Below are 57671 nucleotides of genomic sequence, written 5' to 3'. Positions count from 1 at the left end.
CTGGACCAGATCACGGAGTCAAACAGAATACGTGATCATGCGAACCGGACGATGGTGGCGGTCAAAGAATTGGTACATGCACCCAGGGAGCCGGGGCAGCAGGCTCGGCTGGGCGATGTTTGTGACGTGCTCGCGGGACCGTCGGGTGCCGCGCTACGGCGCACCGGCCCTCGCGGTGGGGTACCGGTCATCAAGCCGAAAAACATTGGAGAAAACCGACTTGTTCTGGACGGGGTTGACCACGTCGACGCCGACGGTGCCGAGCAACTCAGCCGCTATCGCCTACTCGCCAACGACATCGTTTGCACGAGGACCGGCGAACTCGGCCGGCAGGCGCTTATAACCGACAACCAGGCAGGCTGGCTATTCGGCACCTCGTGTATCCGGCTCCGCCCGACGCCCGTTCTTAGCGCACACTACCTTCTCTATTATATTGGGCATCCTGCGACGCGGGACTGGATACTCCGGCACTCAGGTGGATCGGCGATACCCACGCTGACGACATCCACTTTGCGGGAACTCCCGATTCGGGTACCTTCCAGGGCCACGCAGGACGCAGTCGAGGATCTACTCGGGACGCTGGACAGAGAAATCGCTCTCCACCACAAAATCGAACGAAGCGCCACCTCGCTGCGCGATACGCTCCTGCCACTGGTTGTGCCCGTAGCGCAGGACCACCTCAGTCCCGCGGACTGACCGTCCGCGGACGCGGCCTTGACGGCCTCCGACAAGAAGGCCATGGGACCCATTCCGACACGGTCCACGGGCCTGCAGATGGGCCGGATACCCGCGCGGTCGCAGGGGTATGAACTTTGTCGGTCTTGTGCCACCCGACGGCAAGCTCATCGACAAGGGGCAGGGACCAGCGGAAGATGGCCGGGGTGAGCTGACGGACCGTGAGCCGCCGCTTTGAGCGACCGGCGGCGGGAAGACGTCGATGCGAAGCGTGGCGGACGAACACGGGTGGAGCGTCGGTCGAGCACGGTCGGGCCGGAGACGAGGTGGCGTCGGATGAGCAACGCGGACGCGGGTGGCGTGGAGACGTTCGACGTCGTCGTCGTCGGGACTGGGCCGGCCGGGGAGGTGACGGCCGGCCGGCTCGCCGAGGCGGGGCTGTCGGTCGCGGCCGTCGAGCACGAGCGGGTGGGCGGTGAGTGCTCCTTCTGGGGCTGCATGCCCAGCAAGACGCTGCTGCGCCCCGGCGACGTGATCGCCGCGGCGCGCCGCGTGCCGGGCGCGGCCGGCGCGGTGACGGGAGAGATCGACGCCGCCGCGGCGTTCGCCCGCCGGGACGAGATCGTCGGCGGCTTCTCCGACAAGGGCCAGGTCCCCTGGCTGCGCGACCGCGGGGTGACGGTGATCCGGGGCCGCGGCCGGCTCGCCGGCCGGCGGCTCGTCGACGTCGACACGACCGAGACCGTGGTCCCGGAGGAGTCCGACGGGAAGCCCCGCCGGCTGGCCGCGCGCCGGGCGGTGGTGCTGGCGACCGGGACGACGGCGGTCAGGCCACCGATTCCGGGCCTGGCCGAGGTGGAGCCATGGGACAACCGGTCCGCGACCGGTGCCACGACCGTGCCGCGCCGGATGGTCGTACTGGGCGGCGGCGCCGTCGGCACCGAGCTGGCGCAGGGGTTCCGCCGGCTCGGCGCCGTCGAGGTGACGATCGTCGAGGGCCAGCCCCGGCTGCTCGCCCACGAGGAGCCGTTCGCCGGCAAGGAGGTCGCCGAGGCGTTCGAGTCCGAGGGGATCACCGTCCGGACCAGTCAGAAGGTCACCGCCGTGGGGGGGGGGGCGGCGGGGGGGGCCCCCCCCCCCCCGCCCCCCCCCCCGCCGCGCGCGCAAACCGACCGCCGCGGCCGGCCGCCCCCCCCCCCCCCCCCACGACGAGCACCGCGGCCCGGTCATCGTGACGCTCGACAATGGCGACGAGGTCGAGGCCGACGAGATCCTCGTCGCCGTCGGCCGGCATCCCGCCACCGACGACCTGGGCCTGGAGACGGTCGGCCTGACGCCCGGCCGCCCCGTCGAGGTCGACAGCCACCTGCGCGCGATCGGCGTCAGGACGGCGGCCGAATCCGGTGACGGCGCAGGCGCCGAGGACGCGGGAGCCGAGGACGAGGGTTGGCTGTTCGCCATCGGCGACGTGAACGGGCGGGCGCTGCTCACCCACATGGGCAAGTACCAGGGCCGCGTGGTCGCCGACATCGTCGCCGGCCGCCGCGACGCCTCCGGCGCCGAGCCGGTCGAGGTCGCCGGCAGCCGGGCGATCCCCCGGGTCACCTTCACCGACCCGCAGGTCGCGGCCGTCGGTCTGACCGAGGCGGCGGCACGCGAGGCCGGCCTGCGGGCCCGGGCCGTCTCCGTCCCGACGAGCGGCGTCGCCGGCTCGTCCGTGCGCGGCGTCGGCCTCGTCGGCACGTCCCACCTGGTCGTCGACGAGGACCGCCGGGTCATCGTCGGCGCCACCTTCACCGGCCAGGACGTCCAGGAGCTCCTCCACTCAGCCACGATCGCCCTAATCGGGAAGGTCCCCCTCGACACCCTCCGGCACGCCGTCCCCTCGTTCCCCACCGTCAGCGAGGTCTGGCTCCGCCTGTTGGAGACCTACGGCCTCTGAGCGTCACCTCGCTTCCTGATCTCCTCGCCGCGAGCCCCTGGCCGCGAGGCGAGGCGACGCGGCCAGACGTCATACCCTCGCGGTACGGACGGTCACCGGTGGACAGGGAGGGATCCGATTCCTGCGCAGAAACGGCACAGCGCGGGCCTGTTGCTGTACCGGAACGCGGCGGACCGGCTCGAGGTGCTCATCGCCCACATGGGCGGGCCGTTCTGGGCGCGCAAGGACGAAGGCGCCTGGTCCATCCCGAAGGGCGAGTACGAGCCGGACGAGGACCCACGGACCGCCGCCGCGCGCGAGTTCGCCGAGGAGCTGGGATCGGCGCCGCCCGACGGCCCGTGGATCGGGCTCGGTGACGTGCGCCAGTCCGGCGGCAAGGTCGTCACCGCCTTCGCGCTGCGCGGCGACTTCGACCCGGCCACGGCGGTGAGCAACACCTTCGAGCTGGAATGGCCCCGCGGCTCCGGCCGTATCCAGGCATTCCCCGAGGTGGACCGGGTCGCGTGGTTCGACCTCCCGACCGCCGGCGTCAAGCTCGTCCGCGGCCAGCTCCCCTTCCTCGACCGTCTTTTGGACCAGCTGACCTCCCAGCCATGATGTCGACCGTTCGGGGCCTCGTGATCAGACGAGGCCGCGGACGGCCAACATGCCGCCGCCGACCAGGGCCGTGACGCCGCGGCCCGCCGAGCCCGGGCGCGGCGCGCCAGTGGCCGATCCGGCGGCGAGCGGCGGCGACGCCGGTGGGTCGTGGCCGGTGGTCGTGGCCAGGTCTGGTAGGGCTAGCTGGCGGGCTTCTCGTGGTGGCCGCCGAACTGCTTGCGCATCGCGGACAGGATCTTGTCGCCGTAGAGGGACTCGCCGCGGGAGCTGAAGCGCTCGAAGAGGGACGCGGTGAGCACGTGCGCCGGGACGCCCTCCTCGACGGCGGCGAGCACCGTCCAGCGCCCTTCACCGGAGTCCGACACCCGGCCGCCGAAGGTGGCCAGCTCCGGGTCCTCGGTGAGGGCGACGGCCGTGAGGTCCAGCAGCCAGGAGGCGACGACGCTGCCGCGCCGCCACACCTCGGTGACCTCCGGGATGTCGAAGTCGTACTGGTAGTACTCGGGATGCGTGAGCGGCGTGGTCTCCGCGTCGTGGCCAGCGGCCGACGTCCTGCCGATGCCGGCCTTGTTCAGCACGCCGAGGCCCTCGGCGAAGGCGGCCATCATGCCGTACTCGATGCCGTTGTGGATCATCTTGACGAAGTGGCCCCCGCCGACCGGGCCGCAGTGCAGGTAGCCCTGCTCGGCCTGGCTGGGCGCGCCCGAGCGGCCAGGGGTGCGCGGTGCCGCGTCGACGCCCGGGGCGATGGTGGCGAACAGCGGCTCCAGCCGCTTCACCACGTCCGGCTCGCCGCCGATCATCAGGCAGAAGCCGCGCTCCAGGCCGAAGACGCCACCCGAGGTGCCGACGTCGACGTAGTGGATGCCCTTGGGGGCCAGCTCCTTGGCCCGCTCGATGTCGTCGCGGTAGTACGAGTTGCCGCCGTCGATGATGGTGTCGCCCGGCTCGAACAGGTCGGCGAGCTTGAAGACGGTGTCGCCGGTCAGCCCGGCCGGGACCATCACCCAGGCCGCGCGCGGGGTGGTCAGCGCCGCGGCGAACTCCTCCAGCGAGTTTGTCCCCGTCGCCCCCTCGGCCGCGAGCGCGGCGACGGCGTCCGCGTTGACGTCGTAGACGACGCACTCGTGGCCGCCTCGCGTGAGCCGGCGCACCAGGTTGGCGCCCATCCGGCCCAGGCCGATCATCCCCAGCTGCATGTCGCGTCTCCGCTCGTCCCGTGACGGGCGCCGCGTCCGCCGCCCCTGTCGCCTACCGACCTACCACCGGCTCGGCCGGCCCTACCCTCACTATCGCCACCACCCGTGCCTGCCTCCGCCACGACCCGCGCGGCGCGGGGGCGGCGTGGGGCCACCGGTTTCGCCTCGGCAAGGAGGACAGGGCCGGCCAGGTGTGATCGCCTCGGATCTCTTCATACTCCGTCCGCCGCCGCTCCATCGGTCGGCTAGGCCAGTGGACCCATCGACGTAACCGGTTCGCCACTCGCCTCCGCCCAGACGACCGGGCGCGGGCTCGGGCAGCGGGCCTGAACCAGGGGCTCACGCGTCCACACCGCGCAATCGGGATGATGGCGCTCCACTTGTCCCGAACGTCTGGGGAGCTCGTAATGGACTGGATTGGCCGCCCACCGCGTCACGGTTCGCCAGCGCCCTGACCGGCGGGAACTTCACCTGGGTGAGCGTCCGACGCGTCGCGCATGGCGGCGGCACCCACGGCGGTGGCGGTGGCGGTTCGGGCGGCGCCGACGACTGGCCGGGGCGGTTCTTGATCCCGTGGCGGGCACGGGTGTAGACCCCGGGAGAGCCCTCCCGCGTCGCGGCGGGTGCCTCGCCGCGGGCGTCGACCCAGGACAGTGCCCGAGTTGCCCGAGTTGCGTGAGACCCCGAGTTAGGTGAGACGGAGTGTCGTCGACGATGACCGCTCAGGACGCGATACCGGACCAGATCATCGTCAGCACACCGCGCCGGCAGTTCGTCAACCATCCGGACGACGTCGTCGAGGAGGCGCTGGAGGGGCTGGAGGCCGCCTACCCACGGCTGATCCGCTGGAATCGGGATCCCAGCTTCGTCGCTCGCGCCGAGCCGGCGCCGCCCGGGCGGGTCGCGGTCATCTCCGGCGGCGGCTCCGGCCACGAGCCGTTGCACGTCGGCATGGTCGGCGAGGGCATGCTCGACGCCGCGGTCCCCGGCGCGGTGTTCGCGAGCCCCACCGCCGGCCAGATCCTGGCCGCCACCCAGGCCGTGTCCGGCGGCGCGGGAGTGGTGCACGTCGTCAAGAACTACACCGGTGACGTGCTGAACTTCGAGATCGCGGCCGAGTTCGCCACCGACGACGGAATCACCGTCAGCCAGATCCTCGTCGACGACGACCTAGCGACCGCGTCGATGACGGGCGACGGTCCCGGCCGGCGCGGCACGGCCGCCGCCGTCGTGGTCGAGAAGGTCGTCGGCGCCGCCGCGGCGGCCGGCGCCGACCTGGAGCGGATCATCGCGATCGGCCGGCGGGTCGCGGCCACGTCGCGGTCCATGGCCGTGGCGCTCGCCGCCGGCGCGCATCCCGGCTCCAACCGGCCGTCGTTCGGCCTGCCCGCCGACGAGGTGGAGTTCGGCGTCGGCATCCACGGAGAGCGCGGCGTCGGCCGGCGCGCGTTCGCGCCCGCCGACGACCTCGCCGACCAGCTGGTCCGCCCGCTGGTCGCCGACCTGGCGATCGGCCGGGGTGACCGGGTCATCGCGATCACCAACGGCCTGGGCGCGACGACCGGGCTGGAGCTCGCCGTCATCCACCGCCGGGTGGCGAAGATCCTCGACGCCGCCGGCGTCACGGTCGAGCGGGCGCTGGTCGGCCCGTATGTGACGTCGCTGGACATGGCCGGCTGCTCGGTGACCCTGACCAGGGCCGACGACGAGCTGCTCGCCCTCTGGGACGCTCCCGTCCGCACGATCGCGCTGAGCTGGTAGCCCGCATGGCGCGACTGAAACCCGCCGGGCCGGCGGGTCCTCGACTCAGGTGAGGCAGGTCGACATGGCCGGTACGGCGATCGGTGAGGGCGCGGGCGAGTGGGTCCCCGGCCAGGACGGTGCCCGGCCGGCGGACGACGCGCCCGAACGCGTCCACGCGGAACCCGCCGGGCCCGACCAGGCCTGGCGGGAGGAGGCAGAGCGAGGGCTGGGCCACCCGGCCGACCAGGGATCCCACCAGATCGGCGACAGGGTCCCTGCCCGGGAGGTCTGCCGGCAGGTCAGTAACCTGGGAGGTTTGGGGCTCGACCTCGATGGGGCATACGCGTGGATCGCGTCCTTCCAGCGACGGTTGGAGGCGGAGGCCACCGAGCTCGGCGAACTGGACCGCCGGGCCGGCGACGGGGACTTCGGCGCGAACATCCGCCGGGCGCTGCGCCGGGTGGAACGGCGCCTCGACGAGGTGCCGCCGACGACCCCCGGCGAGCTGTTCCTCGGCGTCGCGCACGGCTTCCTCAACACCGGCGGCACCAGTGGCCCGCTGTTCGGCCTGTGGTTCCGCAGCATCGGCCAGGCCAGCGACGCACCGGTGATGACGCTGGCCGCGCTGGCGAAGGGTGTCGACGCCGGCACGGCGACCGTCCAACGCCTCGGCAAGGCCCGTCCCGGCGACAAGACCATGGTCGACGCCATGGCCCCCGCGGCCGACGCGCTCGCCGCGGCCGTCGCCGATGGCCTGAACGTGGCGGGAGGCATCGCGCTGGCTGCCGACGCCGCGCGCGCCGGCGCGCTCGCCACCGAGTCCATGCGCGCCCGCCGCGGCCGTGCCGCCTACGTCGGCGACGTCGCCCGCGGCGTCCTCGACCCCGGCGCCCTGACCGTCGCTCTCTTCTTCGCCTCCGCCCTCGCCTGAGGCGCTCCCGTCGCAGACGCTCCGCGCCCGCGACCGGGCGGCGCCTGCCAGACGCTCCGCGCCCGGCGATGTGGTTCCGGGCTTGGGGCGTATGCCGGTGGTCCCGCTTGGTCCGGGTCGGGGACGTCGTTGAGTTTGCACTGCGATGATGCGCAGTCACCTTCTGTGGCCCGGTTGCGCGCATCGCTCGCCAGAACGACGTCGACCCCGCACAAACAGCGTCACCATGCCGATGGAAGTCCGAGGGCGCTTCAGCTCGGCCCCATCGGATGATGGGATTCCGCAGGCGTCCTTCTGGTCAGATGCCCGACCGGAAGCACGCGTATGTCCGGCGAGTGGCATATTCAGCCGTGCGCGGTGTCATTCCGCGCGCTACCTCGCGGAACGGACAGGTGGGGGCACCGTCGACGATGAGCGAAACCGGTGTTCGGGTTCAGGAGCTACGGCCGGGCGATCCGGAGGAACTCGGCCGTCATCGTGTGGTGGGCCGGCTCGGCGCCGGCGGCATGGGCGTCGTCTTTCTCGCCGAGGGTCCTTTCGGGCGCGTCGCGGTCAAGCTGGTCCGTGAGGACCTGGCCGACGACCCGGAGTTCCGCCGCCGGTTCCAGCGTGAGGTCCAGGCCTGTTTCCGGGTCAGCGGCGCGCGCACGGCGCGTCTCGTCGACTTCGATCTCGCCGCCGTTCGCCCGTGGCTCGCGACGGAGTTCGTGGACGCGCCGAGCCTCGCCGACCAGGTGCGCGCCGACGGGCGGCTCAGCACGGATGACCAGCTCCTGTTGGCATCCGGACTGGCCGAGGCGCTGGTCTCGATCCACTCCACCGGCATGGTCCACCGCGACCTCAAGCCGTCGAACGTGCTGTGGACGCCGCATGGGCCCAAGGTCATCGACTTCGGGATCGCGGCCGCGGCCGACGCGGCCGCGCTGACGACGAACGGGCACTTCGTAGGCACTCCCGGTTGGCACTCGCCGGAGCAGGTGTCCGGCCAGGAGGCGACGGGCGCCGCGGACGTCTTCGCCTGGGGCTCGCTGATCTGCTATGCCGCGAGCGGCAGGGCACCGTTCGGCACCGGCCCGGTCGAGGTAATCCTGCATCGGGTCTCGTCGGGCGAGCCCAACGTCGACCGTGAGCTGATCGCGCCGGCGCTGCGCGGGCTCGTGGTGAACGCGATGGCCCGCGAGGCGTCGGACCGGCCGACGGCGGCGGACCTGTACACGGCCCTCGTCGGCTCGGCACCCGGGGACGCGAGCGTCCCGGCGACGAGGGTCCTCGCGGGCGGTCCCGGCGACACCCCACCGTCGACTCCCGTGCCCATCTCGGCCGCGGTCCCGCCCACGCGGCCGTGGTCCGCGACCGTCGTCGGCGGAGCGGACGGACTGCCGCCGGCGGCGCCGGCGACCCGGCGCCGCCGCCGGCTCGCCGTCGTTCTCGGGACCACGGCCGTGGTCCTGCTCGCGGCGGCGGGAACCGTCATCGGCCTCCTGCTGACCAGTGGCGGCGGGGATGGCGACGACGACGGCGGGAGTAGCGGCACCGACAACGGCGTCCAGTTCAGCGCGACCGCGCCCTGGCGGCTCACTGTCGACGACCAGGTCGAAGGGGATGACCCTGGCTGCACCATCGACCTGGTCGACACCGTCAGTGGCCAGACGGGGCGTTTCACCGATCTCTACGGACGCAAGACCATGCAGATCGCCGCCACCGGCGAGTTCCGCTGGACCGTCAGCAACGACTCGTGCGTCGTGACCGCCACCGCGGGTTCCGGCAGCGTCGCGCTGCCGTTCGCCCAGCAGGGATATTCCGGCGACACGGACGCTTTCCAGGCCGAGGGACCGATCCTGGTCGACCCCGTCGACCTGGAGGAGGGCGGGGAGTGCGAGCTGACGATGCGCGCGGTCGACGGCCGGACGCTGGACTTCGTCACGGCGCACCAGGGCGCGGGCCCGGTCCAGCTCGACCCCGGCCAGCCAGGCATGGTCTACCTGGCCGAACCGCCTTGCGGCGTGAAGATCTCCGCGAACTGGTGATCCCGTCCCCGGAGGTAGCTGTCAAGCGAGGCGGTCGAGCGCGCCTCGTCCCTATGAGGCGTCAACACAACCCAGCCACCGCAGGCGACAGCGCACATGTGAAGCTCTCCGCCAACTAGTGACCCGTTCCCGGACGTAGCTGCCAAGCGAGCAGGTCGGTCCCGCCTCGTCCTCGCGCGGCCTCAACAAAACCCAGCCACCGCAGGCGACAGCGCATTGGCGCACCGCCACCGCAGCCACATCCCGACCCCGCCCCACACCAGCCCCGGCCATACACCTCAGCCCCGAAACCAGGCCGGGAGGGCGCCCTAGGCGCCCGCGGACCTCCCAGATCGGCTCCGCAAGCTCCGCCGATCCGGCAGGAACCCCGGGCGCCGCCGCGAGAGGTCGCGCAAGCGACCTTCGAGCCAGCGACGCCCTAGGTGAGGTTCCGCGAGGCCAGGGAAGGGGCGTCACCCATGATGATCATGGGGTGGCTGGCGGGCTGGAGCCAGCGAAGGACCGACTCCAGTCCGTCCTGCGGAAGGCTGACGCAGCCCTTGGTCGGGGCCTCGTGGTCGACGTGCAGCCAGATGTCGCCCCCCGCCCGCTCGCCGAGCGGGCGGGCCGGGTCGGACGGAGGCCGGCCGGGGATCCGGTTGTAGTCGATCGCGACGACATAGTTGAACGCCGCGGTCAGCGGGTCGTCGAGGTCGCCGCTGCCGGCGGCGAAGAAGCTCGGCTGGTACTCGTAGGGCAGCGCGGTCCCCGGGTCGGGCAGCTTGCCGCCGGCCGCCGTCAGGCTGAACACACCGATCGGCGAGCGGCGGTCGCCCTCGTGATGGCTGGTGGTCCAGCCGTTCGCGCCGTTGCGGCCAGCGAGCGGGAGCCCCCGGCGCGTCCAGGGCGACGTCTCGTCGGCCCGCTCCCACAGCGTCACCGTGTTGGTGGTCGACACCCGGTCAGGGGCGCTGACGAGGATGACCTGCCGGGTCTCGGCGGGCAGCCGCGAGGCGGCCCATTCGCCGACACCTGGGAGGGCGGCGCTGACGATGCCCGTGGCCGCGCCCCCCTCTCCGGAGCCGTCCGGCCCACCAGACACCATGGTGCCGCCCGCGCCGCCGTTGTCGAGACCCCCGGAGGTGCCGGCTCCCGAAGCCGCGCTGGCGAAGGCGCCCCCGCCCGGTGCGGCGAGCGCGAAACCGGCCGCGGCGGGCGAACGCTGCTCCGTGGACTGCTGGGCGGCCGGCTCGTGGTCCGGCCCGACAAGTTGGAACGCGCCCGCGGTGCCCACGACGAGGGCGGCACCGACGGCCGCCACGCTGACCACCATTCCGCGGCGGGAACGCGGCCAGCGCCGGTTGATCTGGCGATCACTCCGGTGCGAGGCCATTCCAGCGACTCCCTCACGTCAGTCACGGGCGGCCCGGCAAGCCACCCGGTCCCGCTTCCGGCGTTCCTTCCGCCCCGGACGGGGCCTCGTCCTCCCCGCCAGCCTCCCACCTCGGCAATTCGCTCGCTGAGGTGCCCGACTTCGGCCAGGCACGGCTCCGGATACCGGACGAACGCGCCGGCCCATGTGTCACGCGCCATGTATCACGGCACCGGCGGCGCTATCGACACGAACGGCATCAGCGACGCTGCCTGCGGAAACCTACACGGTCGACGTTAACTCGACGAAAATCTGTCACCGAAGATACGCAACCAGACACGCTGAGACAGCACCGACTCGCCCGCGCCTACGTCACCAAGCCGAAGATGACACACGGGGATCACAGCGGACGGACCGGCAGCCATGGCGCTCCGCGCGACGAAACACACCGGGAAGATGATCAGTCGACGAGCATGCGCACCAACAGCCGCGGCGGCTTCGCATATCGCGACAAACAGCGCCAGCGCCACTCGAGCACCCTCGTTTCACCAGGTCACCATGATCCCTTTCTCAACCCGTCGGCCACGCCCGGGCAAGCGGCGACGGCCGGCATCCCCTACACCCGCAACATCGGCCGATCTACGGTCCGGTAAGGTCAACAAGACCCCACGTGCGGGCAAAATAAGCGCCATGGGCAAAGGCGAACGACTGCCACCGGGGAACAGGCAGGTGACCGGGTGACCACTCCGCGGGCCGAGGCGCTCAGGGAGGATCTCCTCGCCAGGCTCTTCGAGCCGGCCGAGCGCTGGGGCTGGGAGTTCGCCCCGCCGCACGACGCGGCCCCGTCCCCGGAGGCCGGCCAGCCGCCGGTCTACGTGGACCCACCGGGGCCGTATGTCGCCGGCCTGGAGCACCTGAGGACGGACTCCCTCAGCAAGATCTGGAAGCCGATCACCGGCGGTCTCTTCGTCCTCGGTGGGCTCGCCATGCTGGGGATCTCCGTCGGCGCCGGGCTGTTCAGCCTGCTCGTCGGCGCCGCGTTCTTCGCCTGGTGGTACCTGCCCTACCGGTCGGCGGACACCAAGCTCAAGAACATCATGGACGCCTACGCCGCCGAGGTCGCCCAGCAGCGCGACGACTACCGACGCGTGTACGGCGACTGGCAGCGGCGGGTCGCCCACCATGACGAGGCCGAGCAGGACCGGATCGCCTCGGGACTGGACTTCTACCCTCTCGACGCGTCGACGGCGCCGCGGGTGGACGTGTTCGGCGGCACCGCCGCCGGCTGGACGAGCCTGCTCGCCACCGGTGGCGCCTCCCTGCTCGCCACCGGGGCCGGCGTCCTGCTGGTCGACCTCAGCGAGCTGGCCGTGGGCGCCGGTCTCGTGATGGTCGCGAACGGAGCCGGCGTGCCCGCCGAGGTCCGGGAGCTGCCCCGATCGCTGGAGACGCTCGGCCCGCTGGCCGGACTGGACCCGATCGACGCCGCCGAGCTGCTCGCCGACGCCTTCGACGCGGACCGTCGCGGTGGTAGCGACCCCACCCTGCGCGCGATCGACCTCAGCATCCTCAGGGCCGTCACCCGGTCGATCAGCATGCCGCTGACCTTTCCCCGGCTCGCCGCGGCGCTGCGCATCATCAACAACCAGAGCGCGGCCGTCGACGAAGGCACGTTCGCCGCCTACGAGGTCCAGGCGCTGCAGCAGGCGATGTTCGACCTCGGCCAGCGTGACCGCATCGCCGACCAGGCCAGCTTCCTGGGCACGGAGCTGGAAACGCTCGCCGGGCGGGACGCGGCACGGCCCGCGGAGCCGGCGGAGTTGGCCGAGCTGGCGGGCGCCCAGACCTCCTGGTGGGGGACGCCGGGCCTGCGGGTCCTCGCGACGACAAGCCAGGGCCCCGGCGGCGCCCGGCGCAAGAACCTCACCGACCGCGTCCTCATCCAGGTACTGCTGCACCGGCTGCGGGACCGCGGCCGGGACGGCGCGCAGGACGCCCTGGTCATCGCCGGCGCGGACCACGTGGGCCGGGAGTCCCTGAAGGCACTGATCAAGCAGGCCGAGCTCGCCCGGATCCGCCTCGTTCTGCTGTTCGAGCACCTCAGCGACGACGCGGAGAAGCTGATCGGCACCGGCGGCAGCGCGACGATCTTCATGCGCCTGGGCAACTCCCGGGAGGCTGCGCTCGCGGCCGACCACATCGGCAAGGGCCACCGCTTCGTGCTCTCCCAGCTGACCGAGCAGATCGGCAGGAACTTCAACGAGGGCCTCAGCAACACCTACGGCGAACAGGATGGCACGTCGCACACCCTGGGCAAGAGCGGCGGGAAGCACTCCGGCCCGGGCGGGAGCGGCACAAACAGCGGCTGGAGCGACTCGACCACGACGTCGCACTCGTCGACGTGGTCGAACACGGTGAACGTCAGCGCGGGGATGTCGCACACCGCCGGCTCGGCCCTGCAGCGCGAGAAGGACTACACCGTCGAGCCAACCGTGCTGCAGAGCCTCGCGCCGACCGCGTTCATCCTGGTCGGCACCGGCGAAGGTGAAGCCCGCGTCCGCCCCGGCGACTGCAACCCCGGTGTGGTGCTGCTCCCCCGGGTCTCCGGGCAGGCTCGGGAGATCACCGCCGGCCGGACCGCCCCCGGGCCGAGCTACGTCAACGCCGGGGCACAGCAGATCCCGGCGCCGCAGCAGGGCTACCAGAACCCCTACGGGCAGCAGGCCTACCCGGGCCAGCCCGGCTACCCGCAGCAGGCCTACCCGACGGGCCCCCACCAGCAGCAGCCGCCGTACGGCTGGCCCGGCCGGCAGCGGTAGGCCAAGGCCGAGGTCCGGGAGCTACCCGATCGCTGGAGACGCTCGGCCCGCTGGCCGGACTGGACCCGATCGACGCCGCCGAGTTGATCGACGCCGCCGAGTTGATCGCCGACGCCTTCGACGCGGACGTCGCGGGGTGCGACCCACCCAGAGCGCGATCGACCTCAGCATCCTCAGGGCCGTCACACGACAGTGCGGATGCACGACTTGCCCCAGCCACGTGCCTACGGGTCGGAGACAGCACACCGGGACTACTGCGGCAGGTTCGGCGGGTATTCGGACCCGATGCCAAGCTGCCAGCACTCCTGCGAGCAGCTGTCTCGCACTCGGCCGCGGCCACGGCATTCGGGTCGGTGTTCTTCGACAACGGTCGCGCCTAACGGGAGCACGCCGAACAGCCTGCCCGCGTCTTCCTGCCCACGTCCTTGCCGACTGGCTCCATGCGCGACCGCACTGGCCCCTTACACACCCAAAGGCAGTCGATGTAACGTTCCATCTACAACAACCCTGGGCAGAGGCAAAGGAATGCCTGGGGATATACCTACTGCCCATTCGGGGGACTGGCAGGTGACCGCGTGACCATGCCACAAGCAGAGGCACTCGGCAAGGAGCTCGTTACCAGGATTTTCAGCCAAGATGAGCGCTGGGGCTGGGAGTTCGCCCCGCCGCACCCGGTCACCCCACACCCCGAGGCGAACCGGCCGCCGGCCCGCATCCCAGTGCCACCGCCCGACCTGCGCGGGCTGAAGTACCGAAAGATGCTCCTGAAGCAGAAAATCTGGAAGCTGATCGTGGGCGGGCTCATCCTGTTGGGCGGCCTGGGGACGCTGGCCGGGTCGGCCGCCGGCCTGTTCCCGGTCCTCATTGGCGCTGGACTGCTCGGCTGGTATTTTGCGCCGATCCAGATGATCAATAATCAGGTGAAGAGTCTCACCGAGCGTTACCAGGGCGAGGTCGCCCGCCGCGAGCAGGAGTTCCAGGCCGTATACGCCGAATGGCAGCGGCGCCTGTATAGCCACGACCAGTCCGAGCAGTACCGGGTCAGTTCCACGATGGAGTTCTATCCTCTGGACCCCGAGGCCCCGCCCCGCGTCGACATCTTCGGGGGCACCGGCGCCGGCTGGACCAGCATCCTGGCCACCGGCGGGGCGTCACTGCTCGCGGGCGGCTCTGGCGTCTTGCTGCTCGACCTCAGCGAGCTCAGCGTCGGTGCCGGCCTGGTCATGTTCGCCAACAATGCCACACCGTCCCTGCCTGTCGGGGTCCGGGAGCTGCCCGGTTCGCTGGAGCGGATCGGCCTACTCGAAGGGCTGGACCCGCGGGAGGCGGCCGAGCTGCTCGCCGACGCCTTCGACGCGGACCGCCGCGGCGGTGGCGACGCCAGCCTTCGTGCCATCGACTTCAACATCCTGCGGGCGGTGGCATCGTCGATCAGCGCGCCGTTGACCTTCGCGCGGTTCGCCGCCGCACTGCGCATCCTGGACAACCAGAGTTCGGCGATCTATGAGGGTGTGTTCAGCGAGTACGAGGTCTCGGCCCTTCAGCAGCGGATGCACGACCTCGGCGGGCGCGAGCGGACCGCGGATCAGATCAGCTTCCTGCGCACCGAGCTGGAGACGCTCGCCGGTCACGACCCGGCGGCCCAGCCCGGCGCCCCTGTGGGCACACCGGCACAATGGTGGCCAGACGCCGGCACGCTGCGGGTGCTGGCGACGACGAGCGCGGGACGGGGCGGCTCGGGGCGGCGCAAGCTGCTGACCGACCGGGTGCTCGTCCAGATGCTGCTGCACCAGCTGCGCAACAACGGCCAGGCTGGCTCCGGCACCGTCGTGATGATCGCGGGCACTGATCATCTCGGCCGTGACACCCTGACCGCGCTGACCCGCCAGGCGGAGGTCTCCAGGGTCCGGCTTGTCCTGCTGTTCAAGAACCTCAGCGACGACGCCGAGAAGCTGATCGGCACCGGCCACAGTGCGGCGATCTTCATGCGGCTGGGCAACTCGCGGGAGGCGGCGACCGCGGCCGAGCACATCGGCAAGGGCTTCCGGTTCGTGCTCTCCCAGCTGACCAACCAGGTCGGCACCGGCTTCACCGAGGGCTTCGCGAACAGCTACGGGGAGCAGGACGGCACCTCGCAGAGCTTCGGGAAAGGTGGTAACCGCGGCTGGGGGCCTGGCGGGCGGTCCAGCGGCGACAGCTGGAACAGCTCGACCACGACGTCGCACTCGTCGACCTGGACGAACACCGTCAACGTCTCCAACGCGGTGAACGAGAGCGTGGGCGCCACGGTGCAGCGAGAGAAGGACTACACGGTCGAGCCGACCGTGCTGCAGAGCCTGGCGGCGACGGCGTTCATCCTGGTCGGCACGGGCAGCGGCCCCGGCCGCGTCCGCCCCGGTGACTGCAATCCGGGCCTGGTCCTGCTGCCCAAGGTCGCGCCGCTGCCCAGGGAGATCGCCGCGGGGCCGAACCCGGCGGACCCGAACTCGAGCGTCGGCGGCACCACCCCCACCCAGCAGATCCCGGCGCCGCAGTCGGGCTATCAGCAGCAGCAGCAGCCGCCCGGGTACCCGCAGCAGCACCCGACCTACCCCAACCCCTACCAGCAGGCCTATCCGCCCGCGGGCGGGACCAGCGGCTACCCCTACCAGCAGCCGCAGCAGCCCTACAACTGGCCGGGACAGCAGTAGTCCGGGGGGACAATGATGTTGGAAGGGTTCCGTTTCCACCGGCTGCTCTCCGCTCCTCGCCCGCCGGAACCGGCGGCCCGGCCTGACCCGGCGCCGGCCCAGCTGTTCGCCGCGCTCATCGCGGCGCACGCCGACCTGACCGGCGACGCCGACGGCGGCGGGGACCATGCCGACGCGGGCGGCGCGGGCACGCCCGCAATCGCGGTCGCCTGGGTACGGGTCCCGGGCGATCCACACCTGCGGGTCCTTGTCGGCGGCAGCCCCTACTTCCCGCCGGCGCGGTCCACCGCGGGTCCGGCCGCGGACGGTCCGGCGCCGCCGGTGCTGTACCCACCGGGCAGCACCGGCGTACCGGTCGACACCGGCGACGTCATTACGGCGCTGACGGTCTTTCCGAGCTGGTTGCGCTGCGAGGGGACTGCCGACGCGCTGTGGGCGGCGGGCGGCGCGGGCGGTAGCGGTCGGGACGACCACGGCCCGGCGCGCCACGGCTCGTTCGACGACTACGCTGCTCACCTGCCCGGTGCCTATGCCTGGCTAGTGATCGCGCAGCCGGTGCCGACGGGTGTCGTCGACACCGACCGCCGTGACCTGCTGCGTATGATCCCGTTCCTGCGCCAGCGGGACCGTGACGAGCACGCCCGCCTCGAGTTGGAACGTGCCGAGGCCCGCTACCGCGAGCTCACCCGCTCGCTGGCGACCGGGATGTGGGATGTGCGGGTGCTCGTCGGCGCCCCGTCGGGGACCGAGGCGCGGCTGACCGGCGCGCTCCTGTGCGGCGCCGGTGACCTCGACGACCTCCCCTACCTGCTCACCCCGGCGGGTGGCCGACCGACGTCGCTGGCCGAGGCGCTCGGCACGCCCGAGCCGCCGCGACCGGCCACCGCGCCGCGGGCCGTCGACGCAGGTCCGGGCGGTGCCGGTCCGGGAGGTGCCTGGGCGGGGGCACCCGCGAGTACCACCGGGCGTCCCCCCTTCGCCAGCGGGCCTACGGGCCAGGCCGGATTCCCCCGCGCACCCGGCCATCCCGGCCCGGTCAGGCCGGTCACCGTCGTGCCGGACGGCTCAGGCGGGGCCGCCCGGACGGGCCCGGGCATGGGCGCCGGCCAGCCGGGCCCGGCTCGGGCTCCCGGCACGCCCGCCGGCGGGCCGGCGGTCGTCGGCGGGCCGGCGACCGCCGGGGTCGCGCCGACGTTCCCGTTCCGCGCCGGCGGCGAGCTGGTCGCCGCGCTCGCCCGGCCGCCGCGCCGCGAGCTGCCGGGGATCATGCTGGTCACCCCACATACTTTCGATGTCACCCCCGAGGGGGCGCTCGCGGCCGCCGCGCCGATGGCGCCGGCGCCGAGCCTGAACGGTTCTCCTTTCGCGAAGGGCTTCCTCGGCGACGGGTTCGTGCTCGGCCAGGTGCTCGACGCCGGATGGTCGCCTGCCGGGGTGCTGCCGGTGCCGCGCTCGACGCTCAACCGGCACGCCTTCGTGTGTGGCGCGACTGGCTCCGGAAAGTCGCAGACCGTCCGTTCCCTGCTCGAGTCCCTCACCCGGGCGACGAACCCGGTGCCGTGGCTGGTGCTGGAGCCGGCGAAGGCCGAGTATGCCCGGATGGCCGGCCGGCTGGCCGGCCACAGCGAGGTGCTCGTGATCAAGCCGGGCCAGTACGACGCCCCGCCGGCCGGGCTCAACCCGCTGGAACCCGAGCCCGGGTTCCCGGTGCAGAGCCATATCGACCTGGTCCGCGCGCTGTTCCTGGCCGCGTTCGAGGCGCAGGAACCGTTCCCGCAGGTGCTCTCCAAAGCGCTGACCGTCTGCTACACCGAGGCAGGCTGGGACCTGATCGCCGACCGGATGCGCCCGCAGCACCGGCCGCGTTTCCGCGACGACGAGCCACTGGAACCAGCGCGCCGGCGCTACCCGACACTCGGCGACCTGCAACGCACCGCCACGGTCGTGGTCGAGAACATCGGCTACGGCAAGGAGATCACCGACAACGTCCGCGGCTTCGTCGACATCCGGATCGGCTCGCTGCGCGAGGGCCGGCCGGGCCGGTTCTTCGAGGGCGGCCATCCGCTCGACATCGCCGAGCTGCTGACCCGCAACGTCGTGTTCGAGCTCGAGGACATCACCAACGACCAGGACAAGGCGTTCCTCATCGGCGCGGTCCTGATCCGGATCGTCGAGCACCTGCGGGTCAGGTGGGGCAACACCGGGACCGACGAGCTGCGTCACGTGCTCGTCGTCGAGGAGGCGCACCGGCTGCTCAAGAACGTCGAGGACGGCCCGGCGGCCGCCGCCGTCGAGCTGTTCGCATCGCTGCTCGCCGAGATCCGCGCCTACGGCGAGGGCGTGCTCGTCGTCGAGCAGATCCCGTCGAAGATCCTCCCCGACGTCCTGAAGAACACCGCGTTGAAGGTCATGCACCGGCTGCCGTCGGCCGAGGACCGGCTGGCCGTCGGCGCGACCATGAACCTGCGCGAGGAGCAGTCCGAACTGGTGGTGTCGCTCCCGCCGGGTGTGGCCGCGGTCGCGGTCGACGGGATGGACCGCCCGGTGCTCACCCGGATGACGCCGGGCGCCCGCCGGGAGACGCCGGCCGGCGCCCGCTACGACGACGCCCCGCTCGGAGGACGACGCAGCGAGCTCTGCGGCCAGGACTGCCAGAGCACTGCCTGCACGCTCTGGCAGATCAACGACGCGTCCCACGTGGCCGAGGATCCGCGCCTCGTCGTCTGGGTCGAGGCGGTCGCCGCCCACCAGGTCATCGGCCTCGCGCACCTGATCGGCCAGCAGCCACCCGCGCCCGTGACCGCGCTGCGCGACGAGCTGCTGGCCCTGCCGGAACGCACCCGGGACTGCCTGCTCGCGCACGCCGTCGACCGGGCGGTCGCGGCCCGGGCGAGGCTGCTACGCGGCTACGTCGACCCGGACGACTTCGCCACCCGACTCGCGGACACCCTCCGGCGGCTCCTCGTCGGCGCCCCGATGGACGACGCCGACACCCGCCGCTGGACCGCCGGCCAGTACCGCTGGATGGACGTCCGCCAGACGCTGGCCGCGGCACGCCATCAGCCCGGCGCGGACCGCCCACACCCAGACACGCCCAGCTGGCGTCGCCGTGGTCTGTCGCTGCTCGCGGCGACCGTTCCCGCGCAGTTCGACGAGCTCCGCGGCAGCGTGCACTACGCCCCCGGTACGAACGCCGTCGCCCTCGGCGACCTCACGACCAGCGGCTTCGCCACCGCCGTGCGGGTGCTCGCCGGCGGGACGTCCGCCGAGCACCTAGGCACCGCGCTGCGGCTCGCCTGCGCGGCGGACGACTTGGAGAAGCTGCACCTCCAGATCGCCCACCTGATGGAGAAGCACGTGGCCGGCGGCGGGAGCTGACCGCGAATGGCAACCGACTCGTCGACGACGACCGACGCCCCGCCCCCTCCCCCGCCACCACCGCCCCCGGACACATCCAGTGAACGCCCAGAAGCAGCCTTCGATGGCGACAGCCCGACCGACACCACGGATCAGAACAGCTCCACCGACGATACAGCCGACGCCGCCACCAATGAGAACGACCAAGGCAATACAGACGGCCACAACAGCACCGCCGAACACGCGAACACACAAGACAGCACAAAAGAAACTCCACACACCCCGCAGCCAGAAACGGCCTTCGACGGCGACGGCCAGAACGACACCACGAACCGGAACGGCTCCACCGGCGACACAGCCGACGCCCCCACCGTCGAAAACGACCAATCCAGGACAGACATCGACAGGGATAATAACTCGGTCGAAGACACCACAAATACACAGGACCCCACGAACAAAAATCCGCACACTCCGCAACCAGAAACGGCCTTCGACGGCGACAGCCCGACCAACACCGTCGACCACGATAAGAACACCCAGAACGACACCGCCTCCGAGGGCCCCGCGAAAATCCAGAACACCGACAATCTCGACGGCGACAGCCCGACCGACACCACGAACTGGAACAGCTCCACCGACGACACAGCCGACGCCGCCACCATCGAAAACGACCATAACGGCGATCACTCTGCCAACTCGGATAACCGGACCGAGACCGAAGCCGACGGCGAGAACAGCTCTGTCGATCAGAGCAAAAATACACCGGACCGTACGGAAGAAACCCCACCTACCAGCCAGGCCGAGACCCCGAACGCCGCCGCCGACAGCGCAACGGCGACCAGTTCCGACGGCCTCACACAGACGATAGAAATTGCCGACCCGGCCGACGCCGATCCCACCGTGCATCCTGAGCACGAAGGCATCACCCCAGAAGCTCAGGCCCAGACCGCGAACGAGATCGACGAGTCCGCCGACGACATAGACCAGGCCGAGGTGGTCGACGTCGCCCCCGCCGAGAACCCGCCCCCTGACATGGGCGAAGACCCTGGCGTCACCGCGTCCGACGACAGCGTGTCTATAGGCAGCGCCGACGACGGCGCCCAGAGCGGCGGCCCGGGGGACGGCGATTTTGGCCGAGGCGGTGGCGATGGAGGCTCCATCGGTGACGGACCCGCAAGCCCCGGCAAACCCGCCACCGGCATCGACGGGGACGAGACCGGTGATGTCCAGACACCCGGCGACCGGCAGGATGCGAACGACACACCCATCGACCCTGACGCAGTTTCGACCAAGCCGGACGGTTCACCGTGGCCCGAGTCGCCGCTCAGTAAGACAGACCCACTTCCGAAACTGGACGAGGCGGACGTCCAGCGGGGCGAGAATGGCCTTGTCGAATCGGTCGATGGGAGGCCCGTCCGCGACTACCTTCACGGACTCGCCGATGAACGGACGGATGGATATCGGGACGCGCGTCGGGACGGAAGTATAAGGAAGGATGAGGTGGCTCCTGTTACGTCCGTCCTTTTGGACACCCGTACCGGTCGCGCATATGAAGCCATCAACCAGGGGGAGGTAGGTCCGGCAGATCTTCACCCGATCCTTCAGGAGCGTGTCGATGGACTGACAGCCGCGGCGGCAGAGAAACCTGATGCCTATCAGTATGGCGATGGCGCGCAGGGCGGATTCCCTCACTTCTCCGTCCCGGGCACTCACGCCGAGGTACTCAATGCCAGTCGCGCACTGTACGACCGGGAGGCGATGGGATATCAAGTGACCCCCGAATCGCTTGGTGAAATGCTCGTGGACAATCGTTTTCCCTACCGGCCGGACGACAAGACGGCCGCTCCTTGTTGCCCGAACTGTACAGCTATCCTCGGAGGCGAGGGCGGGGGCGTGGAGTCCATCCCCGGGAAGCTTCCGATTGACGAATGGAGAAGACAGTGATCGAAGCAGATCCAGTTCGTTCGGTAGATATCGACGACATCGACTACACGGACGATCTTTTTGTCGTCTATGAAGGGGAGCTTTTCACTGGCGAGGCGGTCGGTTACCACGCAAACGGTCAGCTCCGTAAGATTGAAACTTATGGAAACGGGCGCCTCAGAGGGCCGGAGCGTACGTTCCACCCCGACGGATCGATCAAATCCGAGTACTGGAACGTCGACGGTGCCCGGGACGGCATCGGTCGGACCTGGTATCCGAACGGCCAGCTGGAATCCGAGACACAGTACGACCATGCCAAAGTCGTCCTCAGGAAGCGCTGGTCCGAGGACGGGACCGAGCTAGGCTGACCCTCACTCGGCTCGGTCGCGCGAGTTGGCCTTGGGGCAGGACGAGGGGTTGTGGTGAGGCGGATCGAGGATGCTGAGGCGCTGCAGGCCGAGCTACGTCGGCTCGTCCAGGTTGACGCGCCCGGCCCGGACCTGGTCAGAAGGGTGGCTGGCTTTGACGTCGCATACGACACTGACTCCGATTTGGTCGCGGGCGCGGTCGTCGTCCTCGCCGTACCAGGTTGGGATGTGGTCGCATCGGCCACGGCGGTTGGCCGGGCCGCCTTCCCCTACATCCCGGGCCTGCTGTCATTCCGGGAACTGCCGCCACTGCTCGACGCATGGGACACCGTCCTCCCACAGCTGACCTCGCCGCCCGATCTGCTGGTGTGCGACGGGCATGGCATAGCCCACCCCCGACGGTTCGGGCTGGCCTGCCATCTCGGCGTCACCGTGGACCTGCCGACGATCGGCGTGGCGAAGACGCAGTTCGTGGGTGAGCACTCCTCGCCCGGGGGGCGTCGGGGCGAACGGACGCCAATCATGGTCGACGGCGAGCCGGTGGGAGCTGCGCTGCGGACTCGCGACGGTACCCGCGAGGTGTACGTGTCGGTCGGGCACCGGACCAATCTTGACTCCGCTTGTCGGTGGGTGCTGGAGCTGTGCCCTAGATATCGCCTGCCGGAGACAACCCGGGCCGCCGACCAGCTCAGCCGAACGGCGCTCGCCGAAGCCCGGGCCGCGTCTCGCTGACAGAGCATCACCTGCGGCTCGGCCACGCGGTGCGTGGCTCGGGCGGGGGCCGGCCCGAAGTCGACGCCCTCGTCCCTCGAATACCTGGGTGGCCACGAACGGACGCCGAGCGCGAGCCGTACGCGAGCCGTACGCGAGCCGGCCGGCGCCCCTGATCCCCACCCGTGTGGGGCGGGAAGACAAGCGTGCCCGGCCGGCTCGCGGGGGATGCGAACCGCGTCAGCGGGTCCGCGGGGTGGGGGTCGGCGGGTAGAGCTGCGAGCCGTGTGCCGTGAATTCGGCGGCCTTTTCTCGTAGCCCGGCCTCGATTGCCTCGGTGGAGTCGAGGCCGTGTTCCTCGGCGTAGCGGCGGACGTCCTGGGTGATCTTCATGGAACAGAAGTGCGGGCCGCACATGGAGCAGAAGTGGGCCGACTTGGCCGGAGCGGCCGGCAGGGTCTCGTCGTGAAAGGCCTGCGCGGTCTCCGGGTCGAGAGCCAGGCTGAACTGGTCGGTCCAGCGGAAGTCGAACCGGGCGGCGGACAGGGCGTCGTCCCAGGCCTGCGCGCCGGGGTGGCCCTTGGCGACGTCCGCCGCATGCGCGGCGATCTTGTAGGCGATGACGCCGGCCTTGACGTCGTCGCGGTCCGGCAGGCCCAGGTGCTCCTTCGGGGTGACGTAGCAGAGCATCGCGGTGCCGTGCCAGCCGATCATCGCGGCGCCGATCGCCGAGGTGATGTGGTCGTACCCGGGCGCGATGTCCGTGGTGAGCGGCCCGAGCGTGTAGAAGGGCGCGTCGTGGCACAGCTCGCGCTGCAGATCCACATTTTCCTTGATCTTGTTCATCGGGACGTGCCCGGGGCCCTCGATCATGACCTGGACGTCGTGCTCCCAGGCGATGCGGGTCAGCTCGCCGAGCGTCGCGAGTTCGGCGAGCTGAGCGTCGTCGTTCGCGTCGGCGATCGAGCCGGGGCGCAGCCCGTCGCCGAGTGAGAAGGTCACGTCGTAGGCGCGCAGGATCTCGCACAGCTCGGCGAAGTGGGTGTAGAGGAAGTTCTCCTCGTGGTGCGCCAGACACCAGGCGGCAAGGATCGACCCGCCACGGGAGACGATCCCGGTGCGCCGGCGCGCGGTCATCGGTACGTAGCGCAACAGCACCCCGGCGTGGACGGTCATGTAGTCGACGCCCTGCTCGGCCTGTTCGATGACGGTGTCCCGGTACAGGTCCCAGGAGAGATCCTCGGCACGGCCGCCGGCCTTCTCCAGCGCCTGGTAGATCGGCACCGTGCCGACGGGGACGGGTGAGTTGCGGATAATCCACTCTCGGGTGGTGTGGATGTCGTGACCGGTGGACAGGTCCATCACGGTGTCCGCGCCCCAGCGGGTCGCCCAGACCATCTTCTCGACCTCCTCCTCGATCGAGGAGGAGACCGCCGAGTTGCCGATGTTGGCGTTGATCTTCACGAGCAGGTTGCGGCCGATCGCCATCGGCTCGGACTCGGGGTGGTTGATGTTCGCCGGGAGCACGGCCCGCCCGGCGGCGATCTCGTCGCGGACGAACTCCGGCGCGAGCCCCTCCCGGACGGCGACGAACTCCATCTCCCGGGTGATCTCGCCACGTCGGGCGTAGGCGAGCTGCGTGACCGCGACGCCGGGCGCCGCCCGCCGCCGGAGGGCCCGCGGGACCGGCGAGACCCGGGGCTCCCGTCGGCCCGCCAACGGATCGGCGGCGCGCCGGCCAGCGGTCTGGCCGTCGGCCGCGAGCGGCCGGCCAGGTGCCTCGACGGTGTCGCCGCGGGCCTCGATCCACGGTGCGCGGCCCGCGGCGAGGCCATGCCGGACGTCGATGGTGACGTCCGGGTCGGTGTAAGGGCCGGAGGTGTCGTAGAGGACCACGGACTCGCCCGTGGACAGCGGCACCTCCCGCATCGGGACACGCAGCGCGCCGCCGGCGCCGGACGGGCCTATGAGGTAGGCCCGCCGGCTGCCCGGCAGTGGGGGGTGGGTGGTGGGCACGGCGGTGCCGGTGGACACAGGGGTGGGACGGGCGGACTGCGCCATGAGAAAGCTCCCTACGCCGGCATTACCCGGACAGGTTCGGCGGTCGGCGGCCCCGGGCCCGATGCCCAGCCGCCCTCTCAGCCCCATGAGGTGGAAGCTCCCGCGGTTCGTTCGTCCCGGACGGTACGACAACCCACGGGCCGCCGTCACGGCTTTCCTCGTCACGCCCACGCACGCGGCACGGTGGCGGAGTCCGCGAGCGGGCCGAACCCGGCCGAATCCACGCCCAGCGCCGGGCCGAACGCCTGGTCCAGCTTCGGCGTGAGCGCGGACGCGAAGCCGGGTACGCGAACGCCGGTACCTCGAGCAAGCCGGGAGTGCGCGCCGGTCCAGCCGCGCTGGCGCAGCGCACTCGCCACCGCGGCGCCGACGCGATCGGGCTCTTCGCGCAGGATCCGGATGGGCACGCGCAGCACCAGTTGGCCAGCACGCCGGCCGGTCTGGCCCGGATGGGTGACCAGCTGGATTCCGGCCGGCACCGACCGCGCCACCCGGCCGCCCCGCGAGCCTGGGGCCGTCGCCGTCGCCGTCGCGGGCGGGGGCGGGGGCGCGGGCGGCACGGCGGCGGTGCGGATGCCCGTCGCCGCGATCATGCCCAGCTCGACGTGGACCCGCCAGGGCTCGTAGCAGACGTCGAGTCGACCCGCGCCACGCGAGTCGGGCCGGCCCCGCCGGCCGGGCGGCAGCCCAAAGCGGTCCTCGATCCGCTGGTAGAGCAGGTCGGGCACCCACGGGGCGTCGGCGTCGAGATCGTCGAGGGCATCGCTGATCACCTGCCGCCGGCTGATCGGCCCGCGGCGGGCAAGCGCCGAGCGCACTTCGTCGGACTCGACGATCCCGCTGGCCACCGCGAGCGCCAGGATCCTGCGAGCCTCGTCGTGGCTGGGCGCCCACTCGGCCATGTCGACCACCGAGCGTGGGAGCGCCGTGCGCGGCGGCCAGCTGTCGAGGTGGAGATCCTCGTCGCCGAGCCGGGCGGTCGCCCGGATCCTCACCCCGGGGCGCGGGGTGACGCGGCGGCCGGACGCCAGCAGGACGGTCAGCCACGGTTCCTCACAACCGCGCAGCCCGCCCAGGGCCGCGGCCGACGAGCCGCCGAGCAGGGCGTCCGGGCCGATCGACACGAGTGCGCACCACAGGCGCTGGATCAGTGTCAGGGGGCCGGGCTGGGTGACGACGACGTCGCCGGAGTACAGCTGCCAGTAGCCACTGTCGACGCGGCGGCGGATCTCGGCACGAGTGAGGCCGGCGGCCAGCGCCTCCTTGACGGTCAGCACACCGGCGCGCCCGGCGGCGAGCCCCGCCGCCGGTTCGTCGCCCGCCTCGCCGGCGCGCGGCGCGGGCAGCAGCCCGCCGGCCGGCGTACCCACCTCGCCCGTGGAGCTGATGTCGACGAAGGACGTCTCGTTCTGGACGGCATGGCCGCGCTGGGCCCGGTCGGTAGTCATGAGAAGCACGATGAACACGGCTAATGGCGCATTCAAGCCCAACATGACATCTGTGGATAACCAACCCCAAAGCAACAGTTCTCCGATAACGCCATCAGACGACCGAAGGCGGGGGCTGGCGGGACGCCCAGCGCCCCCCAAGCCCCCGCCTCAAGCGTCGAGGCGAGCGACGACGCGGTAGGTGTTGGAGCGTTCGCCCTTGCGCAGGAAGGACACCAGTACGGCACCGGCGAGACCCGCGAGGATCGCCGGCGCGGCGGCGGCCGTCAGCACCACGCCGCGGGCCAGCCAGCGGACCGGCGAATACGGCGATCCGGGCAGCCAGGGCAGTGTAGGGCTCGGGATCAGCGCCTGGGTGGCGAGCCCGACCGCGGCGAGCAGGTCGCCGGGCTCGTGCGCCTCGCCGAACTGGATCAGCACGGTGCGCATCCCGCGGTCCGCCAGCGCGGCGACCAGGTTGTCGACCGGGATGAGCTGGCGCACCCCCGGCACACCCCAGCCCCGCCACAGCCGCCCGAGCAGGCGGGCCCCCAGGGCGGCGGGATTCACGATCTCCATCACCAGATAGCCGCCGGGGCCGAGCGCCTTCGCCGCCGCGTCGAGATCCTCGGACGGGTCCCTGCTGCGTTCCAGGTAGCCGAACATGCTGATGACGTCGTACTGGCCGGTGACCGCCTCGGCGATGTCGGCGAAGCTCGCCGGGTAGGCCCGGTCGACCCAGCCGCGCCGGCGCGCCTCGCCGATCGTGTCCGCCGGGCCCACCCCGTCGAACACGGTGCGCGGCCACACCGAGCGGGCCACGTTGCAGAACGAGCCGACGCCGGCGCCGACGTCGAGCCAGGCTCGCGGCAGCACGAACGGGCGCATCAGCTCGGCTCTGGCGCGCAGCCGGGCCGCGCCCGCCGCGACGGCGGCCTGGGCGCGCGTCTCGTTCATGCCGTCCTGGCGGTCACGCTCGTAGAGCACCCGCCCGGCCGGTGTCAGCCGCGGGTTCTGGAAGACATGCGCGCAGACAAGGCACTCGTCGAGCTGGAACCGGCCGGGCTTGCGCAGCTCGAGGTCGCGAGAGGCCAGCCGGACCACCAGCTCGAACGAACCGCACCACGGGCAGTCAGGACGGCGATCCGCGAAGAAGGGCTCGGGGCCGGCCGCGAACGCCCGTTGATAGCGTTCGCGCCGGGCGGTGGCCTGTGCCTTGGCCTGTGCCTTCACCGGGTCGGGCGGCAGGCCGGCCGCCTTCGCCTCCGCGGCGGAGCGCTGGGCCTTCCGCCAGGCCCGCACCGTGCTGACCGTGTACTCCAGCCCGGCGGTAATCCGCACGATCGGGCTGCGGATCAGGTCGCGCGGCGCGACCGGCACCCGCCCGGCACAGACGAAGAACGGCTGGCACCAGAACAGCGCCGTCGCGGCGAGACCCCACGGCCGGTTGAGGTGCACACCGATGCCGGTCGCGACGTCGCGCACGGTCGGCAGGTACATGTTGACCGGTTTGATGGCGTTCCACGACCGCCGTTGCACCCGTACCCGGGTGGCGCCGTCGTCACGGGCGGCTCCCAGCCCTGGCAGCACGGCGAGGTCGGTGCTCGCCGGGGCGTGCCGCTTGAGCCGCTCGGTGATCTCGACGAGCTCGACCGGGGTGTAGTCCTCGCGTGCCTCGACGCCGGCACGGTGGGCGACCTCGGCACGCACCAGCAGCGCCTGGAACGCCCCCCGCCCCGGCGCGAGCCGGTCGTTCCGATAGGTGCGGGTGTCGACCATCCGGGCCACGTCCAGCGCCCGTTCGATGGTCAGGTCGGCGGGCACCAGGTCGAGCACGTCGAGCCGTTCCCGACTGGCGTGGTAGCTCGCGGCCCGCCTGGCCGCCTCGGTGAGCTGGACGCCGGCGGCACAGACGAAAAGGTGGTCCGGGTCGACGGGCCGCCCGGAGGCGGGCAGCGTGTCCAGCCTGCGCAGCCGGCCGCGCAGCCGCACCCCGTTCGTCAGCAGGCCGACGACGACGAGGATCGGCGCCCACCAGAGCAGCGTCGCCACGATCTATCCCGCCGCCGGCGCGCCAGCCTGTAGTGACACCGGGAACAAGAGCCGCCGGGCGCGCGAAGGAAGATCATTTTCGCGCGCCCTTTGGCCCTCCTGTAGTGACACCGAGAGCAAGAGCCGCCGGATGCGCGAAGAAAGAGCATTTTCGCGCACCCTTTGGCTGGCCGCCGCTCGCGCCGTTCCCCCCGTCACGGCAGCAGCTTCTCGATGTGCGCGGCGCCGGCGGCGACACCTCCGGCCGAGGCGAAGTCGTCGCGCAGCCGCCGCGCGGCCGACCGGTACGCGGGGTCGTCGAGCACCGAGGCGACGGCGGCGGCGACGCCGGCGGCGTTGACCAGGCCGAAGCGGACCCGAAGCCCCGCGCCCGCCCGGGTGACCTGCTCGGCGATCATCGGCTGGTCGTCGCGCACGGGCGCGACCACCAGCGGGACGCCCTGGGACAGGGCCTCGCAGACGGTGTTGTTGCCGGCGTGGCAGACGACGGCCGACAGATGGCCCATCAGCTCCAGCTGCGGCACCTTGTCACGGACCAGCACGTCGGCGGGCGCCGCGGCGGCCAGGTCGTCGACGATGCCGGGCGGGGCGACGATGATGGTCTGCACCTGGCCGGTCATCCCGGCCAGCGCCTCGGCCGCGACGCGCAGGAACCGCCCGCCCGTCTCCCGGGTCACGGTGCCGAGCGAGACCAGTACCTTGGCCCGGGCCGGATCGAGCCACGACCAGGGAAAGTCGGCCAGCGGCTGGCGAAGCCCGGCGCCCGAGCCGATGAACACCGTCCCGGGCGGGAGCGCCGCCACCGCGTCCGGCATGCGCAGCAGCTCGGTCACCGAGCACACGAGTGTCAGCAGGTCGGAGAAGCGCAGGTCGCCGCGGCCGGCCTCCTCGGCCGGCACCCCGGACGCGAGCTGGAACTCGCGCAGCCGGTCGTCGACCCACTGGCCGACGGCGGCCATCACCCCATAGGGGTTGTCGAACTCGGCGGACGTGGTCGCGAGCGTGACCCACCGCAGCCGGCGGCGGCGGGCGAGCAGCGCGCCGCCGACCGCCTGCTGGTCGACGACGACGATGTCGGGGCGGAAGTCGTCGACAACCGGTTCCAGATCCCTGGCCATCGCCGTGCCCAGCGGCAGGAGAAAGTCCTCCCAGAGGAACTTGAACGAGCCGGTGCCGCGCTGGCGGCGCGACTTCTCCTCGATCTCGGCGCGCTCCCCCGAGGTGATCTCCTCGGGCAGCTCGACAAGCCGCAGCGGCGCGGGCACCAGCGGGCGCACGACGCTGGCGTGGCCGGCGATGGCGACCTCGTGGCCGCGGTCGGTCAGCTCGCCGGCGATCCCGACGGCCGGGTACACATGCCCGGCCAATGGCGGGACGACGAACAGGATGCGACCCACGTCGACATCACTCCCCGAGGATCTGGCCGAAACACCTCTCCAGCGGTCCGCCGGCGCGGGCTCGCTGGGGACCCGGGCGGAGCCCCGCGCGGCCGGAGACCGGCGCGGCCGGCACAGCGGACGGGCCCCGCGCGACCGCCATTCGCGCCACCCTCTGCGTCACTGTTCGCCCGACACCCCGGAGGACGCGGCGGAGGCCGCGGAGGTTGCGCCGGCCGCCACAGGCACCTCTGGGGACGCGTCGCCCGGCCCCTCAGCGTCGCCCGAGGCCGACGAGGCCCGCCGCTCGGCGTTGAGGTCCGACGGGACCGAGCGGGAAAGCACCCAGTCGGCGAGCTCGAACGTCTGGCCGCCGCGGTGGGTGTACTGCGGCATCTGCTCGTCGCGGTGCAGCAGCCACCAGCGCAGCAGCACGCGCAGGTAGTCGACGGCCTCCCGCAGCACCATGTGGGTGTGGCGCTCGAGCACCACCAGGGTGCAGTCCGGCACGAGCCTCGCCAGGCCGTCGCCCTGCTCCATGATCTCGGAGTTGCCGCCGTAGATGGCGAGCACCGGTACTGGCAGGGCACGCAGCCGGTCGGGCGAGAACGGCGCGGTCGCGAGCATGTCCTCGGCGATCGTGGTGTCACGCAGCAGCGACTGCGCGGAACGCATGATCCGGCCGACCGCCCGCCCGGCGCTGTACGTGAGCCACTCCTCGACTTCCTCGTCGGAGATGGCGGCGAGCACCTGGGTGAGCGAGCGGGCCATCTCCTCGCCGAGGCCCTCGATGCGGAACGGCGGCTCGATCAGGGTGAGGCTCGCGACCCGCTCGGGGAAGTCGGCGCCGTAGGTCAGCCCGAGGGTGGCACCGTAGCTGTTGCCGACGAGGTGCACCGGGCGGTCGACGCCGAGCTCGTCGAGCAGGGCGGACAAATCGGCCATCGCGGTCGCGATGCCGTAGCCGCTTGGCGTGCGCTCGCTCTTGCCGTGGCCGCGCAGGTCATAGCAGATGACCTCGCAGCCGGCGTCGGCCAGCGCGTTGCCAAGCGAGAAGTAGAAGCTCGCCAGGTTGTCGATCACCATGCCGTGCAGCATGACGACCACCGGGGCGTCGGGGCGTGGCCCGCCAGACGGCATGAGCCGCTGGACATGCAGGCGCACGCCGTTAGCAACGACCTCAGCCACGGTCGGACTCCTTCCTCGGCGACCCGCTCGGGCACACCGACATCGCCAGCCAGCCCCGCGGGCCGCGCCGGCCCTGCACCACTTCGTACCAGCTCGGCCGATTCCGCCGACAAGCGGCCCGGTCAAGCACCCTTGGCGCCAGCCCGCAGCGAGTCGGCGATGAAGTGGACGACCTCACCGACCCGCATGTTGATCACTCGGTCAACGTCCATCTCGGCCAGGAAGCCGACGAAGTCGACCTGGTCGCCGTAGGTGACCCGCATCCGGTCCGCCAGCGTCACGAACTCGATGCTCTCGAGCTCAAGGTCCTCGTTGAACGAGGTGTCCATGGTGATCTCCATGTCCACCACGTACTCCTCGCCGATCACGTCGCGCAGCATCTCGGCGATCTCGCCGAGAACCCTCGCTTCGAGGGCGTCCAGCGTCGGGTCGGCTGAGCGGAGGGTGTCCTGAATGGTCATGTCGTGTGTGCTCCTTCGTCACTGGTGCTCGGGGCCTCGGACCGAAGCGAACCTCGCTGATCGGCTTCGCTGATCGGCGAGGAGCCCCGGCGCGACAATGGCGAAACCTCACGCGGCCGGACGCCCACCTCGGGTGTCCGGTCCGAGACGACCGGGTCGTCCTCGGAAGGCCGCGAACTCGTGGATGGGGTCGCCGGGTCTCGGGGATGGCGGACGCGCGCGGCGCGCTCGACGGACAGTGATGTCCACGCGACGATGTGGTCACCGATACGCACAGGGTCGGCGCCACCGGTCTCCCGCCGTACGCGGCCCATGCTGTCAACCGTACGTAGCGCCACCCAGCGCTGGTGCGCTGGGCCGGATTCTGTGAGCACGGTGACGTGCAGCAGCAACGGCGGTTCCGCGGCGCTGGCCTCGACGGGGCGCGGCGGGGGCGACTTGATGCCGTCGGCCATCGCCTGCTCCGGCCCGAGAACGGTCCGATCCAGCAGGCCGGCGTCGAGGCTGGTCTCGACGGCAAGGTCGGTATCCGTGTCCGTGGAACCGGCGCCGACCGGAATGACCCGGTCGACGACGTAGCGGCGGGGCCGTCCCTGCAGGCCGGTGCCGTCGGCCTTGGCGACTGCCTCCTTGGCGGCCCACATCCTGGCGAACCAGGCCGCCCGCCCCACCTGGACGGACTCATCGGCGTCGTCGGCGGCGGCGGCGGTGCCGGCCTGCAGGGACACGGTGCGGTCGCCGGTCTCCGCGCGGGCGCCGGTCCCGGTGTGGGCGTCGTCGCCGGTTCCGTCGTCCGCGCCGTCGGCGTCGTGATCGGCGTCGGCGGTGTAGGAGGCCAGGCCGCCGGCGCTGGCGGGGTCGCCAGCGCCGCTGGTCAGCTCGGTGAGCAGGCGGCGCTCGGAGGCGGTGAGGCCCGCCGCGAGCGCGCCGGGCGTCCGCGGCGCCACCGTCTCCAGGTCGATGCCGACGTCGCCCTCGGTGTCGACCATCGCGACCGCGAGGTCCACCTTGTGCGCGATCGAGAGGTTGGGCGGCGGATCGGCGGGAATGCCGGCACGCTCGGGCAGGCGCGCGACGAACGGGCGGCCGGCGGGGTCGTTGTCGATGCCGACCTCGATGCCCCACACCGGGCCGGCCCCGCGCGTCCACAGCCAGCGGCGCACCGCGTCCTGGGCGGCGATCCGGCCGAGCAGCCACTGCCTGGCCGCGCGGGGGTTCTTCCCGGCAAGCACCCGGCGGCGCTCGGCGTCCAGGAAGTGGCGGACGACCAGCTCGCGGGAGGCGATGTCGCGCCAGTAGTCCGGGACGACGACCCAGCCATCCGGGCGGGGCTCGGCGACCGTGTTGCGCTCCGGGTCACGCATGAGCAGCCACAGCCACGCGTTCGCGGTGAACCGCCGGTCGGTCCAGCCGGTGACCTCGGCCCAGACCGTGCCGTCGGCGGCCCTTACCTCCAGGTCGGCGGTGACGGTCTTGGCCGCGATGTCGCGGATGCGCACCACGCACGACATCTGCTCGCCAGGCCCCGGGTCCGGACCATAGAAGCGCATCTCGGTGACGGCCTGCGGCAGCAGCAGCGAGTCGACGTCGAGATGCTGGGTGGCCCAGTAACCGTAGAGCTGGCCGATCGTGTCGAGCAGCGCGCCGGGCGCGCCCGTCACCACCAGCTGGCCGCGGGCGCCGAGCGGCGCGATGCCGTCGACGTGGGTGATGCCCTGGTAGCTCGGGCCGTGGAACATCCACCGCCCGCCGTACAGCTCGGCGGCCTGGTGCGGTGACGGCGTCTCGCCGGGCAGCGGACCCGGGACTCCCGTCGGCTCCGGGGTTCCTGCCGGATCGGCGAAGCCCGGGGTTCCTGCCGGATCGGCGACAGGGTCCCTGCTCGATCGGCGGAGCCGATCGGGGAGGTAAGCGATCTGGGAGGTCTGCTGGGAGGTCCGGAAGCCGGGCCGGGAGGTGTGCGGGAGCAGGTCGGCGGACGAGGACGTCTGGGTCGGAGCCGGCGGGTACGCGTCGGCGAACACCACGGTCACCCGGGCGTAGCCGTCCATCGACACCCGGACCGCGCCGTCGGGCAGCGTCGTACAGGAGATCGTCACTTCGACCGGCGGCTCGATCGCCACCCAGCGCAGCGCCCGGACGTCGCGGACGGCGGCGACCACTATGTCCCCGGGGGTCCCTCCCGGATGGGATTCCCCGAGCCGGGAGGTCTGGAACGCCCGCGCCTCGTCGATCATCATCTGCAGGACGGCCGTCATCGGCATCACCGGGAACCGGTCGGACAGGTCCGTCCAGCCCGGGGGCTGCCGGTAGAAGCAGTGGTCGATGACGTGTGGCAGCTCGGCCAGCGACAGCGTCCGGCGAACCGTCGTGGTGATCGGCCCGAGGCTCCCCGTGCCGCCGCCAGCGACTCCCGCCCCGGCGCCGGCACCACCCGCGAGGCTGGTCCGGGCGCCCGTCCGGCCGGCGGCATCCTGTCCGGAGCCAGAGCCGGCGCCATTCCCGCCGGCGAGGGCCGGCCGGTGGTCTCGAGCCGCGGGCGCCGCCACCGGGGGTGCCGGCGACGCGGCGGACGACGGCGCGGCGGCGCGCGCCAACGCACCGGGCACGGACGTCAGTGCCCTGGTTGACGCCGGTACAGGCAAGCCCGCGGTCCGGCCGTCCCACCGTGCCTGGACATCCGCGAGCACCGCCGCGGTCTCGGCGATCGCCAGGCCGAACTCGGCCAGCACCGGGTGACTGCCGCGGCCGGCCACGGCACCGGCCAGGGCGAGGAGATCGGCATCCGCGGACCGGGCCGCCGCCGCGCCCGCCGGCGGCAGGTGAGACGTGGCGGCGCCTGAGCGCGCCGTGGGCACGGCCACGCCGGCCGCCGGACGGGCGGCCGGCGCAGCGGCCGCCGGCTCGTCGGGCCGGGCGTCCGCCAGCAACGCGGGGGCGTCCGCCCCGAGCCGGACCATCGGTGAACCCAGCCGCAGCAGCATGGGCCGTCCGCCACGACGCGGCGCCGGAGCCGAGCCCGTCGGCACGGCTGGCGCGGCCGTGGCGACCGCCGGCGTGGTCGCGGGCTCCGCGGCGGCGGGACGGTGGCGGCAGGGCAGCAGGTCGAGGCGCGGCGCACCGCCCTCGGCCCATACCGCCGCCGCGACCCGGCGCAGCTGGTCCAGCCCGGAACGCTTCGGGGAGTTGGACACGACGGTCACGTGGTCCGGCCGGCCGGCCAGCGTGTCGTCGACGAAGCCGGCGATCGTGCCGACGCCGACCTGCAGGAACATGCGGACACCGGCATCGTGCAGCCGCTCGGTGAGCGCGCGGAACCGCACCGGCTCGAGCAGGTGGCGCACGGTCAGGTCGCGGATCGCCGCCGGCTCGTCCGGGTAGGGCGCGACGGTCGTCGCCGACCAGATCGGCATGTCCGCCGCCGCGAGCGGCATCGTGGCCAGCGGCGAGCGCTCGATGTCGAGGTAGGGCCGCAGGAACGGGGAGTGGAAGCCGGAGCGGAACGGCAGCACCTGCCCGAGGACACCCCGCGCGCGCAGCCGGGCCAGCGCCTCGGTGACGCTCGCCTCGCGCCCGCAGATGACCGACTGGTGCGGGCAGTTGTCATGCGAGACGACGACGTCGGGCAGACCCGCGATCGCTTCGTCGACCATCTCGACGCCGCAGCCGACCGCGCCGAAGCACACGCCAGGCACTTCGAGCGACGCCGGGTCGAACCCGCCGATGAACGCGTCGACGAAGTCGTTCGGGACCATGCCCGACGAGATCATCGCGTTCCACTCGCCGACACTGTGCCCGCCGACCACGTCGGGGACGATCCCGAGCCGGCGCAGCACCAGGTCGAGCACCCGGCCCACCTCGACGCTGGCCCTGCCGTGGCCGCCGAGCACGCCGGTCTGGCCCAGGTCTGGCAGTGGCAGGCCGAAGTGCGCGCAGACGTCGTCGATGCGCGGCTCGAACTTGTCCTCCAGCCCGCAGAACAGGAAGGCCAGCTTTCCCGCCTGCGCGGGCTGGGCCGCCGCGGCCGGGCCCGGCCCGGCGAGCAGCGGCGACGGGGTGAACCAGAGGTCGTTGCGGCCGCGCCACGGGGTGCCGCGGGCGACGATCGTGCGGGCAAGCGCGAGCCGGCGCGGGGTCGGCGCGACCAGCGCGAGCCGGCACGGGCCGCCCGTCGGTGCCGCGGCGGCGTCGTCGCGGGCGAGCAGCTCCTCGTCCGGCACGTCGAGCTGGGCCGCGAGCTCGGCCGGCGTCGCCGCCGCGAGCAGCAGGACCGCTTCGGCTCCGGGGTCGGCCGCGAGCCCGGCTGGCGCGACCGTCGCCGTCCTGGCCGCCGTCGCGCCGGCCATTGCCACTCCGGCCACCGTCGGCGACGGCGAGCCCGCGGGCGTCGCGGCGGCGGACACCGCCGAGGCGGCGGGCCTGGCGGCCGGGACGGGAAACGTGGCCGCCGGGGACGGCGCGGGCCGGTCGGTGGCCTGCTCCAGGACGGCGTGCGCGTTGATGCCGCCGAAGCCGAAGGCGTTCACCCCGGCGCGGCGCGGCCCGCCGCCGGCGGGCTCGTCCCAGGGGGTGGCCGCCAGCACCGGGGCGAACCGGGTGCCGGCGAAGGCGGGGTGCGGGTCGTCGCAGTGCAGTGTCGGCGGCAGCGTGCGGTGGTGCAGCGCGAGGGCGGCCTTGATCAGGCCGGCGGCGCCGGCGGCCGGCATAGTGTGCCCGATCATGGACTTGACCGAGCCGACACCGATCACCTGCGCGGCCGGGTCCAGCGGGCCGAACACCTCGCCCAGGGTGGCGAGCTCGGCGGCGTCGCCGTTCGGGGTGGCGGTGCCGTGTGCCTCGATCAGCCCGACGGCGCCCGGGGCGCGCGGGTCGAGGCCGGCGTCCGCCCAGGCGCGGCGCACGGCGAGCGTCTGGCCGGCCGAGGCGGTCGCCATGAGCGAGGAGGTACGGCCGTCGCTGGCGATCCCGGTGCCGCGGATCAGGGCATAGACACGGTCGCCGGCGCTCTGCGCATCCGAGAGCCGGCGCAGCATGAGCAGGCCGACGCCCTCGCCGATCAGCACTCCGTCGGCCGTCCGGTCAAACGGGCGGATCTGCTGCGAGGGTGAGAGCGCCCGCAGCATCGCGAACGTGCTCCAGAAGGTCGGCTCGTGCACGATGTGCGCGCCACCGACCAGCATCGTGTCGGCCCGGCCCAGGCGCAGCTCGCGGATGCCGGCGTCGACGGCGATCAGCGACGAGGCGCAGGCCGCGTCGACGGTGTACGCCGGGCCGCGCAGGTCGAGCCGGTTGGCGATCCGGGAGGCGGCGAGGTTCGGCACCAGCCCGATGGCCGCCTCGGGCCGCTCCGGTCCCAGCTTCGCGACGAACGCCGCGTGGACCCGCTCGATCGCCTCCTCCGGCAGGTCCGGCAGCACCTCGCGCAGCGTCACCGCGACCTGGCGGGCGGTCTTGACCCGCTGCTCGATGCGGGCGAACCCGGGGCCGAAGTAACCGCCGCGACCGAGGACGACGCCGACCCGCTCGCGATCGCCGAGGGCGTCCTGGCCGCCGCCGTCGGCGATGGCCTCGGCGGCGAGCCGCAGCGCCAGCATCTGGTCGGGCTCGGCCCACTCGACCGCGAGTGGCATGATGCCGAACTCGGTCGGGTCGAAGGTGGCGAGCTCGTCGACGAAACCGCCGCGGCGGGTGTAAAGCCGGTCAGCCCGCGGCGTCCCCGGCGGCGGTGGGGCGGCCGCCTCGGGCCGGTGGAACTCGTCGTCCCACCGGCCGGGCGGGGCCTCGCGGATCGCGTCCACGCCGCCGACGATGTTGGACCAGTACTGGTCCAGGCCGCCCGCGCCGGGGAACAGCGCGGCCATGCCGACGATCGCGATCGGATCGTCGGCGACAGAGGCCCCCGATGCGCCTTCCCTGAGATGATCAGCCATAGAAGGCGTCCACCTCGCCGCACATATAGACGACCTGCGCCGGGCCGGTGGGTGCGGCGAGCTCGCGCAGCAGCGCGTCGACGCCCTCGGCCGGCTCGATCAGGCCGATGCCCCGCCGGGCGTACTCGCGCTCCAGCTCGGCGGAGACCATGCCGCCGCCTTCGGCGCGCCACGGTCCCCAGTCGACGCTGACGACCCGGCCCGGGGTTCCCGCCAGATCAGCGGAGGTCGTGAGGACACCGGCGTGCGCGTGCGCCAGCGTGTCCAGGGTGTCGTTGGCGGCCGCGTAGTCGACCTGACCGCGGTTGCCGAAGACTCCCGCGACGCTGCCGAACAGGGCGACGAAGCGCGGGCCCCGGTCACGGCGCAGCGCGGCGAGCAGCGCCCGCGCCCCGTCGACCTTCGTCGAATACACCCTCGCGAACGAGTCGGGCGTCTTGTCCTTCACCAGCCGGTCCTCGAGCACCCCGGCGCCGTGGACGACGCCGTCGAGCCGGCCGTGGCGCGCGTAGACATCGGCGACGACGGCCCGCACCGCGGCGCCGTCGCGGACGTCGACGGCGTGGTAGCGCACGCTCGCCGCGGTCCGGCCGAGCTCGGCGAGGGTGGCGCGCACCTCGCGCCCGGCGAGCAGCCGGGCGACGCGCGCCTCGATCTCGGCCGGGCGGCGCATGCCAGTGGCGATGAGCGCCCGGCGCAGCGCCGGCGCGTCCGCGGCGGCGGCCGTGGCCGGGTCCTCCGGGCCGGCTGGCGGCGCCGTCCGGCCGACCAGCTCGATGTGCGCGCCGTGCCGACGGGCGATCTCCAGGGCGACCTTGGCGGTGATACCGCGGGCGCCGCCGGTCAGCAGCACCACCGAGGACGAATCCAGCACAGGCGGCTCGGCGCCCGGGGACTGGGCCGTCAGCTCGGCGGGCAGGACGCGCAACGCCGCGCGGGTGCCGTCGCGGTAGCCGACGACGAGCGGGGCGTGCTCGGCGACCAGCTCGGCGAGCAGAGACTCGGCGATCCGGCGGGGCGCGTCCTTGGGGTCGACGTCGACGACCCGCACGGTGACGTCGGGCAGCTCGTGAGCGAGGGTGCGGGCGAAGCCGGCGAACCCCGCGCCGGCTACCGGGGCCGGGTCGGTCGCCGCGGCGCCTCCCCGGCGGCCGAAGTCGCCGCCCAGACCGCTGGCGAGGACCAGCCGGCGGGTACCGCCGAGGGCCGCCGCCCGCAGCGCGGCGAACGCGCCGGGCAGCTCCGCCGCGGAGCCCGCGGCGGCGTCGAGCGCCGCGACCCACAGCAGCCCATCCGCGGCCACCCCGCCGGCGACGACCTCGGCGAGGTCCGCGGCGCCGGCGTCGAGGAGGCGCACGGTCGCGCCGGCCTGCTCCAGCAGGTCCGCGATCTCCAGACCGACGCCGAGTCCGCCCTCGACGACGGCGAAGCGTCCGCCCGCGAGCAGCGCGCCGTCGCCCGGCAGTCCTCCCGGCAGGGCGGAGCCCCGGGCTCCCACGGCCGGGAGCGGCCCCGGCTCGACGACGAACCGGCGCAGCGGGAATCGCGCTCCCCCGACCAGTTCGCCCTCGGCGGCCGAGCGCTCCGCGCCGGTCTCCTCCGAGTTGGCGGCCTTGGCGGCGGTGTGCTCGACGATCCAGTCGACGATGCCGTCGACCGTCTTGATCGCCGCCAACTCCTCCACCACCGACTCGTCCAACTCACCACCCGCGCCACCAGCAAGACCCAACCGACCCGCCAGCTCACCAAGAATCTCGGTCCGCTTGATCGAATCGATCGACAGATCCGCCTCCAGGTCCAACCCCGGCTCCAGCATCTCCGCCGGGTAACCCGTCTGCGAACCGATCACCTCCACCACCGTGTCCAGCACCGCGGGCCGCCCGAGTGGCAGCGGGCCGCCACCGCCGGCCAGTCCGGGGGACGACGCAGTGGACGTCGGCGACGCCCCGTTCAGGTAGGGCGCGGCCGGTGTGCCGGCCATGGCGGGCACACCCGACCGGGTGGGGGTGGGCTGGAAGGGCACCGCGCCGGGCGGCAGCGCGCCGCCGGCGGCAACCGGGACGGCCGGCGCATCGGTCGCCGTGGCCGGGCTCGCCTGGTGGGCGACGATCCAGTCGACGATGCCGTCGACCGTCTTGATCGCCGCCAACTCCTCCACCACCGACTCGTCCAACTCACCACCCGCGCCACCAGCAAGACCCAACCGACCCGCCAGCTCACCAAGAATCTCGGTCCGCTTGATCGAATCGATCGACAGATCCGCCTCCAGGTCCAACCCCGGCTCCAGCATCTCCGCCGGGTAACCCGTCTGCGAACCGATCACCTCGACGACGACGTCGAGGACGGCTCCCCTGCCCGGCACGGCCGCCACAGCGGCGGCGGGGGCAGCCTGGGCGGGAACGGCGACGACCGGGGCCGCGCCCTGCTGGGAACTCCCGGGCGAGCGGGCGACGATCCAGTCGACGATGCCGTCGACCGTCTTGATCGCCGCCAACTCCTCCACCACCGACTCGTCCAACTCACCACCCGCGCCACCAGCAAGACCCAACCGACCCGCCAGCTCACCAAGAATCTCGGTCCGCTTGATCGAATCGATCGACAGATCCGCCTCCAGGTCCAACCCCGGCTCCAGCATCTCCGCCGGGTAACCCGTCTGCGAACCGATCACCTCCACCACCGTGTCCAGCACCACTGCACGGCCCAGGCCGCGGCTCGCGGACGCGGCGGCCGGTGCCGGCGCACCCAGCGACGGCGGGTCCACCGGGAAGGCCTGCGCGGGGATGACCGGCACGCGCCCGCTCGGCGCGGCCAGTCGCCCGACCTGCGCCGGCTGGGCGGCATCCCCGATCGGCGCGAGTCGCGCGCCAGCCGCGTCACCGAGGCCCGAGAGCGCCGCCGCGCCGAGCGCTACGTCACCCCCGCGGCCCAGGTAGCCGAGCAGCACGTCGCGTTGCGCCGAGACGAGATCACGAGTGGTCCGCAGGAACTCCAGCACCGCGGCGTCCGCCGTCGGATCGGCTGGCGCCGCAAAGACCATCGGCACCGCCGGCGCTGCCGGGGAGACCGCGGACTCGATCGCGAGCCGCGCGGACGGCTTGAGGCCGCCCGCGACGACCCGGCCGTCCGCGGTGCGCACGTATGCGCCGTCGACCAGCCAGCCGGGCCGCCGCGGCGCGTCCGCCGCCGAGACCACCCGCGCGTCCCGGCCGGCGAACAGCGGCGCGATGTCAACGGCGACACCCGCGGCGGTGAGCTCGGCGACGGCGAGCAGCAACCGGCGCAGCCCCGGCTCGCCGGCGACGTCGGTCGCGACCGCGCGATGCGGCCGACCGGCGAGAATCTTGCCGACGAGGCCGGTGAGCACCCGGCCAGGGCCGACCTCGACGAAGGTGCGCACCCCGGCGGCGTACATCGCCTCGACCTGCTCGACGAACCGGACCGGCGCGGCGACCTGGCCGGCGAGCGTCGCCCGGATCTCGGCGGCGGTGTCCGGGTAGGGCGCCGCGGTCGTGTTCGCCCAGACCCTGGCGGCGGCCGGCGAGACCGTGAGCCCGGCGAGGGTGTCGGCGAGCGTGTCGGCGGCGCCGGCGACGACCGGGCTGTGGAAGGCGGCGGCGACCGGGATCCGCTTGGCCGCGAGGCCCGCGGCCGACAGCGCCGTGAGCGCGGCGGCGACGGCGGCCGTGGGGCCGGAGACGACGGTCTGCTTCGGGGCGTTCTGGTTGGCGAGCACGACCTCCGTCGCGCGCCCGCCAGCCGCGTCCAGCGCGGCACGGACGTCGGCGGCAGGCGCCGACACGGCGGCCATCGTGCCCGGGTCCTCTCCCGCCGCCGCGAGGATCGCGGCCGCCCGTGCCTCGGAGAGACCGATCAGGTCGGTCCGGTCGAGCGAGCCGGCGGCGCACAGCGCGACCAGCTCCCCGTAGGAGTGGCCGGCGAGGTCGTCGGCGTGGATCCCGAGTGAGCCCAGCAGCTCGGCCATCGCCAGGCCGGCCAGGCCCAGTGTCGGCTGCGCCGCGCGGGTGTCGGTGATGGCGGCGGCCTGCGCGTCCGCGTCCTCACGGCTGAGCGCGGCCGGCGGGAACATCGTGCCCGCCCATTGCGGCCCGAGCTCGAGCACCTCGCGCAGCCGCGGGAACGCGACGAACAGGTCGGCGAGCATGCCCGGGCGCTGGCTGCCCTGGCCCGGGAACAGGAACCCGACCCGTCCGGGCCCGTTCGGCCCGGCGCCCGTCGTCTGTTCGATGGCTGGCGCGTCCGGGGCGACGAACAGCCCGGCCTTCGGGTCGGACCGCAGCGAGCGCGCCCTGGCGAGCGCCGCCGGCAGCTCGTCGAGCGAGGACACGACGAACGCGAGCCGCGCCGGTCCCGACCGGTCCTCGGCGACGGTGCGGGCGAGGTCGCGCAGCCGCCAGGGGCGGCCCGCGTCCTCGTTCGCCTGGGTGAGCTCGGTCAGCCGGTCGAGGCGCCGGGCGGCCGCGGCGTTGTCGGCGCCGCGGATGACGAACAGCTCCGCCGGCCAGTGCGCGAGCCCGTGCGCCGGCTCGGGGCCACCGTCGTAGGCGGACAGCACGACGTGGAAGTTCGTCCCGCCGAACCCGAAGGCCGACACCCCGGCGTGCCGCTCGCCCGCCGGCGTGGCCCAGGGCCTGGCCGCCCGGTCGAAGGCGAACGGGCTGCTGGCCCGGTCGTAGGCCTCGTTGGGCGTCTCGATGTGCAGCGTGGGCGGCCGCACCCCGGCGGCCAGCGCGCGCGTGGCCTTGATCAGCCCGGCCATGCCCGCGGCGCACTTGGCGTGGCCGATCTGGGACTTGACCGAGCCGACCGTGCAGGAGCCCGGCTCGGCGCCGTGCTGGGCGAACACCTCGGTCAGGGTGGCGAGCTCGGTGCGGTCGCCGACGACGGTGCCGGTCGCGTGCGCCTCCACCAGGCCGACCTCGGACGGGGAGATCCCGGCGCGGCTGTAGGCGCGTTCCAGCGAGAGCACCTGGCCCGCGCGGCGCGGCGCGGTCAGCCCCAGCGCGCGCCCGTCGGAGGAGCCGGCGACCGCCTTGACGACGGCGTGGATCCGGTCTCCGTCGCGCTCGGCGTCGGCGAGGCGCTTGAGCACGACTACCGCGACGCCCTCGCCGAGGGTGATGCCGTCGGCGGAGGAGTCGAACGAGCGGCACCGCCCGCTGGGCGACAGGGCGTGTACCGAGGCGAACATCAGGAAGTCGTTCAGCCCGTTGTGGGTGTCGACGCCGCCGCAGAACACCATGTCCGAGTTGCCGGCGATGAGCTCCTTGCACGCGGCGTCCAGCGCGGCGAACGACGACGCGCAGGCGGCGTCGACGGTGAAGTTGGCGCCGCCGAAGTCCAGCCGGTTGGCGACCCGGCCGGCGATGACGTTGGCCAGGATGCCGGGGAACGAGTCCTCGTCGAGCTCGGGCAGGTGCTCGTCGAGCTCGGGCGGCAGGTCGCCGACGAGCGCCCGGTAGCCGGCCCGCAGGCCGTAGGCGCCGGAGAGGTCCGCGCCTGCCTCGGCGCCGAACACCACCGAGGTACGGGAGCGGTCGAAGGGGCGCTGGTCGTAGCCGGCGTCGCGCAGCGCCCGCGCCGACACCTCCAGGGCGAGCAGCTGGCCGGTCTCGATGCTGCGCAGCGAACGCGGCGGGATTCCGTATGCCAGCGCGTCGAAAGGGATAGGCGGCAGGAAGCCGCCCCATTTCGACGGGGTCAGCTTTCCGGCGTCCTTGACGAATGCGTCCGGCGAGTAGAAGCGATCGGCCTCGAACCGGTCGGCGGGCACCTCGGTGATCGCGTCAACCCCGCCGACGATGTTCGCCCAGAACGTCTCCACGTCCGGCGCGCCGGGAAACACCCCGGCCATGCCGATGATCGCGATGTCGGCCGGCCGGGCCGTCTCGCGGACCGCCGCCACCGACCGCGCCGCGGCCGCGCGCCGCGCGGAGACCAGGTCCGCGGCCGGGGCCTCGCCGCCGGCCGGGTGCTGCTCCGGAATGCCCCGGGTGGCCGTGACGGCGGCGGTACGGGCACCGTCGGCCGCGATGCCGAGCTGGGCGGCCCGGCGCGCGAGCGCGTCGCCCGCGCCGGCGGTCACCTGCTCGTGCAGGGCCGCGATCGACGTCCGCTCGGCGCGCAGCGCCGCCACCTGGCCGATCATGAACATGCCCTCGGCGGCCTGGGCGTCCTCGTCGACCGCCACCAGCGCCCCGCCGTCCCGGCGCACACCCTTGCTGGCGATGCGCAGGCGGCCGAGGTTGAGGCCCTCCAAGGCCGCCCACATCTCCTGGCGGCTGTGCCCCGCGGCGGCGAGCTCGACACGGGTGGCCAGGAACGTGTCGACGAACGGCGAGCGCACGCAGCGGGTGGCATGCCCGGGCGACGTCTCCAGCAGCACGGTCTCCTCGCAGCGCACCGCCGCTTCCTGGAAACCGGGCTGGATCGCGCCGCTCGCCACCGCCTCGGCGGTGAACATGTACGCCGTGCCCATCAGGGCGCCGATCTTCGCGCCGCGCGCCGCCAGCGGGGCGGCGACCGCGGCGACGGCCGCCGCCGACGCCTCGTCGTGCACGCCGCCGGCGAACAGCAGGTGCAGCTCCTCGAAGAAGCCGCCGCCCAGCCGCTCGCCCGCCGCGAGCAGCGCGCCGACCTGGGCCTCCCAGAGCGCGAAGCTGGCCCGGGGGCCGACGTGACCGCCGCACTCCCGCCCCTCGAAGACGAACTTGCGGGCGCCGTCGGCGACGAACCGGTCGAGCAGGCCGGGGGACGGGACGTGCAGGAACGTGTCGATTCCGGCGGCTTCCAGCGGCGCGGCCTGCGACGGGCGGCCACCGGCGATCAGCACGCACGGGGGGCGGACGGCGAGCACCGCGTCCAGCTGGGCGGCGCGCACCTCTGCGGGGGCGAAGCCCAGGACGCCGACGCCCCAGGGGGCGTCGCCGAGCTGCTCGGCCGTCTCCGCCAGCAGCCCGCGGGACTGCTCGCCGGACAGCAGCGCGAGCGCGAGGAACGGCAGCGCACCGCCGTCGGCGACGGCCTTCGCGAACGCCGGGATGTCGCTGACCCTGGTCATCGGGCCCTGCGCGAGCGGGTAGCGCAGGCCGCGGGCCGCGGCGAACGGCGCGCCGGGCTCGAGCGGGCGCAGCCCGGCCGCGCTCGCCAGCTGGTCACGGATCGCGGTGCGCACCGCGCGGACGACGCCGCTCGCGGTGACGTACCGGTCGGCGAGCCCGCTCGCGAACGCGGCGTCTTGGCCGACCGGGAGGAACTGGGCACGCAGGTCACGCCCGCCGAGGCGGGCCGCGGCCTCGGCGGGAGTGAGCGCGCCGTCCGCTGGCCCGCCCGGGGCCGCGGGCAGGGCGCCGTCGCTCGCCACCTCGCCGCCGGTGTCACGAAGATCCGCCTCACCGAGGCCGGCGGCGGCCGCGAGCCCGGCGAGCCGAGCGACCGGCAGGTCGGGGCGGACGTAGACCCGGTGCCCGCCGAGCAGGGTGGTCTCGCTGCCGTCCATCGCCCGCACCGCCGCGGCCACCTCGGCCGCCGTCTCGGCCTCGCGGACCAGGGAGAGCTGGGTGTCCAGGACGACGCCCGCGGCCCCCAGCGCGACGGCGCCGGCCGCCGTGTGCTCGCCGATCCCGCCGGCGGCCCAGAACGGAGCGGAGGTGCCGGCGCGGGTCATCAGGCCCGCCGCGGCCAGGTGCTGGAGCAGGGTGAACGTGGTCAGGTCTCCGACGAACCCGCCGGCCTCGTTGCCCCGGGCCACGACACCGGCGGCGCCGGCGGCGAGCGCGGCCCGCGCGCCGGCCACCGAGGTCACCTCGACGAGCACGCGGCGCGCCCCGGCCGGGCCGGCCGCGCTCGCGACATCCCACCGGGCAGATCCCGGCTGCTCGGCGGCGGGCGCCGCCAGGGCCAGCAGGTCCAGGTCGGCGAGCAGCACGGTGTCGACCTCGGCCGGCAGGTCCTCGGGACGCAGCGGCACGGCCGGGCCCACCCGGACCGCGAAGGTGGTGGGACACCAGCGGGCCGCATCGGCCAGCGCCCGGCGCGCGCGGGCGGCGTCGCCGCCCAGGTCGAGCACGCCCAGCCCGCCGGCGCGCTCCACGGCTGCCACCAGGGCGGCGTTCGGCTCGGCGAACGGCGTCACGACGACGACGAGATCCCGCGTGCCGGCGTGTGCCGGGGCGTCCAGGGCATCCTCCCAACGGGTGGGGCGGCCTGGGTCGAGCTGACTGGAAGTCCTGGTCATCGACTGGTCCTCCTGAGCCAGTGACGCCCGCGGCGACACCGGGGTGCGAGCGGGAGGGGGGCGGGCGTCGCCCCAAGGTGGCGGCCACGCCCCGGGCCACGCCGCGGCGAACGGACAGGTTCGGCGGACGGACCCGGTATGGCCATCATCACCATCTGGGTTTCGTCACCGGCTCGGCGGGTGCCGGCAGGCGCGCACACTCGTGCCGGCGTGCCGGGACGAGTGAGCGCCGGAGCCTTGGTCATCTCGAAAAACAACGTCTCCAAGTGCGGAACTACACCGAGCGCCGTCCATGTCCAGACGCTCCCGGGCCGGGTTTCAAGCTCCTGCGCGGGCACTCACCACGCCGTCGTGGCGAGAGCTCGAGAAGGTGCTCAGAATTATAGCCACACGGATAGCCACGCCGAAACTGCCCCTGGGCAGCGCCGCCCGACGAGGCGGATGTGTGCTGCCCAGAGCATGCCGGTGGGCTCGCCTACACGCCCGCTGACAATGATCGCACCCTTGGCCGCTACACTCAGATACCCCCATTCGGGGGCATGATACGCGACCGCCTTCGGGGTACCGTGGGTGGTCCGCCATCCCTGGGAATCGATGCCGGCGGAACTCTTGCCAATGATTCCGTCCGCATCCATCAAGAACATTCTTTCGCCGTTTCCTGGAGCTTGCTGGCTCGACATCCAGAATGACTCGATGAGCGTCACGTGAAAGCTCGAGTAAATTCATTCATTAAAGCCCCAAAAGGCGCCCAGCGGGAACCGGTCATCCTCCGGGGAGCTAGCCGTCAAAACGGCGGTGCCGAATTAGCGGGTATTCCGGTCCGTCCTGGCGGGATCCGCCCGACGACCGGGCCGCGGCCTGCGCCGGAACGTCCCTTCGGCGTGCGACGCCGATCGGCCCCGTGGTCAGACAGGCCCCTGCCCAGACGGTGTCCGGCACGATCGGTCTAGTCAGGTCGGACGGTTCTCCCCGGCCGTGGGAAGAGGTAAGGCGGCTGTTCACCTGGCGAGCGCGGAGACGTCCCGAAGAGCCGGGACTTTCCAGGCGGCCGCCTTCGGCCGAAGCACGTCTCGTTCGTCCGGATGGGTGCCACGGGCATCACCCTCGCCGGTCGGCACACAGGCAGCGGGCGGCATGCGCCGCGCCGCCGCCGGACCGATTGCCGCCGGCGGGCATCCAGGACGGCTTTCGGCCCTCAGCGCCCGCGGGCGTCCGGCCCGGCCGACGACTCCCGACGGCCTCGGTTCCAGGACGCGCCCGGTGTCGTCCGAGGGCACCCGTCGCGGCCACTGGCCGAGCACCGGCCGCCGCCTGACGCCTGGCACGCCGGCACGGCCACCCGGCGGTCTCGCGGCCAGCGGCCCGGGACGCGCCCGGGGTACGTCAGTCCCGGCCAGGGCCGGCGATGACCGGCGAGGTAGACGGGCCCATCTCGCGCTGCCAGGCCAGGGCCAGCTGAGTCCTGTTGGCGCAGGACGTGGCGACAAGTGCATGCGTCAGGTGGTGCTTGACCGTGTCAATGCTGATGCACAGCGCCTCGGCGACCTGGCGGTTGGAGTGGCCCTCGGCCACCAGCCGGACCACGTCGCGTTCCCTGGCCGACAGCTTCGCGGTGACGGCGGGGCCTGTGTTCGCGCGGACATGGAATCGCAGGAGGTTGCCCAGGTGGCGGCCGAGCACCGCGGCGACCGCGCGGTCGCGCGCCCCGAAGGCGCCGGGCCGTGGGTCCAGCAGGGACACCACGGCACCGATGTTCGCCGGGCCGGCGAGACGCAGGAGAAGTTTGGAGTGGATGCCGTGCGCGCGCAGGAAACGCTCCATGCGCATCCGGATCTCCGGCCGTACCGGGTTGCCGATGTCCTCGAGCGTGACGACACCCCGTTCGTGCATCAGCCGCAGGCTCTCCGGGTCGGAGAACGCCTCGAGCCCGCGATAGCGGTCGAGGAAGGGGCCGGCCATCCGCAGCGCGAGCCCTCGCCCGGCCGGTCGCTGGTCCTGGAACGCCGCCTCGAGCGACGGGCCGAGGAAGAACGCGGAGTTCCGGTAGCCGAGGTGGCGGGAAAGGGCGTCGAGCGTGGCCTCCCGAAACGCCGGCAGCGTAGGGGCCCGTTCGCAGTCCTCGACGACCCGGAGAATGCCGCGCAGTTCGGCCGCGCCGAGCGCGAGATCCCGCGGCGGCTGCGCGGCGCGGGGTGCCAGCTGAGTGCGAGCGGGCATTCCGGCGCCCCCGGGGCCGGTGGCCTGAGCGGGGGTGCTGATTCCGGGGGGCCGCGTGGAGTGCCCGGGGGACGACGAGTTACGCCCGACCGCAGTGTTCCCGATGGGTGCGTTCGCTGGCGCCGTGGCATGCCATCGGGCCGCGGTGTCCAGATGTTGGGCTGGCCCACGCAGGACCGCGGATGGTGTGTCGATTGTCACCGGTCTCGGCTGGCGACGAACCGGAGAGATTCCGCCCATACCGTCCAGAACGGTATCCCTCACGCCATCAAGCATGCGGTCTGCCACGCCCGCCTCCGGATCCGGTCGACACCCTCGTTACTTGTCGGTAACGGCGAAGTCGCCGGAGTATTACCGACCAAGCTGGACATGTTGGGTCAGCGTAGGGCCCCCTTCCGGGGCACGCTAGACGGTGGCCGGGACTTTTTACCTCTTGCCAACTTCAAGGGTCAGTCAGGAGATCCAACTAGGGACTAAAGTCCCGTGAGAGCGCTCTCTATCTATCGATAGTGATCGGATGGTAGCTTTCAGTAGCTGATGATCGCCCCTCTATTACCCGATAGTGCTAGTCACGCTCCGCACACATGGGCCATTTCCGAACTAGGGGCGATAAGTCCACGCCACCCAGCCAATCTCCTTCACACTGTGTAACCGCTAGCTACCGAGGGTACGGAACCCGACGACACGGTCCGCCCGGTCCGATCCGTTCGGTCGGCCGGCGGCGACCGTGCCCGCGCGTCGGCTCGCACCGCCGGCCGCGGCCCGAGAGGGGTGAGCAACGGTGACCATCGGCTCGTCGATCCTCATGATCGTGGCCGGCGCGATTCTCCGGTACGCGGTCACGTGGCACATCCACGGCCTGAACCTGCCAGCGCTGGGGCTGATCCTGGCCATCGCGGGCATCATCACCCTGGTAATACGGCTTATCTGGCTGTTCAACCCGGACCTCGGCGGGCAACGGCCACCGACGGATCCGCCGGCCGAGTTCGGTGGCTGGCCGGTCAGCCGCTCGCCCGCGCCGCCGCGGGGCCAGGCTTCGCCGCCCGCCTCCACCGGCCCCCACGGGTGGCGGCCAGAAGATCACGCTGGGTAGGCAGCCTCCCTGAGCACCGCCGCGCGAGAGCCGCCCGCCTCGCGGACACCCCGAACCGGGCGGCCTCCTGGCACGGTGTGAGACCGGGTCGTTCAGGCGAGAGGCGCGTCCCGGTCCGGCCCATCGACCAGCCACGGACCTGGCGTCCGCCCAGAGCCGCCGGCTCCGTGATCCGGTGGCCGGCCCGGCCGGTCTCGGCCGGCCCGGCCGGTCTGCCAAGAGCACTCCCGGATCCGCCGGGAGCACTCCGCGGGCCCGGTGCGGGACCGACGCCGAGGAGACCGCTTCAGAGCAGGTGCAGGGCACGGGCACGGTGCACCGCGTCCCGTCGCCTGGCCACGTCGAGCTTGCGGTAGATGCTCTTCAGGTGCGTCTTCACCGTGTTGACCGAGACGTACAGCTCGGCGGCGATCTCCGCCGTCGTCAGCATCGTAGGCAGGTAGCTGAGCACCGCCAGCTCCCGCTCGCTGAGTCGATCGGCGCCCCGCCCGGTCCGAGACGGCTGCTGCCGCCCGCCCGGCTCCTTGCCCGCCGGCCGCGGCCGGCCGCCGGGCGACGCGAAGTGGCCTCCGGCAGCCGGCTCGGCCGCCTGGCCGGTCCCGGATGGTCCGGGGACCCGCGGTGCCCGGCTCACGGCGGCGGGCCGGGCGCCGGGCACGGCCAACGGCTCGGGTGAGCGAGCCGGCGCGGCCGGCCGGACGGCCGATGGAGCCTCGGCGGATGTCCCGGCGGGGGCCGCCCAGGCGCGGTCCTCCTCCGCGCCGCGGGCGGCCAGCTCCGGGGCGGCTCCAGGCGTGGCCGCCGCCCCAGGTACGGCGGAGGCGGGCGAGGAACGGCCGGGCTCCACGCCGCTGGCGCCGGGCCTCCCCCCGCCACGCGCGGTGGCCTCGGGCAGACGCGGCGACGCGGGCGCGCCACCGCCGCTGCCGCTGGCGACGCCCGGCGCCCGGCGAGCGGCGGGCACCGCTACCGAGCGCGGGCGGCCCGCGGGCTGCGCGCGCCCGGCGGCCACCACCGGTTCCGCCGGCCGGCGCCGCGGCTCGCGGGCGAGCCCCGCCCGCAGCGCGGCGACCAGTTCGGGCGCCGCGTCCGACAGGCCCGGGTGCGCCTCGGTCAACGCTACGACCTCGGGGCCCAGCTCGAGAAGGGGGCGCACCAGCGGCTCGTCCTGGGCGAGCGCGAACGCTCGCGCGAGCAGGCCGCCGGCCTGCGCCCCGTCTCCACGGCGGGCCGCCGCGAGCGCGCTGACGGCGCAGGCCCCGACCACACTCGCGACGCCCCCGCCGTCGGCGCGCAGCAGCGGGGCGACCGTGAGCGCCGCGGCCGCGGCGTCGCCCTGGGCCAGCTGGGCACGGCCCCTGGCGAGCCGCGCGGCCGAGCCGTCCCGCCGCCCAGCCGCCTCGTCGCGCTCCAGCAGCCGCAGTGCCGCGTCCGGGTTGCCGCCGGCCACCAGCAGGTCGGCCTGCGCGGCCTCGCGCAGCGCCAGCAGCAACGCCGGCCCCTCGCGGGTCGGGACCGCGCCCAGCGCGCGCCGGGCCGCCCGCAGGTCGTCGGCTCCACGCCGACCCAGGTGAAGCCACGCGCGCAGAACGTTCGCCAGATCCGGCAGCTGGCCAGCCTGGCCAGGGCCGGCGGCGCGAGCGGCCTGGTCCACCCAGGCAAGCCCGCGCTCGGCGTCTCCCCGGTAGCCGGCGACGACCGCGAGCGCCAGCAGAGCCTCGACGGCCCCGACCGGCGCGGGCGAGCCCGCGAGCCAGGCCACCTGCCCCAGGTCGCGCCAGCCGGGGTCGCGCTCCTCGTGGCCTCGCGCGTCCAGGCCGCCCGGCTCCCGCGCGCGCGGCGGCGGGGCCCACTCGCCGGCGTCGCGCGCGGCTCGGGCAACCGCGGACGGCTCGGGCGGGGACGGCGCAGGCGAGGACGAACTGGACGAAGGCGGCGGGGATGTGGGCACAGGCACGGCGCTCGGCTCACCCGGCTCGGTGCCTCCCGGGGCCGCGCGGCCCTCCGGTCCCGTCTGGTCCTCGCGGGCGGTCCACGCCGGCCGGGACGGGCCGACGGCCCACCAGTCGTCTCCGCGAGACGAACCTGACGCGCTCGGCGCGACGCCGAGTGACCCACCCATGGCCGCGAGTGCAGCGGCGGCGGTCTCCTCCGCCAGGCGCAGCCGCCCACGCAGCGCGGATCCGAGGGCGAGAGCGCCTAGGCAGCTCGCCGTGGCGCCACCCAGCCGGGTCCGGCGTGCCTCGGCGAGTGCCGTGCGCAGCGCGTCTTCGGCAGTCTCGAGCCGGCCGCGCCACAGCTCGGCGCGGCCGCGAGAACACAGGGCGAGCGGGCGCAGCCCGTCGGGCAGGCCGTCGGCCGGCCCGGGCGGCGGCGCTGGCCTCGTCCGCAGCGCCCGGCGCGCCGCGGCCATCATGGCGTCGACGTCGCCGGCCAGCTCCGCGCGGCGCAGCTCCACGGCCTCGATCGCCATCAGCAACGACCGCCGCACCGCGCCGGCCGCGCCGTCGCCCGCCCGCTCGTGGCCGGGTCGCCCCGCCCAGGCCGCGGCCGCGGGGACAGCCGCCGGGCCCGCGCTCGCCCCTGCCCGCGCCCGGTCCAGGTGCTCACCGGCCACCACGACGTCCCCCGTGAGCACCCGGGCAAGCGCGGCGACCGTCGCACACTCGGGGCCAAGCGCGGCGGCCCGGTCCGGGTAACCGGTCACCAGCGCGGCCAGCTCCGGCAGGTCGCCCTGCAGGATGAGCGGCACCGTGCCGCGAGCGACCAGGCAGGCGAGGTAGCGCCAGTCGCCGGCGCGCCGCGCGTGCCGGGCCGCGTCGACGAGCCGGCGGTTCGCCGCGTACCAGAGCGCGGCACGCAGGTTGAGCTCGGCCTCATCCTCGGTCGGGTCCCTGCGCAGCGCCTCTCGCAGCATGCCGCGCAGCAGCTGGTGGTAACGGAACCACGGTGCCGCCGCGGCGAGATCCGTGGACTCGGCCGGCTCGGCCATCTCGGTGTCGGGCGTGGGCGGGAGCGTCAGCTGCGTCGCGAGGATGTCACCGGCGGCGAGCTCGGCGAGCAGCCGGTCCCCACCGCCGCGCTCCGCGACGACCGCCTCCGCCAGCGGGCCGCACACCTGGTCGAGCACGCTGGTGCGCAGCAGCAGCGGGCGCACCGGCGCGGGCAGGGCGGCGAGCGCCTCAGCTCGCAGATACTCCGCGACAGGCGCGAACGCTCCGGATGGCAGCGCTGGATATGCCAGCCTGCCCTGCCCACCGTCCGCCGTGTGCGCGCCGCCGTGATCTCCTGCCTCCGTGGGGCCGGGCGCGTCACCCACTGGCCCAGCCCCGGCCGCCCGGAAGCCGGCCGCGTAGCCGGCCGGACCCGGCCTCGACGCCAGGCCCGCGGCGGCCAGCCGGAGCCCCGCGGCCCAGCCTTCGGTGACGGACAGCAGGGCGGTGCCGGCGGCGGCCGGTGCGCGCAGCGCAGCGAGCAGCCGGGCGGTCTCCTCGGAGTCGAACGCGAGCAGGTCGGGACCGATCTCGGTGAGCTGGCCCGCCGCTCGTGCTCGATGGGTGGCGACCGGTATCCGGCGGCCGCACAGCACCAGCCGCGCGCCCGTCAGTTCACCGGCGAGCAGGTGCAGGCCGGCGATGTCGGCCTCGTCGCGGACCAGCCCGAGATCGTCGATGATCAGGACCAACGGTGCTGGGCGCCCGCGCGACAGGACATCGGCCAGGTCGCGGCAGAAGCGGTCCGCCGAGGCACCCGGCGGTGGCGGGCACAGCTCGCTGAGCCCCTCGTCCAGAGCGGTCTCGGGATGGCTCGCCAGCGCGACGAGCAGGTGCTCCCACAACGATGGTCTGGCGGCGGGCGGCCAGGGACGGCCGGCGGGCTCCGGCCAGCTGGCACGGGACGTGGCCGGCCGCGCGAGGCCCCGTTCCCGCTCGGCGTGTCCCGGCAGGTGCGCCGCACCGCTGGGCGAGCCGGTGGCGGGCGCCGTGTCGACGGGCATGACGTGAGTGGGAAGGAGGTCGCCGGCCGCGGCCTCGCCAGGAGGGGCACCTCCCGAGGCGGTGTCCACCGAGGCCGCCGGGTCCGGCCGAGTCCCCCACGCGGGGCTGGCGGCCGGGTCGACACGCAACCAGACGATCGGAAGCGTGTCCCGGCGCGCGAGGTACCAGGAGGCGACCAGCGTCGTCTTGCCGCTGCCCGCCGGGCCGCGCACGACGGTCAGCGCCCGCCCGGCGCCCTGGTCGAGGATCTCCCACAGCCGCGGGCGGGGCACGAATGGCACCGGCAGCGCGGGCGGGGAGAGCTGGCCGCGCAGCGGCGGCGGGCCGCCGCCGGCCGCGTCACCACCACCGTGGCCGGCGCGGGCCGCGATGCCGGTCCGGACGTGCTCCGCGCCGGCGGACCTCACGCCCGCGCCCTTCCCATCGCCCGGCACGCCATCACCCCCAGCTCCCACCGTACGGTAGCTGGAGTTTCACTCTCTGTCGCGAGCACGTGTCGCCGACGGACACCTTCCTCTACCGGCTGGCCAGGCTGGAAGGTGCGCGGCCACGACGCTGCCACGACAAGGCCACGCGGAGCCGGAGGCCTGTCAGGCGGCACCGGCCAGAGGCCGCGCCGCTATCGCGAACCCGCGAGGCCGCGGGTCGATCAGGCCGCGCAGTCCGAGCAGACCGTACGGCGAGCGTCCGCCAGCTGGCTGCGGTGGTGTATGAGGAAGCAGCTCGTGCAGGTGAACTCGTCGGCCTGCCGCGGCAGCACGCGCAGGGCGAGCTCCTCATCGCGCACCTCGGCGTCAGGCAGATCCAGTTCAGTCTCCAGGGCGTCCACGTCGTCGCCCAGGTCGGCCGCGGCGCCAACGCGCTGCGCCTTCAACGCCTCCAGGCTCTGCTCCTGAAGATCATCATCGTCCGCGTCGGCACCACGCCTGGCGTCGAAGTCGCGAGCCATGCCTCTCCTTCCCTCCAGTCCAAGGGGTCGGCCTTCCACTGACTTCCGGGTACCGGCGAGGCGGGCCGACCCGTCCCCTCCTCGCCAGCCGTCATGCCGGCCGGCGGGCGGTCTATCCGCCCCGCCCGCCGGCACCGTCGCCCTCCCACTCAGGCGCCCCCGCGGCCAGGCCCGACGGCCCGGGCTCGCGGGTTCCCGCCGTCCACGACAGGCCTCGATACCCACCAGGCCTCGTATCTGAACGGGATCGGTTGGTCACAATACGCAATGCCATCGGCGCGGGAGCGTCCCGGCGCCGCATGTCCACATTTCCCCGTGCCTGTACCGCCCGAGCGAGACCGGCGAGGCCGTTCTCGCCAGCCGTGACCGGCGACGGCGGGCCTCGGGCCGCCGTCGCCCGCCTCGATCATCAAAGCCGGTGCGAAGGATACGGGACGGGCCCGCCGCGGGCCAATTCCGCGGTGGTCCTATCGGTGTCTTTCCGGCCACATCGTGGACGCCCAGCGACCTGTCGGCGAGGTCGGCGATCTGGAGAGAGCTGTAGATATCGGCCTGAAGGCAGCGGCCGGGCCTGGAGCCGGGCCTAGAGGGACCCGGGCCTAGAGATAGAGGCCGGTAAGACCGTCATCCAGGCGCTCGGCGGCCACGGCGTGGATGTCGCGCTCGCGCATGAGCACATAGGTCGAGCCGTGGAGCTCGACCTCGGCGCGGTCCTCGGGGTCGAAGAGCACGCGGTCACCGATCTGGATGGTGCGCACGGCCGTCCCGACGGCGACGACATCAGCCCAGGACAGACGCTTACCCATCTGCGCGGTCGCTGGGATGACGATGCCAGCCTTCGACCGCCGGTCGACCGAGTCCTCCCGCGGCTCAACAAGAACACGATCATGTAGCAGTCTGATCGGCAGCGAACCGGCGCGCATGTCGACGCCGGCCATGCCGCCGATGCCGTTTACACCGCCGGAAAGACTCGTCACCCGCGCGACATTACCCCTAGCGGGCCCTTCCATCCGCCGTCCCCTATGACCCACATCTCCTCGCGCTCCCAGGAAGCGCCGCCACAGGCGGTACACACCCCCTGAACGGGGCGCTGAAGCTCCCCGGATGAGGAACACCTACCCAACGCGGTATAAGCTGCCGCCCATCACCCGGAGTTGGACACTTCCACATCGGGGCGCGGGCAAGCACCCGCGGGCGACGGGCCTGCTAGGCGGCCCGGCGCGGGCGGGCGGTCGCGCGAACAGGCGGCCCGTCGGCATGACGACTGCTCACGGGACGGGGCACAGCATGGCACTGCGGATCAGTGTGGACCTGGACGGCCTGCGCTGGGCAGATCTGTTCCGGTTCGTCGACCTTGCCCGCAACGGCGGCATCGGCCCGGACGACCAGGTCGACGTGATCACCTACGGCAGCGACCCGATGTCGGTCAGCCTGTCGGCGCGGATCTTCCCGCAGACCGACGGTTTCCTGTCGCCGGAGCAGGACGCGGGCGCGGGCGCCGACGCGCTGCGCTCCGCGCCGCTGTCGATCAGCCCCGCGCCCTCGAGCAACGGCTCCTCCCCGTTTGGCTATGACGGCGGCACGGAGCGGGCCCCTTCGCAGGGCGGCGGCGCGCACTACCCGTCGTTCGACGGCGCGCCCGAGCGGCCGAGTACTCCGCCGCCGACCGGTATGCCGAACTACCCGGCCTACGAGGCGCCGGCAGACCGCGGCGCGCCCTCCGGCCAGGGCGGTGGCCACTACCCGTCCTTCGACGGCGGCCAGCCGGACCGGCTGCCCGGCGGCGGCCCGTACGCCGGGTTCGAGCCGGCATTCGACCGCGGCCAGCCCGGCAAGGAGATGCCAGGCGCGCCGAACCCGGCGGACAGCCCGTACATCGAGGAGTTCGCCCGCCTGCAGGAGGGCCTCATGCGGCAGGTGCGCCGCGGCGACGAGGTCCGGCCCGAGCGCGCGTGAGACGACGGTCCCGTCATGCGGGCCCCGGCCGCGGCCGCGCAGGGGAACACCCGCGGGATGCCTCACGGGGCTCGCCGCCCGGCGTCCGGCATGGATGACAATGCCCGGCATCGGTAGGCGAGAGCGCCGCGCCGCCGCCTGGTGCGCCGGCGCGGTGGCTCATGATCCCTGCCCGGGTTCGCGGGGTGCCGCTCGCGCGGCGCTCCGCTCGATGGTGCATGCTTGACAATGATGGAGGATCAGGACGTTTCCGACGTCGAGCGCTACTTCGGTCGGCTGTGCTCGGAACTTGACATGATCAAGAGCGGTCCGGTGCTCGCCGGGCCACGCACGATCGAGCACATCCGGTCCCTGCTCGCGCTCATCGACCTCCACCAGCCAAACGAGTTCGAGGTCTGCCTCGGCTGCGATCGCCTCTGGCCATGCGCATCCGTCCTCGCCGTGACGGGCCTGCCCCCCGAGCTGCGCGCGGTCGACCAGGAGGTCGCCGCCCCCCGCCCGCTTCCCGACACGACGCGGCGCTCCCGCCCCGCCGCCACCACCGGCGCGTTCGCCACCACAGGCGCGTTCGCGACCACCGGTGCGCAGCCACAGTCCGGGGCGCACTTCGCCGCCCCGGCGGGGATCGAGGCACACCCCCAGCCGGCCACGCGCGGCGCCGCGCCGATTCCGGTGCCGGCCGCCCAGCAGAGCTCCCACACCGCAAACCTCCCAGCAGACCTCCCAGCAGACCTCCCAGATTGGCTTCGCCAATCCGGCAGGGACCCCGGGCTTCGCCAGCCTGGCAGGAACCCTGGCGCAGATCCGGCGGGAACCTCTGGAGGGCAGCCCGTCGTGGCGCCCGATGGCCGCCTCATGCCGGGAACGTTGCCCGAGCCTCCCGCGCCCCGCCCCGTCGGCGCCCCGTCGTCGGCGACCGAAGGCCGGGGCGTCCTGATCCCGGCGGCCTCCCGGCACACTCCGTCACCGGCGTCCCCACCGCCCACCACGCCACCACCGCCGTCCTCACCCCCGCCGTCAGCGCCGCCGCCGATCACCGCGCGGCCAGGCGGCCCCGACCGCGGCGCGCCCGCTCCCGCACCGACAGGGCCGATGCCGCACATCCCGCCGCCGGGCGAGAGCTATCCGGCGTTCCCGCCGCCGGAGGCAGCGGCCAGTGCCAACCCGGCGTTCCCCCCGCCAGGGACGACGGCCGCTGGTCTCAGCTTCCGACCGCCCGGAATGACCGGCGCGCATCCGATCCTGCCTCCCCCGGGGATGACTGGCGCCGTACCGGTCTTCCCGCCACCCCCCACTGACGAGGCGCCGTTCCAGCCAGGCCGCGACGGGAGCACCGGCGCGCAGCCGCGCTACGAGCCGCCGGTCGCCCAGCCACGGCAGCCGTCAGCCGGCATGCCCCCGGCGCGGCTCCAGCCGCCAGGTCAGCCTGCCGGCGGGCAGCTGCCCGCCGGGCCGAACCGCCCCTCCCCGCGGCCCACGGGATACCAGACCAGCACGCCGCCGCCGCTCCACCAGCAGGGCGGGCACCTGCCCCCCGGTATCCCGTCGCCGCCGAGCACGCCACCCCCACCTCCGGGTACCAGCCTGCCCGGGCTGTCCGCGCCGCCTGGCGCGCCCGGCCAGCCGAGGGTCCCCGGCCAGTCGATGGCGCCGAGCCAGTCCGGGCCACGACCCGCCACCCGGCCCGGGTACCCGGGAAGTGCGTCGGCCGGCCCAGGCGCCCCCGGCGGCGCGTGGCCTCACCAGGACGCGCCCGGCCAGCCCGGCCAAGGCCGGGGGGAGCGGCTCACGCCATACCCGCCCCGTCCTGAGCAGGGGCGGCCGGACCCCCCTTACCCCACCGACCCGCAGGGCCGGCCCGCCAGGCCAGGTGGCCCGCCCGGTCCGGTGCCATCCGCTCAGCCAGGCGGCGGAGCCGGCTCGTTCGGGGGTGTCGGCGCCGCGGGCGGCCTGCCGGGATCGATCGATCCGCGGCTGCGCCCGCAGGCCGGGCCGCCCCGCGGCCAGAGCCGCTCGATCTCGGCGCCGCCCCCACCGCACCGGTCGATCCACACCGACAGCGTGGACCCGGTCACCGGCCGCCCGAACGACCCGACGGCCCGCCGCCTCGGGCCACCCGTACCCGACGACATCACCCCGGAGTGGATGTCGCGGCGCGACCCGATCCTCGACGGCATTGACGTCATCTAGGCGGCGGCCACCCGGTGCCGGGGCCTCGAGGCCCCGGCACCGGGTGCAACCGCCGAGACCCGCCCGGCGGTCGGACCGCTCAGTGCTTCTGGAGACAGGCGCCTCCGGAGGCGCGAACGAAGAGCATTTTCGCACCTCCTTCGGCCCTCTAGGGCTTCTGGAGACAGGCGCCTCCGGAGGCGC

The 57671-nt window shown here is 73.4% G+C and carries 30 protein-coding genes (1 of these 30 running past the window's edge); 16 read left to right on the top strand and 14 right to left on the bottom strand.

Features of this window, described 5'->3' with window-relative positions; genetic code table 11:
* From QOZ89_RS10575 to QOZ89_RS10560, 4 genes are all read left to right on the top strand, one after another.
* Positions 1 to 696 carry the 3' portion of a type I restriction-modification system subunit M/S gene (locus QOZ89_RS10575; protein ID WP_071053089.1) on the top strand. 1566 nt of this gene lie to the left of the window's left edge, so the window shows 696 of its 2262 coding nt (coding positions 1567-2262); its start codon lies off the left edge, out of view; the stop codon is at positions 694 to 696.
* A gap of 315 nt (positions 697 to 1011) precedes the next feature.
* Entirely contained in the window at positions 1012 to 2082 is a 1071-nt protein-coding gene (locus QOZ89_RS10570; RefSeq protein ID WP_312623646.1) for an FAD-dependent oxidoreductase, read from the top strand.
* Between the two features lie 88 nt (positions 2083 to 2170).
* Positions 2171 to 2617, top strand: coding sequence for an oxidoreductase dimerization domain-containing protein (locus tag QOZ89_RS10565; RefSeq protein WP_312623737.1), 447 nt, complete (start codon positions 2171 to 2173; stop codon positions 2615 to 2617).
* 117 nt (positions 2618 to 2734) lie between these two features.
* Positions 2735 to 3214 (top strand): NUDIX hydrolase, encoded by a 480-nt coding sequence (locus QOZ89_RS10560; protein WP_071053087.1) that lies wholly within the window; start codon positions 2735 to 2737, stop codon positions 3212 to 3214.
* A gap of 182 nt (positions 3215 to 3396) precedes the next feature.
* Here QOZ89_RS10560 and gnd read toward each other — a convergent pair whose 3' ends face one another.
* Entirely contained in the window at positions 3397 to 4416 is a 1020-nt protein-coding gene (gene gnd / locus QOZ89_RS10555; RefSeq protein WP_071053086.1) for a phosphogluconate dehydrogenase (NAD(+)-dependent, decarboxylating), read from the bottom strand.
* Between the two features lie 714 nt (positions 4417 to 5130).
* Between gnd and QOZ89_RS10550 the strand changes: the two genes are divergently transcribed.
* The 3 genes from QOZ89_RS10550 (at position 5131) to QOZ89_RS10540 (ending at position 9117) form a co-directional block, all read left to right on the top strand.
* Complete coding sequence (locus tag QOZ89_RS10550; RefSeq protein WP_071053085.1) at positions 5131 to 6177, top strand: dihydroxyacetone kinase subunit DhaK; 1047 nt, start codon at positions 5131 to 5133, stop codon at positions 6175 to 6177.
* 64 nt (positions 6178 to 6241) lie between these two features.
* Positions 6242 to 7090 (top strand): dihydroxyacetone kinase subunit DhaL, encoded by an 849-nt coding sequence (gene dhaL, locus QOZ89_RS10545; protein WP_312623645.1) that lies wholly within the window; start codon positions 6242 to 6244, stop codon positions 7088 to 7090.
* Between the two features lie 410 nt (positions 7091 to 7500).
* Positions 7501 to 9117 (top strand): protein kinase domain-containing protein, encoded by a 1617-nt coding sequence (locus QOZ89_RS10540; RefSeq protein ID WP_312623644.1) that lies wholly within the window; start codon positions 7501 to 7503, stop codon positions 9115 to 9117.
* A gap of 418 nt (positions 9118 to 9535) precedes the next feature.
* Here the strand turns inward: QOZ89_RS10540 and QOZ89_RS10535 are convergent, their stop codons facing one another.
* Entirely contained in the window at positions 9536 to 10417 is an 882-nt protein-coding gene (locus QOZ89_RS10535; RefSeq protein ID WP_241842295.1) for a hypothetical protein, read from the bottom strand.
* A 788-nt stretch (positions 10418 to 11205) separates the two neighbouring features.
* On the opposite strand from QOZ89_RS10535, the gene QOZ89_RS10530 reads away from it, so the two are divergent.
* The 6 genes from QOZ89_RS10530 to QOZ89_RS10505 all read left to right on the top strand — a co-directional run bounded on the left by QOZ89_RS10530 (position 11206) and on the right by QOZ89_RS10505 (position 22357).
* On the top strand, positions 11206 to 13287 hold the full coding sequence (locus QOZ89_RS10530) for a hypothetical protein (RefSeq protein ID WP_312623642.1): 2082 nt from the start codon (positions 11206 to 11208) through the stop codon (positions 13285 to 13287).
* A 581-nt stretch (positions 13288 to 13868) separates the two neighbouring features.
* Positions 13869 to 15977, top strand: a complete 2109-nt coding sequence (locus QOZ89_RS10525) for a hypothetical protein (RefSeq protein ID WP_397428719.1) — start codon at positions 13869 to 13871, stop codon at positions 15975 to 15977.
* 15 nt (positions 15978 to 15992) lie between these two features.
* The gene (locus QOZ89_RS10520; RefSeq protein ID WP_071053081.1) at positions 15993 to 19355 is read left to right on the top strand and encodes an ATP-binding protein; all 3363 of its coding nucleotides are present in this window, start codon (positions 15993 to 15995) and stop codon (positions 19353 to 19355) included.
* 6 nt (positions 19356 to 19361) lie between these two features.
* Complete coding sequence (locus QOZ89_RS10515; protein WP_071053080.1) at positions 19362 to 21278, top strand: YwqJ-related putative deaminase; 1917 nt, start codon at positions 19362 to 19364, stop codon at positions 21276 to 21278.
* The gene (locus tag QOZ89_RS10510; RefSeq protein WP_083419777.1) at positions 21263 to 21625 is read left to right on the top strand and encodes a toxin-antitoxin system YwqK family antitoxin; all 363 of its coding nucleotides are present in this window, start codon (positions 21263 to 21265) and stop codon (positions 21623 to 21625) included. Before QOZ89_RS10515 ends, QOZ89_RS10510 begins: the two co-directional genes overlap by 16 nt.
* A gap of 54 nt (positions 21626 to 21679) precedes the next feature.
* A complete protein-coding gene (locus QOZ89_RS10505; protein WP_071053146.1) occupies positions 21680 to 22357 on the top strand; it encodes an endonuclease V in 678 nt (225 codons plus the stop codon).
* A 219-nt stretch (positions 22358 to 22576) separates the two neighbouring features.
* Here QOZ89_RS10505 and thiC read toward each other — a convergent pair whose 3' ends face one another.
* The 9 genes from thiC to QOZ89_RS10460 all read right to left on the bottom strand — a co-directional run bounded on the left by thiC (position 22577) and on the right by QOZ89_RS10460 (position 47302).
* Positions 22577 to 24397, bottom strand: coding sequence for a phosphomethylpyrimidine synthase ThiC (thiC, locus tag QOZ89_RS10500; RefSeq protein ID WP_116271796.1), 1821 nt, complete (start codon positions 24395 to 24397; stop codon positions 22577 to 22579).
* A gap of 161 nt (positions 24398 to 24558) precedes the next feature.
* Positions 24559 to 25845, bottom strand: coding sequence for a hypothetical protein (locus QOZ89_RS10495; RefSeq protein WP_083419789.1), 1287 nt, complete (start codon positions 25843 to 25845; stop codon positions 24559 to 24561).
* Between the two features lie 150 nt (positions 25846 to 25995).
* On the bottom strand, positions 25996 to 27876 hold the full coding sequence (locus QOZ89_RS10490; RefSeq protein WP_198543556.1) for a class I SAM-dependent methyltransferase: 1881 nt from the start codon (positions 27874 to 27876) through the stop codon (positions 25996 to 25998).
* A 194-nt stretch (positions 27877 to 28070) separates the two neighbouring features.
* Positions 28071 to 29273, bottom strand: a complete 1203-nt coding sequence (locus QOZ89_RS10485; RefSeq protein ID WP_071053077.1) for a glycosyltransferase — start codon at positions 29271 to 29273, stop codon at positions 28071 to 28073.
* Between the two features lie 159 nt (positions 29274 to 29432).
* On the bottom strand, positions 29433 to 30440 hold the full coding sequence (locus QOZ89_RS10480; protein ID WP_071053076.1) for an alpha/beta fold hydrolase: 1008 nt from the start codon (positions 30438 to 30440) through the stop codon (positions 29433 to 29435).
* Between the two features lie 122 nt (positions 30441 to 30562).
* Positions 30563 to 30901, bottom strand: coding sequence for an acyl carrier protein (locus QOZ89_RS10475; RefSeq protein WP_071053075.1), 339 nt, complete (start codon positions 30899 to 30901; stop codon positions 30563 to 30565).
* Positions 30898 to 36831 carry a type I polyketide synthase gene (locus tag QOZ89_RS10470; RefSeq protein WP_083419776.1) on the bottom strand — a complete coding sequence of 1978 codons (5934 nt, stop codon included), beginning with the start codon at positions 36829 to 36831 and terminating at the stop codon, positions 30898 to 30900. The genes QOZ89_RS10475 and QOZ89_RS10470 overlap by 4 nt, the downstream gene beginning before the upstream one ends.
* On the bottom strand, positions 36824 to 45085 hold the full coding sequence (locus QOZ89_RS10465; RefSeq protein WP_312623639.1) for an SDR family NAD(P)-dependent oxidoreductase: 8262 nt from the start codon (positions 45083 to 45085) through the stop codon (positions 36824 to 36826). Before QOZ89_RS10465 ends, QOZ89_RS10470 begins: the two co-directional genes overlap by 8 nt.
* Before the next feature lie 1383 nt (positions 45086 to 46468).
* Positions 46469 to 47302, bottom strand: a complete 834-nt coding sequence (locus QOZ89_RS10460) for a helix-turn-helix transcriptional regulator (RefSeq protein WP_241842294.1) — start codon at positions 47300 to 47302, stop codon at positions 46469 to 46471.
* A 781-nt stretch (positions 47303 to 48083) separates the two neighbouring features.
* On the opposite strand from QOZ89_RS10460, the gene QOZ89_RS10455 reads away from it, so the two are divergent.
* Positions 48084 to 48395 (top strand): hypothetical protein, encoded by a 312-nt coding sequence (locus QOZ89_RS10455; protein ID WP_071053072.1) that lies wholly within the window; start codon positions 48084 to 48086, stop codon positions 48393 to 48395.
* Positions 48396 to 48681: 286 nt separating this feature from the next.
* Here QOZ89_RS10455 and QOZ89_RS10450 read toward each other — a convergent pair whose 3' ends face one another.
* The 3 genes from QOZ89_RS10450 to QOZ89_RS10440 form a co-directional block, all read right to left on the bottom strand.
* Entirely contained in the window at positions 48682 to 52827 is a 4146-nt protein-coding gene (locus QOZ89_RS10450; protein WP_312623638.1) for a LuxR C-terminal-related transcriptional regulator, read from the bottom strand.
* 215 nt (positions 52828 to 53042) lie between these two features.
* Complete coding sequence (locus QOZ89_RS10445; RefSeq protein ID WP_071053069.1) at positions 53043 to 53342, bottom strand: DUF4193 family protein; 300 nt, start codon at positions 53340 to 53342, stop codon at positions 53043 to 53045.
* A 599-nt stretch (positions 53343 to 53941) separates the two neighbouring features.
* Positions 53942 to 54352, bottom strand: coding sequence for a GroES family chaperonin (locus QOZ89_RS10440; protein WP_397428717.1), 411 nt, complete (start codon positions 54350 to 54352; stop codon positions 53942 to 53944).
* A 277-nt stretch (positions 54353 to 54629) separates the two neighbouring features.
* Here QOZ89_RS10440 and QOZ89_RS10435 point away from each other — a divergent pair, with 277 nt between their 5' ends.
* Both QOZ89_RS10435 and QOZ89_RS10430 read left to right on the top strand, forming a co-directional pair.
* Complete coding sequence (locus tag QOZ89_RS10435) at positions 54630 to 55298, top strand: hypothetical protein (protein ID WP_071053067.1); 669 nt, start codon at positions 54630 to 54632, stop codon at positions 55296 to 55298.
* Between the two features lie 222 nt (positions 55299 to 55520).
* Positions 55521 to 57488 (top strand): hypothetical protein, encoded by a 1968-nt coding sequence (locus QOZ89_RS10430; protein ID WP_131804176.1) that lies wholly within the window; start codon positions 55521 to 55523, stop codon positions 57486 to 57488.
* Positions 57489 to 57671 lie beyond the last annotated feature (183 nt).

The organism is Pseudofrankia coriaricola (assembly GCF_032027725.1).
Classification (GTDB): Bacteria; Actinomycetota; Actinomycetes; order Frankiales; family Frankiaceae; genus Pseudofrankia.
This window is presented reverse-complemented; position numbering and strand designations above follow the sequence as displayed.

Excerpts from the sequence above, each read along its gene's own strand:
- QOZ89_RS10550 (WP_071053085.1), top strand. The coding sequence starts at position 5,131 with ATGACCGCTCAGGACGCGATACCGGACCAGATCATCGTCAGCACACCG.
- QOZ89_RS10445 (WP_071053069.1), bottom strand. The coding sequence starts at position 53,342 with ATGGCTCGCGACTTCGACGCCAGGCGTGGTGCCGACGCGGACGATGAT.
- QOZ89_RS10510 (WP_083419777.1), top strand. The coding sequence starts at position 21,263 with ATGGAGAAGACAGTGATCGAAGCAGATCCAGTTCGTTCGGTAGATATC.
- QOZ89_RS10565 (WP_312623737.1), top strand. The coding sequence starts at position 2,171 with ATGGGCAAGTACCAGGGCCGCGTGGTCGCCGACATCGTCGCCGGCCGC.
- gnd (WP_071053086.1), bottom strand. The coding sequence starts at position 4,416 with ATGCAGCTGGGGATGATCGGCCTGGGCCGGATGGGCGCCAACCTGGTG.
- QOZ89_RS10540 (WP_312623644.1), top strand. The coding sequence starts at position 7,501 with ATGAGCGAAACCGGTGTTCGGGTTCAGGAGCTACGGCCGGGCGATCCG.
- dhaL (WP_312623645.1), top strand. The coding sequence starts at position 6,242 with ATGGCCGGTACGGCGATCGGTGAGGGCGCGGGCGAGTGGGTCCCCGGC.
- QOZ89_RS10475 (WP_071053075.1), bottom strand. The coding sequence starts at position 30,901 with ATGACCATTCAGGACACCCTCCGCTCAGCCGACCCGACGCTGGACGCC.
- QOZ89_RS10460 (WP_241842294.1), bottom strand. The coding sequence starts at position 47,302 with ATGCCCGCTCGCACTCAGCTGGCACCCCGCGCCGCGCAGCCGCCGCGG.
- thiC (WP_116271796.1), bottom strand. The coding sequence starts at position 24,397 with ATGGCGCAGTCCGCCCGTCCCACCCCTGTGTCCACCGGCACCGCCGTG.
- QOZ89_RS10465 (WP_312623639.1), bottom strand. The coding sequence starts at position 45,085 with ATGACCAGGACTTCCAGTCAGCTCGACCCAGGCCGCCCCACCCGTTGG.
- QOZ89_RS10515 (WP_071053080.1), top strand. The coding sequence starts at position 19,362 with ATGGCAACCGACTCGTCGACGACGACCGACGCCCCGCCCCCTCCCCCG.
- QOZ89_RS10525 (WP_397428719.1), top strand. The coding sequence starts at position 13,869 with ATGCCACAAGCAGAGGCACTCGGCAAGGAGCTCGTTACCAGGATTTTC.
- QOZ89_RS10435 (WP_071053067.1), top strand. The coding sequence starts at position 54,630 with ATGGCACTGCGGATCAGTGTGGACCTGGACGGCCTGCGCTGGGCAGAT.
- QOZ89_RS10570 (WP_312623646.1), top strand. The coding sequence starts at position 1,012 with ATGAGCAACGCGGACGCGGGTGGCGTGGAGACGTTCGACGTCGTCGTC.
- QOZ89_RS10470 (WP_083419776.1), bottom strand. The coding sequence starts at position 36,831 with ATGGCTGATCATCTCAGGGAAGGCGCATCGGGGGCCTCTGTCGCCGAC.
- QOZ89_RS10495 (WP_083419789.1), bottom strand. The coding sequence starts at position 25,845 with ATGACTACCGACCGGGCCCAGCGCGGCCATGCCGTCCAGAACGAGACG.
- QOZ89_RS10440 (WP_397428717.1), bottom strand. The coding sequence starts at position 54,352 with ATGGAAGGGCCCGCTAGGGGTAATGTCGCGCGGGTGACGAGTCTTTCC.
- QOZ89_RS10520 (WP_071053081.1), top strand. The coding sequence starts at position 15,993 with ATGTTGGAAGGGTTCCGTTTCCACCGGCTGCTCTCCGCTCCTCGCCCG.